The sequence below is a fragment of the Arthrobacter sp. 'calajunan' genome, from assembly GCF_046940185.1.
Lineage (GTDB): Bacteria > Actinomycetota > Actinomycetes > Actinomycetales > Micrococcaceae > Glutamicibacter > Glutamicibacter soli.
On sequence record NZ_JBKZDY010000009.1, the window covers coordinates 115,344 to 162,751 of the forward strand.

At 63.8% G+C, this 47,408-nt stretch carries 48 protein-coding genes and 1 riboswitch (1 of these 49 only partly in view); of the genes, 32 read left to right on the top strand and 16 right to left on the bottom strand.

Annotation, left to right across the window (positions count from 1 at the left end; all coding sequences use genetic code 11):
• A protein-coding gene (locus tag RF641_RS14205) for an LURP-one-related/scramblase family protein (protein ID WP_424573433.1) crosses the window boundary here: on the top strand, positions 1-480 show its 3' portion. 69 nt of this gene lie to the left of the window's left edge; the window shows 480 of its 549 coding nt (coding positions 70-549); the start codon falls outside the window, past its left edge; it ends in the stop codon at positions 478-480.
• Here RF641_RS14205 and lhgO read toward each other — a convergent pair.
• Positions 477-1,685, bottom strand: a complete 1,209-nt coding sequence (gene lhgO / locus RF641_RS14210; protein ID WP_424573434.1) for an L-2-hydroxyglutarate oxidase — start codon at positions 1,683-1,685, stop codon at positions 477-479. The genes RF641_RS14205 and lhgO overlap by 4 nt on opposite strands.
• 180 nt (positions 1,686-1,865) lie before the next feature.
• On the opposite strand from lhgO, the gene RF641_RS14215 reads away from it, so the two are divergent.
• The 7 genes from RF641_RS14215 to RF641_RS14245 all read left to right on the top strand — a co-directional run bounded on the left by RF641_RS14215 (position 1,866) and on the right by RF641_RS14245 (position 7,268).
• Positions 1,866-3,932, top strand: coding sequence for an acyltransferase family protein (locus RF641_RS14215; protein WP_424573435.1), 2,067 nt, complete (start codon positions 1,866-1,868; stop codon positions 3,930-3,932).
• 198 nt (positions 3,933-4,130) lie between these two features.
• Complete coding sequence (rpsF, locus tag RF641_RS14220) at positions 4,131-4,427, top strand: 30S ribosomal protein S6 (RefSeq protein ID WP_047120541.1); 297 nt, start codon at positions 4,131-4,133, stop codon at positions 4,425-4,427.
• 55 nt (positions 4,428-4,482) lie between these two features.
• Entirely contained in the window at positions 4,483-5,043 is a 561-nt protein-coding gene (locus RF641_RS14225; RefSeq protein WP_047120540.1) for a single-stranded DNA-binding protein, read from the top strand.
• Between the two features lie 62 nt (positions 5,044-5,105).
• On the top strand, positions 5,106-5,345 hold the full coding sequence (rpsR, locus tag RF641_RS14230) for a 30S ribosomal protein S18 (protein ID WP_013350683.1): 240 nt from the start codon (positions 5,106-5,108) through the stop codon (positions 5,343-5,345).
• Positions 5,346-5,363: 18 nt separating this feature from the next.
• A complete protein-coding gene (gene rplI, locus RF641_RS14235) occupies positions 5,364-5,822 on the top strand; it encodes a 50S ribosomal protein L9 (protein ID WP_047120539.1) in 459 nt (152 codons plus the stop codon).
• Between the two features lie 126 nt (positions 5,823-5,948).
• Positions 5,949-6,791 (top strand): bifunctional hydroxymethylpyrimidine kinase/phosphomethylpyrimidine kinase, encoded by an 843-nt coding sequence (locus RF641_RS14240; protein ID WP_424573436.1) that lies wholly within the window; start codon positions 5,949-5,951, stop codon positions 6,789-6,791.
• Positions 6,792-7,022: 231 nt separating this feature from the next.
• On the top strand, positions 7,023-7,268 hold the full coding sequence (locus RF641_RS14245; RefSeq protein ID WP_424573437.1) for a hypothetical protein: 246 nt from the start codon (positions 7,023-7,025) through the stop codon (positions 7,266-7,268).
• Between the two features lie 86 nt (positions 7,269-7,354).
• Here RF641_RS14245 and RF641_RS14250 read toward each other — a convergent pair whose 3' ends face one another.
• From RF641_RS14250 to RF641_RS14265, 4 genes are all read right to left on the bottom strand, one after another.
• The gene (locus RF641_RS14250; protein WP_047120537.1) at positions 7,355-7,720 is read right to left on the bottom strand and encodes an SPW repeat domain-containing protein; all 366 of its coding nucleotides are present in this window, start codon (positions 7,718-7,720) and stop codon (positions 7,355-7,357) included.
• A gap of 262 nt (positions 7,721-7,982) precedes the next feature.
• Positions 7,983-8,624: a CueP family metal-binding protein gene (locus RF641_RS14255; RefSeq protein ID WP_424573438.1), complete on the bottom strand. Its 642-nt coding sequence runs from the start codon at positions 8,622-8,624 to the stop codon at positions 7,983-7,985.
• A 14-nt stretch (positions 8,625-8,638) separates the two neighbouring features.
• Positions 8,639-9,244: a DUF305 domain-containing protein gene (locus tag RF641_RS14260; RefSeq protein WP_053799236.1), complete on the bottom strand. Its 606-nt coding sequence runs from the start codon at positions 9,242-9,244 to the stop codon at positions 8,639-8,641.
• A gap of 99 nt (positions 9,245-9,343) precedes the next feature.
• The gene (locus tag RF641_RS14265) at positions 9,344-9,817 is read right to left on the bottom strand and encodes a hypothetical protein (protein WP_424573439.1); all 474 of its coding nucleotides are present in this window, start codon (positions 9,815-9,817) and stop codon (positions 9,344-9,346) included.
• Positions 9,818-10,084: 267 nt separating this feature from the next.
• On the opposite strand from RF641_RS14265, the gene RF641_RS14270 reads away from it, so the two are divergent.
• On the top strand, positions 10,085-11,602 hold the full coding sequence (locus RF641_RS14270) for an acetyl-CoA hydrolase/transferase family protein (RefSeq protein ID WP_272926260.1): 1,518 nt from the start codon (positions 10,085-10,087) through the stop codon (positions 11,600-11,602).
• A 79-nt stretch (positions 11,603-11,681) separates the two neighbouring features.
• Here the strand turns inward: RF641_RS14270 and RF641_RS14275 are convergent, their stop codons facing one another.
• From RF641_RS14275 to RF641_RS14285, 3 genes are all read right to left on the bottom strand, one after another.
• Positions 11,682-12,833: a PQQ-dependent sugar dehydrogenase gene (locus RF641_RS14275; protein ID WP_424573440.1), complete on the bottom strand. Its 1,152-nt coding sequence runs from the start codon at positions 12,831-12,833 to the stop codon at positions 11,682-11,684.
• A 29-nt stretch (positions 12,834-12,862) separates the two neighbouring features.
• A complete protein-coding gene (locus tag RF641_RS14280; protein WP_424573441.1) occupies positions 12,863-13,441 on the bottom strand; it encodes a dihydrofolate reductase family protein in 579 nt (192 codons plus the stop codon).
• A gap of 78 nt (positions 13,442-13,519) precedes the next feature.
• Positions 13,520-15,124, bottom strand: a complete 1,605-nt coding sequence (locus RF641_RS14285) for an AMP-binding protein (protein WP_424573442.1) — start codon at positions 15,122-15,124, stop codon at positions 13,520-13,522.
• 243 nt (positions 15,125-15,367) lie between these two features.
• Between RF641_RS14285 and RF641_RS14290 the strand changes: the two genes are divergently transcribed.
• Positions 15,368-16,540 carry a GAF domain-containing protein gene (locus RF641_RS14290; RefSeq protein WP_424573443.1) on the top strand — a complete coding sequence of 391 codons (1,173 nt, stop codon included), beginning with the start codon at positions 15,368-15,370 and terminating at the stop codon, positions 16,538-16,540.
• A gap of 973 nt (positions 16,541-17,513) precedes the next feature.
• Here the strand turns inward: RF641_RS14290 and RF641_RS14295 are convergent.
• Together RF641_RS14295 and RF641_RS14300 are read right to left on the bottom strand one after the other, a co-directional pair.
• Entirely contained in the window at positions 17,514-17,948 is a 435-nt protein-coding gene (locus RF641_RS14295; RefSeq protein WP_424573444.1) for a hypothetical protein, read from the bottom strand.
• 410 nt (positions 17,949-18,358) lie between these two features.
• Positions 18,359-18,868 (bottom strand): hypothetical protein, encoded by a 510-nt coding sequence (locus tag RF641_RS14300; RefSeq protein ID WP_424573445.1) that lies wholly within the window; start codon positions 18,866-18,868, stop codon positions 18,359-18,361.
• Between the two features lie 1,028 nt (positions 18,869-19,896).
• Between RF641_RS14300 and RF641_RS14305 the strand changes: the two genes are divergently transcribed.
• Entirely contained in the window at positions 19,897-21,687 is a 1,791-nt protein-coding gene (locus RF641_RS14305) for an NAD(P)-binding domain-containing protein (RefSeq protein ID WP_047120527.1), read from the top strand.
• Positions 21,688-21,776: 89 nt separating this feature from the next.
• Here the strand turns inward: RF641_RS14305 and RF641_RS14310 are convergent, their stop codons facing one another.
• The gene (locus RF641_RS14310) at positions 21,777-22,724 is read right to left on the bottom strand and encodes a DMT family transporter (RefSeq protein ID WP_424573446.1); all 948 of its coding nucleotides are present in this window, start codon (positions 22,722-22,724) and stop codon (positions 21,777-21,779) included.
• A gap of 19 nt (positions 22,725-22,743) precedes the next feature.
• On the opposite strand from RF641_RS14310, the gene RF641_RS14315 reads away from it, so the two are divergent.
• The 6 genes from RF641_RS14315 to RF641_RS14340 all read left to right on the top strand — a co-directional run bounded on the left by RF641_RS14315 (position 22,744) and on the right by RF641_RS14340 (position 28,761).
• Complete coding sequence (locus RF641_RS14315; RefSeq protein ID WP_424573447.1) at positions 22,744-23,298, top strand: helix-turn-helix domain-containing protein; 555 nt, start codon at positions 22,744-22,746, stop codon at positions 23,296-23,298.
• A 351-nt stretch (positions 23,299-23,649) separates the two neighbouring features.
• Positions 23,650-23,766, top strand: a riboswitch (SAM riboswitch).
• A gap of 97 nt (positions 23,767-23,863) precedes the next feature.
• Positions 23,864-24,364, top strand: coding sequence for a flavin reductase family protein (locus tag RF641_RS14320; protein WP_047120525.1), 501 nt, complete (start codon positions 23,864-23,866; stop codon positions 24,362-24,364).
• 601 nt (positions 24,365-24,965) lie between these two features.
• The gene (gene dnaB / locus RF641_RS14325; RefSeq protein WP_113607317.1) at positions 24,966-26,321 is read left to right on the top strand and encodes a replicative DNA helicase; all 1,356 of its coding nucleotides are present in this window, start codon (positions 24,966-24,968) and stop codon (positions 26,319-26,321) included.
• 61 nt (positions 26,322-26,382) lie between these two features.
• Entirely contained in the window at positions 26,383-27,123 is a 741-nt protein-coding gene (locus RF641_RS14330) for a ZIP family metal transporter (RefSeq protein ID WP_047120524.1), read from the top strand.
• A 53-nt stretch (positions 27,124-27,176) separates the two neighbouring features.
• Positions 27,177-28,559, top strand: a complete 1,383-nt coding sequence (locus RF641_RS14335) for an MFS transporter (protein WP_424573448.1) — start codon at positions 27,177-27,179, stop codon at positions 28,557-28,559.
• A 13-nt stretch (positions 28,560-28,572) separates the two neighbouring features.
• Positions 28,573-28,761 (top strand): hypothetical protein, encoded by a 189-nt coding sequence (locus tag RF641_RS14340; protein WP_047120523.1) that lies wholly within the window; start codon positions 28,573-28,575, stop codon positions 28,759-28,761.
• A gap of 10 nt (positions 28,762-28,771) precedes the next feature.
• Here the strand turns inward: RF641_RS14340 and RF641_RS14345 are convergent, their stop codons facing one another.
• Positions 28,772-29,104, bottom strand: coding sequence for a GNAT family N-acetyltransferase (locus RF641_RS14345; protein ID WP_047121010.1), 333 nt, complete (start codon positions 29,102-29,104; stop codon positions 28,772-28,774).
• Positions 29,105-29,128: 24 nt separating this feature from the next.
• The gene (locus tag RF641_RS14350; RefSeq protein ID WP_047120522.1) at positions 29,129-30,130 is read right to left on the bottom strand and encodes a pirin family protein; all 1,002 of its coding nucleotides are present in this window, start codon (positions 30,128-30,130) and stop codon (positions 29,129-29,131) included.
• A gap of 169 nt (positions 30,131-30,299) precedes the next feature.
• Between RF641_RS14350 and RF641_RS14355 the strand changes: the two genes are divergently transcribed.
• From RF641_RS14355 to RF641_RS14365, 3 genes are all read left to right on the top strand, one after another.
• Positions 30,300-30,752, top strand: a complete 453-nt coding sequence (locus RF641_RS14355; protein WP_047120521.1) for a MarR family winged helix-turn-helix transcriptional regulator — start codon at positions 30,300-30,302, stop codon at positions 30,750-30,752.
• 97 nt (positions 30,753-30,849) lie between these two features.
• The gene (locus RF641_RS14360; RefSeq protein ID WP_047120520.1) at positions 30,850-31,110 is read left to right on the top strand and encodes a hypothetical protein; all 261 of its coding nucleotides are present in this window, start codon (positions 30,850-30,852) and stop codon (positions 31,108-31,110) included.
• 45 nt (positions 31,111-31,155) lie between these two features.
• Positions 31,156-31,605, top strand: a complete 450-nt coding sequence (locus RF641_RS14365) for an SRPBCC family protein (protein ID WP_082124029.1) — start codon at positions 31,156-31,158, stop codon at positions 31,603-31,605.
• Between the two features lie 33 nt (positions 31,606-31,638).
• Here RF641_RS14365 and RF641_RS14370 read toward each other — a convergent pair whose 3' ends face one another.
• On the bottom strand, positions 31,639-32,403 hold the full coding sequence (locus RF641_RS14370; RefSeq protein ID WP_047120518.1) for an SDR family oxidoreductase: 765 nt from the start codon (positions 32,401-32,403) through the stop codon (positions 31,639-31,641).
• Positions 32,404-32,564: 161 nt separating this feature from the next.
• Positions 32,565-34,850, bottom strand: coding sequence for an ABC transporter permease (locus tag RF641_RS14375; protein WP_424573449.1), 2,286 nt, complete (start codon positions 34,848-34,850; stop codon positions 32,565-32,567).
• A gap of 125 nt (positions 34,851-34,975) precedes the next feature.
• Here RF641_RS14375 and RF641_RS14380 point away from each other — a divergent pair, with 125 nt between their 5' ends.
• The 3 genes from RF641_RS14380 (at position 34,976) to RF641_RS14390 (ending at position 36,677) form a co-directional block, all read left to right on the top strand.
• Positions 34,976-35,635 (top strand): TetR/AcrR family transcriptional regulator, encoded by a 660-nt coding sequence (locus RF641_RS14380; protein WP_424573450.1) that lies wholly within the window; start codon positions 34,976-34,978, stop codon positions 35,633-35,635.
• 73 nt (positions 35,636-35,708) lie between these two features.
• Positions 35,709-36,182 (top strand): hypothetical protein, encoded by a 474-nt coding sequence (locus tag RF641_RS14385; RefSeq protein WP_120991706.1) that lies wholly within the window; start codon positions 35,709-35,711, stop codon positions 36,180-36,182.
• 159 nt (positions 36,183-36,341) lie between these two features.
• Positions 36,342-36,677: a cupin domain-containing protein gene (locus tag RF641_RS14390; protein WP_047120514.1), complete on the top strand. Its 336-nt coding sequence runs from the start codon at positions 36,342-36,344 to the stop codon at positions 36,675-36,677.
• Between the two features lie 89 nt (positions 36,678-36,766).
• On the opposite strand, the gene RF641_RS14395 is transcribed toward RF641_RS14390, so the two are convergent.
• Entirely contained in the window at positions 36,767-36,949 is a 183-nt protein-coding gene (locus RF641_RS14395; RefSeq protein WP_047120513.1) for a hypothetical protein, read from the bottom strand.
• A 320-nt stretch (positions 36,950-37,269) separates the two neighbouring features.
• Between RF641_RS14395 and uraD the strand changes: the two genes are divergently transcribed.
• The 9 genes from uraD (at position 37,270) to chvE (ending at position 47,355) form a co-directional block, all read left to right on the top strand.
• Entirely contained in the window at positions 37,270-37,764 is a 495-nt protein-coding gene (gene uraD / locus RF641_RS14400) for a 2-oxo-4-hydroxy-4-carboxy-5-ureidoimidazoline decarboxylase (RefSeq protein ID WP_047120512.1), read from the top strand.
• Between the two features lie 53 nt (positions 37,765-37,817).
• Positions 37,818-38,174 (top strand): hydroxyisourate hydrolase, encoded by a 357-nt coding sequence (gene uraH, locus RF641_RS14405; RefSeq protein WP_047120511.1) that lies wholly within the window; start codon positions 37,818-37,820, stop codon positions 38,172-38,174.
• A gap of 4 nt (positions 38,175-38,178) precedes the next feature.
• Positions 38,179-39,102 (top strand): factor-independent urate hydroxylase, encoded by a 924-nt coding sequence (gene pucL / locus RF641_RS14410; RefSeq protein ID WP_047120510.1) that lies wholly within the window; start codon positions 38,179-38,181, stop codon positions 39,100-39,102.
• 77 nt (positions 39,103-39,179) lie between these two features.
• Positions 39,180-40,715, top strand: a complete 1,536-nt coding sequence (locus RF641_RS14415) for a nucleobase:cation symporter-2 family protein (RefSeq protein WP_424573451.1) — start codon at positions 39,180-39,182, stop codon at positions 40,713-40,715.
• Between the two features lie 139 nt (positions 40,716-40,854).
• Entirely contained in the window at positions 40,855-41,916 is a 1,062-nt protein-coding gene (locus tag RF641_RS14420) for a LacI family DNA-binding transcriptional regulator (RefSeq protein ID WP_113607324.1), read from the top strand.
• A gap of 164 nt (positions 41,917-42,080) precedes the next feature.
• The gene (locus RF641_RS14425; protein ID WP_424573452.1) at positions 42,081-43,694 is read left to right on the top strand and encodes a xylulokinase; all 1,614 of its coding nucleotides are present in this window, start codon (positions 42,081-42,083) and stop codon (positions 43,692-43,694) included.
• A gap of 11 nt (positions 43,695-43,705) precedes the next feature.
• Positions 43,706-44,422, top strand: a complete 717-nt coding sequence (locus RF641_RS14430) for an L-ribulose-5-phosphate 4-epimerase (protein ID WP_113607326.1) — start codon at positions 43,706-43,708, stop codon at positions 44,420-44,422.
• Positions 44,423-44,429: 7 nt separating this feature from the next.
• On the top strand, positions 44,430-45,941 hold the full coding sequence (gene araA, locus RF641_RS14435) for an L-arabinose isomerase (protein ID WP_424573453.1): 1,512 nt from the start codon (positions 44,430-44,432) through the stop codon (positions 45,939-45,941).
• A gap of 244 nt (positions 45,942-46,185) precedes the next feature.
• The gene (gene chvE / locus RF641_RS14440; protein ID WP_047120504.1) at positions 46,186-47,355 is read left to right on the top strand and encodes a multiple monosaccharide ABC transporter substrate-binding protein; all 1,170 of its coding nucleotides are present in this window, start codon (positions 46,186-46,188) and stop codon (positions 47,353-47,355) included.
• The last annotated feature ends 53 nt before the right edge of the window (positions 47,356-47,408 follow it).

Genomic DNA, 47,408 nt, shown 5'->3' on the forward strand with positions numbered 1-47,408 from the left:
ATCATGGACGGCGAGGGCGTGCAGGTAGCCCACGTGGAGACCGGAGGGAGCGCACTGGGCCGCATGTTCGCCGGGTCCCGGCAGCTGACGGTATTCGATGGACCGGACAACCCGGTACTCCAGGTGAAGGACACCATGAGCGTGGGGCGCGACCGCATGGAGATCATGGACGGCCAGGGCAACCAGATCGCGACCCTCGTCAAGCGGATCACCTTCTTCAAGACCAAGGTCACCGTGGATTTCCAAGGCGAAGAGATCGACCTGGACGGAAATCTCTGGGACTTCGAATTCCAGATCAGCGCCCGCGGCCAGGTCATCGCCACCGTTTCGCGCAGCTGGTCGGGCCTGGGCAACGCGCTGATCGGCATGTCCACCTATTCGGTACGGCTCGCACCGAACCTCAGCCCGGGGCACCGCCTGATGACCGTCGGCGCGGTGCTGGCCTTGGACCTGATCCGGGAGAAGCAGTCCCGCGGTTAGGCGATGCTCCTGGAGACCAGCGAATCCACGATGTACTCGGCGATGGCCAGGGAGCTGGTGGCGCCGGGAGACGGCGCATTGCGGATATGCGTGGCATGATCGCGGTAGTCGATGGCGAAGTCGTCCAGCAGCTTGCCGTCGGCGTCCATGGCCTGCGCCCGGATGCCGCGGGTGAAGCGGGTCGCCTTGGCTCCCTCCAGCGACGGAACGTATTTCGCAGCTTCCCTGAGGAAAAACTGTTCCGAGACCACGGTGCGGATCTCGCGGACAGCCGTGGGCAAGTTCCGCGACGCGAACTTCCAGAAACCAGGATTGGCCATGACCTCCCCGAGATCCTTGAAATCCAGGCCGAGGCCGCGGTACTTCTCCCGAGACAGGGAGAGGAAGGCGTTGGGCCCGACCATCATCTGGCCATCCACGCGCTTGGTCAGGTGGACGCCGAGGAACGGGTATTTCGGATCCGGGACCGGATAGACCAGCCCGTTGAGGATGGTGCGGTAGCTTTCCTCCAACTGGAAATACTGGCCGAAAAACGGCACGACGCTCGGCTGGTTGCTGGCCCCCGAACCGCGTGCCAACCGGTCGGACTGGGATCCTGCGCAAACGATGACGTGGTCTGCGAGAAACTGCCCGTTGCTTGTATGCAGGCGCACCCCGGTGGCTAGTTCCTCGATGCGCTCTACGGCGCAGCCGAAACGCACTTCTCCGCCTGCCAGCCGCACGTCGTCGAGCAGGGCTTCGGTCACCGCGGCATAGCTGATGATCGCCGTACCTGGGGAGTGCAGGGCCATCCGCCCCACCGCATTCGGCTCGATGTCTTTGATGCCATCCGGACCGAGCATCCCCACCCCGGGAACACCGTTGGCTTGCGCCCGTTCGAAGATGTTCTTCAGCCGCTGTTCCTCGTCGGCTTCCAGCGCCACCACCAGTTTGCCGCATTGCTCATAGGGAAGAGACCTGGCCTGGGCAAGGTCTTGGAGCAGTTCAACCCCGCGCCGGCACAGCTTGGCCTTGAGGCCTCCCGGCTCGTAGTAGAGCCCGGCGTGGACTACCCCGGAGTTGTGCCCCGTCTGGTGCCCGGCTGCCGCCTGTTCCTTCTCCACGACGGTGACGCTCGATCCGGGATATCTGGCCAGCAGTTCCCGGGCCACCGCGGCGCCGATGATCCCGGCACCTACCACTGCAAACGACTTGGCTTGGGGCATTGCGGGTCCTAACGTCGGGCAGCGCGGAAGATCACGGGAACATCTGGAAACGCTACCGATGAACGGCTTGCGAAACAATTGAATTACGCCAGCCTTTTCAGTCATTTCAGACGCGCAGTTTCTGCGCCCGTTGATTGGTGCTCACCGGATGTTTACCCGGGGCTGATTCGATCAAGCACTATGAGTTCGTTTGCCGCCCCGATCAGAAACTTCCGGCCCGAAATCCAGGCGTTGCGCGCACTGGCGGTCCTGCTGGTGGTGGTCTACCATCTGGAACCGCGGATCCTGCCCGGCGGGTATATCGGGGTGGATATTTTCCTTGTCATCTCCGGGTTCCTCATCACTTCCCATCTGCTCCGCGAAGCCGACCGCACCGGCCGCATCGACCTGCTGTCCTTTTACGCCGGGCGGGTGCGGCGAATCCTGCCTGCGGCGCTGCTGGTGATCGTGGTGGTCGTGGCGGGAACGCTGCTGCTCCTGCCCAGCACCTTGTGGGAATCGCTCGGCATCCAGGCAGTGGCTTCCGCCCTGTCGGTGCAGAACTGGGTGCTGGCCGCGTCGTCGGTGGACTATCTCGCAGCCGAGGAAGCCCCGAGCGCGCTGCAGCACTTCTGGTCTCTGGGTGTGGAGGAGCAGTTCTATCTTTTCTGGCCGCTGCTGGTGGTGGCCGCCTTTGCCGGACCGCTTCGCCGCTGGAGAACCAGCGCCTTGTGGATCGGTTTCTCGGCCACCGCGCTGGCTTCGCTGGCCTATTCGGCCTATTTGGGTTTCTCAGGTGATCCCAGCGGATATTTTGTCACCACCACCCGGGTCTGGGAACTGGCGGCTGGCGGTCTGCTGGCCCTGGTTGCCGCACAGCGGGCGGAAACCGGACGGCGGATTCTGGAAGGAATTCCCGCCGTGCTGCGCAATGTCCTGGTGCTTTTTGCGCTGGCCGCGCTGGCCGGCGCGGCATTCACATACAGCGGGGATATCGTTTTCCCCGGTGTTGCCGCCCTGGTCCCGGTCCTCTCCACGGTGCTGATCATCGCCGCGGAGCGCACCGAAGGACTGCTGTCGCTACACCCGGTGGTGGACAGCGGACCGATTCAGTGGGTCGGCGCAGTGTCCTATTCCCTGTACCTGTGGCACTGGCCGTTGATCGTCTTTGCCGCGCAGCTTACCGGCGGTGATCCCGGCCCGCTGGAATCCGTGGGCCTGCTTGCCCTGTCGCTGCTTTTGGCGCAGCTCAGCTTCCGCTATGTCGAGAATCCGGTGCGCCGCTGGCCGACCTTGTCGCGCGGAGCCGGCCGCACCGTGCTGGCCGGGGCAGCTGCCGTAGGGCTTGTCGCGACGCTGGGATTCGTCCCGCAGCAGGCGCAGTCCGCCCTCGCTGAGAAGCAGAACAAGCAGGCGGCCGAACTGACCAGCAACCCGCCTCCCGGTTTCGGCGCCGCCTCGCTGGCGCAGGGCATGCCGGCCTATCTGGGCGAGAACCGTCAGATTGTTCCCACGCTCAGCGAAGCCAGCGGTGATTTTCCGCAGCTCGGGGACTGCGTGCAAAAACCCCAGTCCACGCAGGCCAAGGAATGCGAATTCGGCAACCCGTCAGCAAAGACCACCATTGCGCTGGTCGGCGATTCGCACGCCACGCACTGGTACCAGGCCGTGCAGGCGCTGGCTGATGCCAACGACTGGAAGCTGGTTACCTATCTGAAGGACTCCTGCCCGTTCTCCAAGGCGCAGCGCACAGCGGAAGCCGACGGGTCGATTTCCTGCAGCGAGGCGAACAGGGAAACCGCGCGGCGTTTGGCCGAGCGCGGCGACATCGACGTGGTGCTGACTGCCAATTGGGCCGAACCGTCCTACACTTCGGACGCTGCACGGGGATTTGCCGAGGCCTGGTCGGAGCTCGAAGATGCGGGGATTGACGTCATCTCGCTGGTGGACACACCCCGTCCGGCGCTCAAAGGCTACGCCAGGGACTGCCTGGCCGAGAATCCCGAGAATCCTCAACGGTGCGTCACCCCGCGGGACAAGGCCCTGCCGCCGGGGGATGTCACCGGAGAAGCAGGGAAGCTGGAGCCGCGTGTGCAGGTCCTGGATCTCACCGATCAATTCTGCACCGAGGAAACCTGCCCGTCGCTCGTGGGCAACGTTCTGGTGTACCGGGACAAGCACCATGTCTCAGACACCTACATGCGCACCCTTGCCCCGGACTTCATCAACCGGATCCAACCGCTGATCGACCGCGACCTGGAGGGCTAATACAGGTACGGGTCGCGAGCGCGGAGCGCATTTCATGATCTGCGACACCTTGACTACTACAAGGCGGGCACCCTCGGGTAAGCTTGGAAGGTCTGTGCTACCGCACGCCCGAAACTTGGGTGTGTCCGGCTCAGGCAACGCAAGAACCTCCTGTTGCGGAAAGGCCGCGACCGTTTAGCCCAAAGGAGGTGGGTTCACATGCGTGCTTATGAACTTATGGTCCTCATCGATCCAGAGGTCGATGACCGCACCGTAGAGCCAACCATCGAGAAGTACCTCGAGGTTGTTCGCTCCCACGGTGGCACCATCGACAAGGTTGATGTCTGGGGTCGTCGCAAGATGGCTTACGAGATCAAGAAGAAGGCAGAAGCCACCTACATCGTGGTGAACTACACCGCAGATCCAGCTACTTCGGCTGAGCTTGAGCGTCAGCTCAAGATCAACGAACTGATCCTGCGCCACAAGGTCACCCGTCCGGAAGAGGCTCGCGTTTAATCACGCAAGTACTTCCGTCGTAGGACAAACGTTCAAACTTTTCTAAGGAGAGTCAATGGCAGGCGAGACTGTTATTACCGTTATCGGAAACCTGACCGCCGATCCGGAGCTGCGTTTCACGCCGTCCGGCTCAGCCGTAGCGAACTTCACGATCGCTTCGACTCCTCGCACCTTTGACCGCCAGACCAATGAATGGAAGGACGGGGAAGCCCTGTTCTTGCGTGCATCGGTATGGCGCGAGGCTGCAGAGAACGTTGCAGAAACGCTGACCAAGGGCATGCGCGTCATCGCCCAGGGTCGTTTGCGCTCGCGTTCTTACGACACCAAGGAAGGCGAACGTCGCACCGTTATGGAGCTCGAGGTCGATGAAATCGGCCCGTCGCTCCGCTTTGCGTCCGCCAAGGTAACCCGCACCCAGCGCTCCGGCGGTGGCGGCGGCGGATTTGGCGGTGGAGGCTTCTCCAACGCACCACAGCAAAATGCACCACAGCAGCCGCAGCAACAGCAGCCGCAGCAGGGTGGTGGCTGGAACGCTCCAGCCAACGACCCGTGGAGCACTGGCGGAAACAACGGTGGTGGCTGGGGCAACCCGGGCAACGACGAACCGCCTTTCTAACCACTATTTATTCACCATCCCGCAGAATAATCTGCGGGCTCCCAAACTAAAGGAGCTCCACGATGGCTAAGGCTGAAATCCGTAAGCCCAAACCAAAGTCCAACCCCTTGAAGGCCGCTGACATCACCGTCATCGACTACAAGGACACCGCATTGCTGCGCAAGTTCATCTCCGATCGCGGTAAGATCCGCGCTCGTCGTGTGACCGGCGTTTCCGTGCAGGAACAGCGCAAGATCGCACAGGCAATCAAGAACGCACGTGAAGTTGCCCTGCTGCCTTACTCCGGCGCTGGCCGAGGCTAAGGAAGAAGGGATAGCAAAATGGCAAAGATCATTCTGACTCACGAAGTATCCGGTCTCGGTGCTGCTGGCGATATTGTCGAGGTAAAGAACGGCTACGCCCGTAACTACCTGCTGCCACGCGGTTTCGCAATCGTTTGGACCCAGGGTGGTGAGAAGCAGGTTGATTCCATCAAGGCTGCTCGCGCTGCTCGCGCCGTTGCAAACCTTGAGGAAGCTCAGGCTCTTGCAGCATCGCTGAAGTCCCAGCCGGTCAAGGTTACCGTCAAGGCTGGCGCCAACGGCCGCCTGTTCGGCACCGTGAAGACCGCAGACATTGCTGCTGCTGTTGCAAACGCTGGTCTGGGCAAGATCGACAAGCGCAACATTGAGGTCAGCGACCACATCAAGTCGACTGGCAACTACACCGCAACCGTTCGCGTTCACGAGGACGTTGTTGCAAACCTGCGCCTGCAGGTTGTTGCTGCTGCAAAGAAGTAAGTCCTCCAGACCTGCTTCCTGTCCGACGGGTGGCGCACTCTCCGCAAGGGGAGCGCGCCACCCGTTGGCGTTTAATCAAAGCACTCCGAAAGAACGGCAGGGGCTCCCTCCCGTTAAGATATGGGTGTGGAACAACAGGATGAAAACAGCGCATTGTCGCGTGAACGGTGGGAACTGGATTCCTGCCCGGTGGATATCATTGCCATCGGATCCCAAGTGGTTTACGGCACGGTCGGCCTGAGCGCTTCGGTGCCGGTGTTGACGGAGCGCGGCCTGAAGGTCGCGGCGCTGCCCACCGCCATGCTCAGCAACCTGCCGCACTACCCGCAGGTGCACGCCGCCGACCTGTCGGGCCCATGGGTTGCGGACGCGCTGCATGACCTCACCGCGCTCGGCATCGCAGATGAGGTCTCCACCGTCTACACCGGGTACTTCGCCGGCCCGGCCCAGGTGGTCGCCGTAGCCAGCTGGCTTCGCATGCTGCTCGAACGCCGCCCGCAGCTGCGCGTCGTCGTCGATCCCACGCTTGGGGATTACGACGTGGGAGCCTACACCGATCCCGAGGTCGCCGCTGCCCTGCGCAAGGAGCTGCTCCCGCTGGCTACCGGGATCGTTCCCAACCTCTTTGAACTGCAGCACCTGCTTGAAAGCCCCCCGGCGCGCGAGCAACCCGTCGACCAGATCATCAAGGACGCGCGCCGTCTGCTGTCCGGACGCTGCCAATGGGTGGTTGCCAGCGGCTTGGAGGGGCAGGACAGGCAGCACGGCGAGGATCTCGTCGTGACAGCAGCTGAGGTCGCCGCCATCGGCTACGAGCGCCTGGACGTGCGTGTCAAGGGAACCGGGGACGTCATGGCCGCCTCGATCGTGGCAGGGCTGCACCAAGGTCTGGGCATCGCCGACGCCGTGGAACAAGCCGGATCCGCAGTACGCCGACGGCTCGAAGCGCGCCGAATCGGCCGCATTTAGAAACACGACGGACATCACGGATCATCCTGCCCAGCTGCCGAAGCTAGCAACCGTTGGTTCCTCCCGTGGCTTTGTTGATAGTTCGCGTGCATCGAGAAAGCCGAATCTCTTGTGTACCGTTCTCCCCGATTGATCGAAAATCTGGCCAAGGAATCCCAGAAGAGGCGTGCCAGATTTCCCAAGGATTGCGACGGATATACCTAGCTGGCGCAGCTTCGCGAAGTAGCAGGTTTGAGCACCAAGGATCTCGTCGGAAGCCTTAAGGTCAGCGCCGAGCGGGTCAAGAAACCTGAATCAGGAGATCTGGACCGCGTCCAGCTGGCAACCCTGCCTCGGCATGCGGAGGCCATCGGCTGCCGCTTGGAGTTGCGCTACGTCGCCGAAGGCACCCCACGCGGCATTCAACTAAGCGGCTGGTTCGGATGCATCCCAGCGCTGGGACATCTCACGGAGCTGGGCGAGCCAATTGGCACCTGAACAACTAAAAAACCATTGCCTGGGCTCCGGATCGTCAATCATCCGGAGCCCAAGCAATGTGAATGCACTGGTCTTTCACGAGGAATCTAGTGTGCGGTGCTTGAGCCGCCTGTTGCGTGGCGCATTTCCATGGCCGGGGCCAGGGCCATCAAGCCCGCTGCGATGCCAACGGCACCGCAAATCCATGACACCCATGTGCTCATGGCGTAGCTGGTGAACTGTCCCATCCACGGCGAGGCAAAAAGCAGTGCACCGGAAATGGCAAGTGCCCATTCCATCGAAACGAGACGCGGCATCGCAACGCTCCACACTGCGGTGACGACCATCAGCAAACCGAAGACCATCATCAGCGTCATGGATGTTGTTGTTCCATTGAGCCAGATAGATGCGATTGCGGCATACAGACCTGCCGCGACACCGACCCAGTCTTGCCACCGAGTCCACTTCTTCATTTGAATCCGACCTCCAACATGAATTTTCAGAGGGCCCCCGACGGGAGTCACCTTAAATGTAGGAGCGACCCCATGACGGGTCAACGGCAGTTCGGGGACAAAACGGTAACAGCCAGATTTCCTTAGGAATTTGGCGATTTTCGCACCAAGCGAGCGTCTCGAAGCTCCGGAACTCGGGCGTGGCGACGTTCATGGGCCCATGCCCACACCGGTTCGGCACGCAGTGTACTGCCGTGCCGAACCAGGTGAAGGGGAGCCGGTCCTAGACGACCTGCATGGTCGTCAGACAGGTGGCGTCCTCGGACCCTGCCGTGGAGATGGACTGCGTCGAGGTTTTGCCGCCGGCGGTGATCGTCAGTTCACCGGTGACTCCGCTGGGCAGCCAGAGACCGACGAAGCCGTTGTCATTGGTTGCCAGCTGCATGCCGTCCAGGACCTTCGTGCCATCGTTTGTCGTGAAATCGACGATGACGTCAGCATTCTGTAGCTCCCCGAGGCAGGTGGTGAGACTGTGGAAATGGCAGTCGTGGGTTTGGCTCTCGTAGGGAGCGACGGAAAGGTAGAATTTGTCCGCAGGCAGCTGCATGGCGGCCTGGCGACCGGCTTCGTCGCTGAGCACCAGCTGCCCGGGACGGACCGAGGCCATCAGATTGGCCGGGCGTTTGGCAACCGGCAGCTGCTCCAGCTGATCGATGATCTGCGCCGCGTCCAATCCCTGCAGGCCGAACCGTTCAAGCAGTTCGCCTGAATCTGCGGTAGATTCGGCGTCGGACTGGGATGCCGGAGCAGGTGTTGGGGCCGGTGCCTGCGAGCAGCCGCTGAGCACCATGGCAAGCATGGCCAACGGAGCGGCGAGCCGCACCGCCTGGCGGCTCCAGACGCTTGGTTTTTCGGTGGAGTTCATTGCTTCCTTCGGGCTTAGTGTGCGGAAAGCAGATCATTCATCTGCTCAATTTCTGCGGTTTGGGTGTCGACGATGCGCTGGGCCATGTCCTTGGCTTGGGCGTAACGTCCTTCTGAGAGCTCTTGTTCTGCCATCTCAACGGCGCCTTCGTGGTGGGTGATCATCTGCTCCAGATACAGCGTGGTGCCTTCCGCTGCCGTGGCCTGGCGCAGCTTCTCCAGATTCTCGTCGCTGACCATTCCGTCATCCTCGCCCATCGAATGGGGCTGGTCCGACGGGACGTTCCACTGTTCCTGCCAGGTTCGCAGAGTCTGGATTTCTGGGCCCTGAGCCTCCTTGATGTCCTGCGCCAGCTGCTGGATTTCCGGGGCCAGTCCCTGCTTTGACAGCAGGATGTCGCTCATCTCAATGGCCTGTTCATGGTGTATCACCATCATCGAAGCGAACATCTCGTCGGCCTCGTTCTGCGCGGCGTTCACGGATTCGTTCGAAGGCGGGGCGGCACTCATGTCGTGGGTTGAATGCTCCGCCGGGTCGTTTGGTTCTGGCGCGGAACAGCCTGCCAGGGCCAGCGCAGCCGCCGCCCCGAGGGCGCTGAGAGTCAGAGGGGTGGACTTCATGGAAGATCTCCTGTGTTGTTGTCGAGGGCGCGCAAAACGCGCCGGATTACCGGGAGGCGGCCAGGGAATCGGCGAAACGCTTCCGGCCGCCACCGGTCATCACGTGCGACTAATACACAGGCTGATCAGGCTCGGCGCGCGCAGCACGCTCCAGTTTGCCCGGGAACATCGCGGCCCGGCCCGCGACGGGGAGACCCGGCGGACCAGTACGCTGCCGCGGCGCGGCAAGAGCAGGAAAAAGAGGATGAACGCGAGGACGCATCCGGTGGCGGCCGCCTGTGCGCCCTGCTCATCGCAGTCGGTGCAGGCCAGCGCGTTCGGCTGGCCGACAAGATGCTGGGTTCCCGTGGCGACGAGTCCCGATCCCGGCGCCAGGGGTCCTGCCGCGTGCCCGTGGGCGCTCTGGGCGGGAGCCGCGGCGCCAGTACCGGCCGCATGCTCGTTGTGCAGGTTCATCCCGTGCATCAAGAGCAGGCCGAGAATCAGCAGCAGGGCGAGAAGCACTGCGCGCGGCAACAGGACCAGCGCCGCAGTGAGGCGGTGCCGGGGTGCGGCGGCTCGTGCTGTAGTCATCACTACCCAACCTAGCCACCGAGCCTGTCAATGGACTTAGAACGAGGTTGAAACTGCACCGCGCACGGTGTTCGGGAGAATACTAGTCGCACGCGGTGAATTTCCGGCGACCGGTCACCGCAAACTCTGGACAGGTCAGCGCTTTGCCCCTGCTTTATTCGGCATTGGGCCTAGAAGCTGGCCCCGGACGGTCGAAAGCGACACTAGAGTAGTAGGTTGAGATACTCGTTACAGACGTGGATCACAAAGAAGTGAGAAAGGGCTATTTTGCACCAGCGTATCCACCATCGCGCCTTCACCGAACGACTGATGAGCGCAGAACAGGCTGCCACTTTCGTTAAGCCGGGCATGACCGTGGCCATGAGCGGCTTCACCGGCGCCGGCTACCCGAAAGCCGTGCCAGGCGCTTTGGCAAAGCTCATCGGCGACGAGCATGACGCCGGCCGAGACTTCAAGATCAACGTTCTGACCGGTGCCTCCACCGCTCCGGAACTGGACGGCGTACTGGCCAAGGCCGAGGGCATGAACCTCCGCCTGCCGTACATGTCCGACCCGGAGCTCCGCCGCCGTATCAACGAGGGCAACATGGAGTACATGGACATCCACCTGTCCCATGTCGCCCAGCACGCTTGGTTCGGCTTCTACGGCAAGATCGACCTGGCCATCGTCGAGGTTGTCGGCGTCACCGCCGAGGGCGACCTGATCCCTTCCTCCTCCGTGGGCAACAACAAGACCTGGCTGGAAATGGCCGACAAGGTCATCATCGAGGTCAACTCCCAGCAGTCCGCCGCCATGGACGGCATGCACGACGTCTACTACGGCACCGCCCTGCCTCCGCACCGCAAGCCGATCGACCTGACCACCGTGCGCGACCGCATCGGCCAGAAGTACCTGAACGTCGACGTGAACAAGATCGTCGCCGTCGTGGAGACCGACGCCCCGGACCGCCTGAGCCCGTTCGCCCCGGTCGACGCCACCAGCGAGAAGATCGCTGACCACCTGCTGGGCTTCCTGGACTACGAGATCCGCGCCGGCCGGCTGAGCGAGAAGCTGCTGCCACTGCAGTCAGGCGTGGGCAACATCGCCAACGCCGTGCTCGCGGGCCTGGCCCGCGGCGGCTACAAGGGCCTGACCGCCTACACCGAGGTCATCCAGGACGGCATGCTCCAGCTGATCAAGGACGGCACCATCGAGTTCGCCTCCGCCACCAGCTTCTCGCTGTCCGAGGCAGGCATCGCCGAGTTCAACAAGAACGTCGACCACTACCGCGACCGCATCCTGCTGCGCGCCCAGGAGATCTCCAACCACCCGGAGATCATCCGCCGCTTGGGCTGCATCGCCCTGAACGGCATGATCGAAGCCGACATCTACGGCAACGTGAACTCCACCAACGTGCTCGGCTCGCACGTCATGAACGGCATCGGAGGTTCGGGCGACTTCGCCCGCAACGGCTACCTGTCGGTATTCATGTCCCCGTCCACCGCCAAGGACGGCAAGATCTCGGGCATCGTCCCGTTCGCCTCCCACGTGGACCACACCGAGCACGACACCATGATCCTGATTACCGAGCAGGGACTGGCGGACCTGCGCGGCCTGTCGCCGAAGCAGCGTGCCCAGATGATCATCGACAATTGCGCGCATCCGGACTACCGTCCGCTGCTGCAGGACTACTTCGACCGCGCCCGCAAGGAAAGCTACGGCAAGCACACGCCGCACCTGCTGGGCGAGGCATTGTCCTGGCACGAGCGCTTCCGCACCACCGGGGACATGCGCCCAGCGCAGTAGCGCCCGAGGTCATATCGGCGGCCGGCACTTCCCCTGACGGGGCGGTGCCGGCCGTCGGCGTTTGCAGGGTGGAAGCCCGCTATCCGGTCCCTGACGGCGGGAGGGAGATCAGCCGGTCGTCTTGCGGGCCCGGGTCGCCGCGCCCGTCGGTGTTGTTGGTCAGCACCAGCAGCCGCCCATCCGGCCCCGGGACCACGTCGCGCAGCCTGCCCAGCTCGTTGACCAGCAGCTCCCGCTGCTTTTCCGGGTCGTCCAGCTGCACCGCGCGCAGCCGCTGCCCGCGCAGGTTGGCCAGGTAGAGCACGGAATCGATGATCGCGATGCCGCTGGGGCTGGCCTGGTCGGTGCTCCACTGGGCGACGGGGTCGGTGAACTCCCCGGTGCCGCCGGTGCCTTCCACTTCCGGCCAGCCGTAGTTGCCGCCTGCGGTGATCTTGTTCAGCTCGTCCCAGGTGTTCTGCCCGAATTCGCTGGCGTACATGGCGCCGTCGGCGTCCCAGGCCAGCCCCTGCACGTTGCGGTGGCCGTAGCTGTACACGTAGGAATCCGGGAACGGGTTGTCCGCCGGAACGCCTCCCTCCGCGTCCATCCGCAGGATCTTGCCGCCCAAGCTGCCCAGATCCTGCGCGCTCGCCGGCCGCGCCGCATCCCCGACGCTGGCGTAGAGCATGCCGTCCGGTCCGAAGGCCAGCCGCCCGCCGTTGTGGTTGGAGGCTGAAGGCAGCCCGTCCAGCAGCGTCCTGGGCTCGGACAGCGAATAGCTTCCTACCGCCCCGGCCAGCGTGAAACGCTGGATCCGGTTGCCGTTCGGGCCGGTGGAATACGCGTAGAGCCGGTCCGGGGTCTTGAAGGCCAGGCCCAGCAGCCCGCCCTCGCCGCCGAAGTCCACATCGGGCAGCCGGCCGACCTCGCGCACGGCGCCTGAATCGAGGATCTCCAGGACGCGCCCGGAGTCCCGTTCACTGACCAGTAGCGCATCCCCGGCATCCGCCACCGACCACGGAGCGTTGAGATTCGAGGCCAGCGTGTGGAAGCTTGCGCCCTGGGTGTTTTCCGCCCCGGAGGGCGAGCCGCTGGTGGGTGCATCGCTGGTGGGAACGGGGCCGGCCGGCGCCGGGTTGTTGGGAGTCGAGCAGGAGGCCAGCGCCAGCGCCCCGGCCGCTAGCAGCCCCAGGGCGCGCAGGGAAAGCGTGGAACGCGTGCGGTGCGCCGGTGCGCCCTTCCTGGCCACCTGGACCTCCTCTCAGCCGCCGGGGGCGGCTAGCCGTGCCGGGTCGGGCGGTAGGTGAGTTCCTGGATGCTGCCATCCAGCAGCCGGGAGTCGACGAGCTCCAGGTCGTAGTCGTCCACCCCGGCGAACACCGGCGAAGCGCCGTTGCGGCCGGTGAGCACCGGGAACACGGTGACCTGGATGAAGTCCACCAGGCCGGCGGCCAGCAGCGAGTGGTTCATCGCCAGAGAACCGTGGGAGCGCAGCGGCACCGTGGATTCGGCCTTGAGCCGGGCCACCACGCTCAGTGCGTCCTCGCGTTCGAGCACCGCGTCGGGCCAGTCCAACGGCTCGGACAGGGTGGTGGAGATGACCGTGGCGGGCTGCTCGTGCATGGCGATGCCCCAGGGGTCCTCGACTTCCGGGTTGTCCGCGATCTCGTTCCAGAAGCGCTCGAAGAGCCGGAAGGTGTTGGCGCCGTAGACCATGCGGCAGGCCGGGGTGTAGAGCTGCAGCCGGCGCTCGAGCAGCTCGGGGCCCTGCTTGCCCCAGTAGCCGCCCCAGTCGCCGCCGGCGCTGCCGAAGCCGTCCACGGAGCTGAAGACGTCGAAGGTATAGGTTGCGGGCATGGCGGACCTTCCGTTCGGTGGGCTATGCGGTGCGCCAACTCTACGCCGTTGCGGTGCGCCGCGGAACCCCGCCGGGGCCTATCCGGCGGCCTCTTCCAGCGCCTGCGCGCGCAGCACGTTCTTCTGCACCTTGCCGGTGGAGGTGCGCGGCAGATCCTGCGGGAACACGATGGTGCGCGGCACCTTGTATCCGGCCAGGCGCTCACGGGCGAAACTGATCAGCCCCTCGGCATCCAGCTGCGAGCCGCTGGCGCGGATCACGTAGGCCACCGGGCGTTCACCCCACTTTTCGTCCTGCACGCCGACCACCGCCAGATCCAGCACCTCGGGGTGTGCGGCCAGCGCCTGCTCGACCTCGATGGTGGAGATGTTCTCCCCGCCGGAGATGATGATGTCCTTGGCGCGGTCGCGGACCTGGATGTAGCCGTCGGGGTGCATCACGCCCAGGTCCCCGGTGTGGAACCAGCCGCCGGTGAAGGCCTGCTCGGTGGCCTGCGGGTCGCGGTAGTAGCCGATCATCACATTGTTGCCGCGCAGCACGATTTCTCCCATGCTTTCCCCGTCGGCGGGCACGTCGTTCATGTCCAGGTCCACCACGCGCGCGGATTCGGCGGTGATCATGCCGACGCCCTGGCGGGAGAGCCGCTCGGCGCGCTCAGCCGGCGCCAATTCGTCCCAGGCATCCTGGTATTCGCAGATGGTGTACGGGCCGTAGACCTCGGTCAGCCCGTAGACGTGCACCACCTCGATGCCCAGCTTCTGCAGCTTGGAGATGATGGCAGGCGAGGGCGGGGCCCCGGCGGTGGTGATGCGCAGCGGCGCTGCCAGCTCGTGGGCGCGGGGCGCGTCGGCGATGATCGAGCAGACGGTCGGGGCCCCGCACAGGTGGGTGGTGCCCAGGTTCTCGATGGCGTCCCACACCGAGTCCTCGCGCACCGCGCGCAGGCACAGATGGGTGCCGCCGGCGGCGGTGACCGCCCACGGGGTGCACCAGCCGTTGCAGTGGAACATCGGCAGGGTCCACAGGTAGCGGGTGGCGGAGTTCATGCCCTGGTGCATGGCCTCGCCCAGCGAGTTCAGGTAGCTGCCGCGGTGCGAATAGAGCACGCCCTTGGGCTTGCCGGTGGTGCCGGAGGTGTAGTTCAGCGTGATGGGCGCGCGCTCGTCCTCGACGGAATAGGGCAGCTTCTCCCTGCTGGCTTCGGCCAGCAGCTCGTCGAGCACCGCGTCCACCGCCACGTCGGGGCGCCGCCCGGTGAACTGGTCGTCGGTGAGCTCGATCAGCGCCTGCAGCGTGGGGTTCTCGGCGCGCAGCATCTTGGTGTTGCCCAGCAGCTCGGTGTCGGCGAAGAGCAGCTTCGCCTCGGAGTGGTCCATGATGTACTGCAGCTCGTGGGCGGACAGCCGGGTGTTCAGGGCGATCAGCACGCCCCCGGCCAACGGCACGGCATAATGAGCCATGAGCATCTCAGGGGTGTTGGGGGCCAGCACGGCCACGCGGTCGCCGGGGGTGATGCGCTCGCGGATGACCTGGGCGAAACGATGGATCCGGGCTTCGAGTTCCGCGTAGGTGTAGCTGCGGGTACCGTGCAGGACTGCCTGCTTGGACGGGTAGACCTCGGCGGAGCGCTCCAGGAAGCGCAGCGGGGTCAGCTCGGAGTGGTTAGCGTGAGTCATGGCCATGGGGGTGACGTCCTTTGATCTCTGTACCTGTCACGTAGCACCGCCCGCGATCCTGTGAGCTGGCGCACGTCCAACAAATATCGTGGCATGAAACGCAGGTTCAATTCAAGAAACGTAGTTTCATGTCGGTAAGCGGAGGCAATGCCGCGCCGAACGCACTACCGCGCTCTGGGCGCTATGGAAGCAATGCCGCGCCGAAAAACAAGTCTTTTCCTGCGCTTGAATGCGTGTCATCCTCTATGAATGACACCTGCCCGCCCTCCGGCCGCTCCGAGCCTTCAGGCAGCGCTTGGCGCCGGCGTGGATCCGCTGGGTTACGCCCGCCAGCTGCTGCCGCTGCACCGCCGCTGGTCCGAAGGAGCGCGCATCCAGCGCGAAGTTCGCCCGGTCATCGCGCGCTCCTGGGAGCGGGCGCAGGGCCGCGGCGGCGAATCCCGGCCGTTGCCGAGCGGCGAGCTGGCAGCGCGCCAACAGGAGAATAATGAGCTGTCGATCCTCGGCGAGCTGCTGAGCGACCGGCTGCTGCCGATGGCGGGTCAGGCGGAGAACCAGCTGGTCATCGCCGACGGCGAGGGCTACATCCTCACGGTGCTCGGACCCCGCGCGGTGCGCAGGCAGAGCGATGGGATCGGATTCGTGGCTGGCGCGCGCTGGCGTGAAGCGGATGTCGGAACCAACGGCATCGGCACCGCCATGGCCGAGCGGATTCCCGTGCAGGTTTTCGGCCCGGAGCACGCCCGCGAGGAACAGCATGCCTGGGTGTGCACCTCGGCGCCGATCGTCAGCCCGGCTACCGGAATGCTCACTGCCACCGTCACACTGGCCGGTTCATTCCGCACTGCGCACCCGCACACCCTCGCGTTGGTGTCCGCGACCGCCCGGGAAGCGGAGGGTGAGCTGCTGCGTGTGCACCAGTTGAAGCTGAACGAACTGCGCGACGCCGTGGACCAGCCGGCCGATAACTACGTGCTGGTTGACGAGCAGTACGCGGTAGCTGCCAGCCGTGGCTTCGACTGCCCGGTGCGGCTTTCGGCGATCGGCGGATTGCACGAGGGAAGCGTCTGGGTGCGCGGGCTGGGCGCCATGCACGCGGCACCGGTGCCGGGCGGATGGATGTTGCGCCCCATCGCCGAGCAAACCGTCTTGGAATTGTGTCCCAGCCCGATGCCGCGCGCGGTGATCTGGGTGGGATCAGAGCGTACCGAGGTGCCGCTGAACTCCCGGCATTGGCGGATCCTGCAGCTTCTGGCCCGCCGGGAGCAGGGGGTGGACGCGGCCGGGTTGCGCGAACTCTGGCAGGAACCGGTAACCCCGGTAACCGTGCGTGCCGAGGTCTCGCGGCTGCGGGCCAAGCTCGGCGGGATCATCGCCGCGCGCCCTTACCGACTGACCGTTCCAGTGGTTTTACCTGGTTGAGAAGAAGTTGGGGTCGTACCTGCCAACCGCGGCCGCGACCGGATGGGTGGTCGCTTCAGGCGCGCAGAAGAGCCGGTTCCGACCCGCTCGCAAGTCGGCCAACGAAACTGCTGGCTATCTGGGCATGGGCCGCAACCGGGGGAACAAGATGTCTACCTGTTGGCGTTCGCAGCGGTTGATAGTGACGCGTTCCGCCTTATCGGCAACGGGTAGCAAGCAGCTACGGTGTTTTGAGGCCGCATCGCGGCGCGCGTTGGGTCCTGAGGGCGAACGTCGCGGAGCGTGGATCCGTCGTCGACTCGGAGGCTGGTCACAGGGTTTCGCAATCATGGAAGACATTTGGTTGCAGCAGAAACCGGCGTATTTTTCCTTAGACTGTTAGGGGATCGCTTGCTTATAGGATGGTGCTGGGTAAATCCTGAAATCCTTGACCTATACCCATTGCTGAGGAGTAGGGTCGAAGGGACTTGCTATCTAGTGAACAATCCTGAAACTTATGACAAATAGACCTCGTAAAGACATCCATCTTTCCCTTACCGGCGACCAGTATGACGATCTGACTAGTGCCTTAGAAACACAGAGGAACAGCTTCGAGCAGTTCGCTACCGACGCGAATAACGGATTTGGGTATCTTGATACCGCGTATTGGACTCAGCGGGTTACCGAGGTGCAACAATTGCTTGATACAGTTCGCCGACTGGCCCTGGGGGCGAACCCGGAGGTCGTGAGGCACGAGGCGCAAGAGAACGCGACCAAGCACGCGAGTCCGGATTCCGGGACCGAGGTCGGTCCGCAAGGCTAAGGACGGTGGCGGGAATGCTTACCGCCAGCCAGCCTGCAAAGCTGCGAGGGGGTACCGCACGGGGCCGGCATTCCAGCACCTCGCGGTAATTGCCATGGCAGAACCGATAGCAAGTCTTTATGTCCGCAGGGATAAGTGTCGCAGTTTGCAGGCTTTTAACTGCCTTGGTGACTAACCACTGAAACGGTGTGCGTAGGTGGGGCTCTCGGTGGTCGGACGGAACGCAGGGATCGGGTGCGCCACTGAGCTCGCATCCCAGTACTTGGCTCGGAAGGTGACTAGCCCATCTTCTTCGGCGCGCTCGAACAGATCTTGGATGTGGGTCGAATCTTTCTCGACCGCGGCGTTTCGCAGGGCTGGGTTGGGGGTCGAGACGTAGAGGAACTTCAACTCATCGAGCTTGGCACTGAGCATGGCTACCAAGACCGGGCGGCCGTGCATGGAGACTAGGCCCATAACATCATTGAGAGGCTCCGTGGGAATCGACATCACTATTGGCATTCCCTGGACCCATCCGTAGTTCGTCAGGTGTTGGCGCCCCTCGCGGGAACCGAGCAGTTCACTCACGCGCTCGGCGGTTTTGGTGCGTACGATACGTCCTGGCATTGGTACTACCTCCACTGTGTTCTTGAGTCTTCCGAGTGATCCCCATCAACTTGGAACAAGTCACCATGCAAACCGGCTACCTTTCATCCTGCCTGTTTGCGGTGTTATTTCTACCCTAAAAGATTAGGCCACTGAAGGATAGTTCGGCTTTATCGCTTAATAAGCATTCGTGAATGCGCCAAGGATCTTCCGTGGCCATACCGCTATAAGAATGGAGGAGTCCCTGGTTCGATCGACGCGCGTAGCGCCTAGTCAGTAGATACTTCAGAATATGAGAGGCTTAGGGATTAAGGGTGTGGTTTTACCATTCTTACGCGGCGCAACCCTTATCAGGATTCGCGCAGGTTAGGAATGATTTCGTTCTTCGTAATCTAATTGTGATAAGACGAAATTAATTTACGCAAGTCATGTCAATTGGTATAGGGATGGAGTGGAATTTCATGGATGGCAGCACTGTGTGACCAGAATGCCACCCGGAACGGAGTGAGCCGGCTTTTGGGATGTCTGACGCAAAGGTCTTGAATTGTCGACTCAGGAGAGACCGGCTCCACGCGCGTGAAGATCGGACTCGGGACACTGATGTGCCATAACTGCAGATCATTGGTTTGGCCATCAATGCGTACCAGAAGTACAGCGCGCCCGTGCACGGAGACTAGCCCCATGATGTCTTCCACACGTTCACAGGCGTGGGCGAAGACTACTGGCATGCCTTCCATCCATCCATATGAGGTGAGATGCCTCCTGGCTTCGGGGCATTCGAAGAGTTCTTGCATGCGCTGGGCAGCAGGGGTGTGAAGTTCTGGGATATTCATTTGTTCCTCCGCCGACGGCAGCTTGCCGAGAAAGTGGTCGTTCACGAAGTCCGCTGTGAAGTTGCGGAAAGGTTCCCCGTGTTTCGCTTTTCGGCGCTCGGTGATCATCGTGGAGTTTCTCTCTGAGGGTACCGCTTAAGTTTATAAAATGAGATACCACGCACTGGTGAATCACCTATGCCGTCTTGCCCGTAGGGCTCCGTCCTTTCCTGTAATACTGGGCGGTGGCGACGTGACGATGCCACGCAGGCCGAAGCGAGAATACACGCGGCGTAGTTGCCATCTGTGCACCCCGTCCCCGACCGTGTCCAGCGCGGCTATCACGGAATTTTTCAATGCCTCAGCTGGCAGCGCGGCAGGGGTCTTTCGGCAGACTCCATCACCGTCACCCCGTGGCCCGCGATGATTGCATGGTCTGTGCCTGCGCCCTCTTCGAGCCCTGGATTTCTGGTATCAGTGCTGGCGGCGTATTTGCGATGATCAAACTCCGTCCGGGCGAGATGGTCATTCCGGTGAAGCCAGGGCTGGAATCCCGTGGGCGAGAGCCCTGATCCACGCTCTTGCGGTTTCCTGCGCGCCGTCACGTTGCTTGGGGCAGACCGTGGATCCGCCGGAGTCAGATTGGCGCCCGGCCAGGGGCGCCAGTTGGCTGTGGAAAGTAAGCCGAGACCGGCTCTGGCGGCCCCGGGGCATTCAGCATCCGCGAGTACTGCCGGTTTTTCCAAGTCCTTGAATCCTTGGCGTGGCCATCGTTTTGGCCGGAGGAGCCACGCGACTGCTGGTGTCATGATTGTGCGGCCAAACGACGAGCAGCATCGCGGTCACTGCGCGGGGCAACACTGGCCCCGCGGGCGGTGTTCGCGCTCCGCCGACGAGCAGGAAACTGCTTGATGGATCTAGGGTGCCCTGTACCCGACCCGTCGGTGCTGCGTCGTTGGCTGCATGGTTTTCTGCGCTTGAACGAGGCCAACGATTTGCCATCCATGAAGCCAATGGTCGCGAACGAGAGCCCTTCGGCGCGGTTGCAACCTTTTGCAACCCTTTCGAATTGTGATCCACCTCATATTCTGGATTCCACGCGGCACAGCTGGCGCCGCACCATCCCAATGGTTCCAGGAAGAAATGAAGTGATGACGATGGCTGAGAACTCCCCGGAAGTCCAGGCGCAAGCATGGCTGTCCAAGTTGCAGCAGGCGCTGGAGGCCGACGATTCCGCCGCCGCGGCGCAGTTGTTCGGCGAGGAATCCTATTGGCGCGATCTGACCGCGCTGACCTGGAATCTGCACACCGCCGAGGGGCGCGACGGCATCCAATCCATGCTGCTGGGCATCGACTCTGGCGCCTGGCCGCGCAACCTGCAGGTCACCGGAGCTTCGGAAGCCGACGGCATCATCGAGGCGTGGTACACCTTCGAGAACAACGCGATGCAGGGCAAGGGCCTGTTCCGGCTGCGCGACTCGCTGGGCTGGACCATGCTTTCCACCGCTCAGAGCCTGCGCGATTTCCCCGAACCCTCCGGCCCGCGCCGCACACTGGGCGCGGACCACGGCGCGGCCATGGTCTCGGAGAACTGGCTTGACCGGAGAAAGAAGGCGCAGCAGTCCCTGGGCGTCACCGAGCAGCCCTACGTGCTGGTCATCGGCGGCGGCCAAGGCGGCATCGGCCTGGGAGCACGGCTCAAGCGCATGGGCGTGCCCGCGCTGATCATCGACAAGCACCCCAAGCCCGGCGACCAGTGGCGTTCGCGCTACCACTCCCTGGCCCTGCACGACCCGGTCTGGTACGACCATATGCCGTACATCGAGTTCCCCGACCACTGGCCGGTGTTCACGCCGAAGGACAAGATGGGGGACTGGCTGGAGTGCTATACCAAGCTCATGGAACTGGACTACTGGTCCCTGACCGAGGCCGTCAGCGCGCGCAAGGACCCCGAGTCCGAAGGCTGGATCGTCCAGGTTCTCCGCGACGGTCAGCCGCTGACCCTGCGCCCTACGCACCTGGTCATGGCCACCGGCATGTCAGGCATCCCGAACCTTCCGCAGTACCCGGGCCAGGAGATCTTCGCCGGGGAGCAGAACCACTCCTCGACCCACCCGGGCGGCGAGTCCTACCGTGGCAAGAACGTCGTGGTGATCGGCGCGAACAACTCCGCTCACGACATCTGCGCGGACCTGGTCCACAACGGCGCCAAGCCGGTGATGGTCCAGCGTTCCAGCACGCACATCGTGCGCTCCGAATCGCTGATGAAAACCGTGCTCGGGCCGCTGTACTCGGAGGAGGCGCTGGCCAACGGGATCGATACCGATACCGCGGACCTGATCTTCGCCTCGATCCCGTACAAGGTGCTGCCCGAATTCCACAAACCCGCCTTCGCCCAGATCAGGGAGGACGACGCGCAGTTCTACCAGTCGCTGACCGACGCCGGGTTCGACCTGGACTTCGGCGACGACGACTCGGGGCTGTTCCTGAAGTACCTGCGCCGCGGCTCAGGCTACTACATCAACATCGGCGCCTCGGAGCTGGTGGCCGACGGGTCCATCGCGCTGGCCAAGGGCGAGGTCTCGCACCTAACCGAACATTCAGTGGTGCTGGCCGACGGCACCGAGCTGCCCGCCGACGCGGTGGTCTACGCGACCGGCTACGGCTCCATGAACGGCTGGGCCGCGCAGCTGATCTCCCAGGAAGTCGCCGACGAAGTGGGCAAATGCTGGGGCCTAGGCTCGGGCACCACCAAGGATCCCGGGCCGTGGGAGGGGGAGTTGCGCAACATGTGGAAGCCGACCAGGGTCAAGAACCTGTGGTTCCACGGCGGCAACCTGCACCAGTCCCGGCACTACTCCAAGTATCTGGGGCTGCAGCTCAAGGCACGCTACGAGGGGTTGGACACTCCTGTGTACGCGCTCGCCGAAAGCTTCCACCGGCTCTGACGCGGGGATGCGTCTGGAGGGTCCTCGGCCCGCCCGGTTCGATGGTGCGACCGGGCGGGCCGAGGGCTGCGTGCCAAAGGTCTGCGGGCTTATTCGGTCAGGGCGTCCTGATTCGGAGCCTGAGCCTGATCCCGTGTCGTGTCCTCCGGTCTCGGTCGGATCTCGCTGAGCAACGTCCCGGCCACGATGACCGCCGCGCCGAGCAAGGCCAAGGCAGGCATCCGGTCACCGGCCATGCGGCCGAAGATTCCGGCCCAGACCGGTTCCCCGGCATAGATAATGGTGGCCCGGGCGGGGGAGACGGACTTCTGCGCCCAGTTCATGGTCGCCTGGATCAGGAAACTTGCGGCTCCCAGGCCAATGGCAGGGGCGGCCCAGAGCCAGGAGAACTCGGGGACGGATTCACCGGCTGCCGGCATGGCGGAGAATCCGAGGCCGCCGGCAACAAGCAGCTGGATTACGGTGACCCTGCCCAGGTTGACCTTGCCGGCGTAGAAGCCAATCAACAGGATTTCTGCGGCCATAGGCAGGGTGCTCGCCAAGGTTGCGATCTCTCCAGGGCCCAAGCCCAGGGTGACGGCACCCGGTCCAGCCAGCAGCAGTAGTCCGACAAAGGCGAGACCCGCCCCGAGCAAAACCATCGTGTGGGGGCGCTGGCGAAAGACCAGCCATTGCAACAGCGGAACCATCGGCACGTACAGCGCTGTCAGGAACGCCGAAGTGCTGCTATTGATGGTTTGAAGCCCTTGGGTCTGCAGCCCATAACCCAGGAAGATCATCACGCCGATGGCCGTTCCGGCCCATAACTCCCTGCCGGTGATCCTGCGGAGCGACTTCGAGAAAATGGCCGCGGCGACCAAGCCTGCGATGACAAATCGGACGCCGACAAAGAACATCGGTCCGCTGTGGCGCATGGCCAAGTGAATCAGCAGGAAAGTTCCGCCCCAGACGGACGTGATGGCAAGGAGGGCGGCTTCTTGCCTGCTGAGTGAAATATTTTCCCGTATGGCAGAAATGTGCACCATTCTGCACATCATATAGTGCAGAATAGTGCACATGCAAGATTCCAGTGACTCTCCGGTTCTCCGCAACGTTGGATCCAATCTCCGCGACTTCCGAAAACGCGCGGGACTGAGCCAGGCAATTCTTGCGCAGCGCTCGGGGGTCAGTCGACGCACGATCATCAACCTCGAAGCCGGCGAGGCGAATGTCAGCCTGGCGGGACTCGACCAATTGGCGGAAGCGCTGGGAATTCGCTTCGTTGATCTGGTGACCGCGCCTACTGCGGCCCGTTCCGAAATCAATGAACTGGCGTGGAAGGGGAGTAGTCCGCAGAGTCGGGCGATGCTGCTGGGGTCGGCCCCCGCCAGCGAAGAGGTGCAATTGTGGACGTGGGTGCTTGCGCCCGGCGAACGATATGACGCCCAGCCCGATCCCCAAGGCTGGTCGGAAATGATCTTGGTAGTTCACGGCAAGCTGCTCATTGAGTTCGCCTCGACGGTCCTGGACCTGAACGCGGGGGAACATGCAACCTACCCCAGTTCGCAGTCCTATTCCTACGTGAATGCCGGCGCGGAACCGGTGAAGTTCGTTCGAAACGTCATTTCGTGACGGGCGGGCTGGCCGCCAGCGCGGCGGTACTTCTGGCGGAAGAATCGCTGTGGACCGCCCGGGGGTGTCCGGGGAGTCGGGTTCTGCAAGTCTGTGGGGGCTTGGGCGACGCCTGCCCTCGGCATGGCAGATGTACGAAGCCAGCGGCTTGATTGCCTTGGCCCGCTGCATTCTTTGAAATCAAACCGCACAAGTTGGCTGGAGATGCGTGCAAAATGACTGAAACTTCCGAATAAAAGGATGATCGAAACACGGAAATTACCGAAGAAGTCGAACAATTTCTTGAATATTGCGATTTGAGAAGTGAAATGTTTGACCGTGCGGCGTAACGAGCAATATGGTTTTAACCAGAATCAAGAGCGTCAGCTATAAGCCCTGGCTTGCTGGCCGGCAACCCTCTCAACGGTAGTGGGGTGCTCCAGGTGAGGATTCGGTCCCACGCAAGAACGCGTGGCACAAGTACCGCACATCGAGTGTGCAAACATCTGGCAGCGCGCAGAAGTGAACTCCACGGGCTGTTGCCGGACGTTCCCGCTCGTTGGGCACGACCCGAAGGAATCGAGCCATGTCTTTGAATCAGGATCTTGACCCGCTGACCCTGCGCAAGGTTTTCGCGCAGCACCCATCAGGCGTCGCCGCACTCTGCGCCGTCATTGACGGGGAGAAAACCGGCCTCGTCGCGTCGTCCTTTACCGTCGGAGTATCGCTGGAGCCAGCCCTGGTCATGTTCGCGGTGCAGAAAACCTCCAACACCTGGCCCAAGCTGCGTGCCGCGGAGCGTATCGGCGTCTCGGTGCTCAGCGAGCGCAACGACGGGATTTGCGGGCAGATCGCCTCAAAGCACGGCGACCGCTTTGCCGGCGTAGATACCCATGAGACTGAGCAAGCCGCCCTGTTCATCCAGGAATCCACCCTCTGGCTGGAGACCTCGATCTACAACGAAGTGGAAGCCGGCGACCATTGGGTGATCTTCCTGGAGGTCCACGGTCATGACTTCTCCAACCATTCCCCGCAGATCTTCCACGATTCGCGATTTCACTCACTGCCAGTGCCCGAACTCGTTTAACTGACATCACCAGACGCTGCGGCGCGAAGAATCATCCTTCGCGCCGCAGCGTTTTTAATTCCAAACTGCGCAGCTCCGGGCCCGGATGCCCGGTATCCATGGACTGGAGTTCGCCGACCTGCGGGTTTCCACCGCTCATCACGCGATTATGACGGAGCTGCTATCCACAGCACTATCCACAGCTTTGTGGATAGCCTGTTGATTGGGGTTGATAACTTGTGAAAAACACCTTGATTCCGGGATTTTGGCTGTTGATAACGTTTTCGGAGCTTGTGTGCAGTGGAAAAAATTAACTCTCTATCCACAGCTGTGAAAACATAAATACCCAAGTCAAGTTCTAATGTCCGGCATTTAAGTGGGGTAATCCACAGGATTATCCCCATGTAGTGAACAGGGGAATCCACAGGAGGTTGTAGGTTATCCACATATTCTGTGGATATCAGGGTTTACCTCTGTTAATAACCCACCTAGTGTTGGCACTGGGAAAGACTATCCACAAGGGCTCCGGGCCCAACTGTCGGTTGGTGCTGACACGATGGACAGTTGCCGACATGGCAAAAGTGGTTTCCCGGCGGGTACATAGGGGATGGAAGTGTCTGTAATGAGCGCAGAGCCGATCTACGAAGAGCGAGCATCGGATGCGGGGCGCAAGCCGCCGCAGGATATCGAAGCCGAGATGTCGGTTCTTGGCGGCATGATGCTCTCCAAGGACGCCATTGCCGATGTCGTCGAAGTCCTTCGCGGCACCGACTTCTACCGTCCCGCCCATGAAGCAATCTACGAGGCGGTCATTGACCTGTACGGCCGCGGTGAGCCCGCGGATGCCGTGACCGTGGCCGACCTGCTGACCAAGCGCAACGAGATCGCTCGCGTCGGCGGAGCCGCCTACCTGCACAATCTGATCCAGCAGGTGCCGACCGCCGCGAACGCCGGCTACTACGCGGAAATCGTGCGCGAACGCGCCGTGCTGCGCCGCCTGGTGGACGCCGGAACCCGTATCGTCCAGATGGGCTACTCGCCCGACGGCGAGGTGGATGCCATCGTCAACGAGGCGCAGGCCGAGGTCTACAAGGTCTCCGAGAACCGCGGCAGCGAAGACTACGTGCGGCTGTCCGAAATCATCGAGGGTACCGTCGACGAGATCGAGAACGCCGCCAACGCCGGCGACGGCATCACCGGCGTGCCCACCGGCTTCTACGAGTTCGACGAGCTGACCCAGGGCCTGAAGGGCGGCCAGATGATCATCATCGCGGCCCGCCCCGCCGTGGGCAAGTCGACGTTCGCGCTGGACTTCGCCCGTTCCGCGGCCATCAAGCACAACATGGCCACCGTGTTCTTCTCCCTGGAAATGGGCCGCAACGAGATCGCAATGCGCCTGCTCTCGGCGGAAGCATCCATCCAGCTGCAGGACCTGCGCAAGGGCTCGGTGGAGGACGCGCAGTGGACCAAGATCGCGACCACCATGGGCCGGCTGAACGAGGCCCCGCTGTTCATCGACGATTCGCCGAACATGTCCATGATGGAAATCCGCGCCAAGTGCCGACGCCTGAAGCAGCGCAACGAGTTGCGCATGATCATCCTCGACTATCTGCAGCTGATGAGTTCGGGCAAGCGTGTGGAATCGCGCCAGCAGGAAGTCTCCGAGTTCTCGCGTAACCTCAAGCTGCTGGCCAAGGAGCTCGACGTGCCGCTGATTGCGCTGTCGCAGCTGAACCGTGGTTCCGAGCAGCGTACCGATAAGCGGCCCATGGTCTCGGACCTTCGCGAATCGGGCTCGATCGAGCAGGACGCCGACATGGTCATCCTGCTGCACCGCGACGATGTGTACGACAAGGAGAACCGTCCGGGCGAAGCCGACGTGATCATCGCGAAGCACCGTGCAGGTCCCACCAAGACCATCACCGTGGCATTCCAGGGACATTACTCGCGCTTCAGCAACATGTCCTCGGAAGGGTAGCCCCGGCCGGCATTTCCAGGGCACCTACTGGGTTGGCTGACCGCCAACTATAGTGGGTGTCATGTTCGTCTCCCTTCAAGCGTTGCTCTGGGGAACCGTGGCCGGATCAGCGCTGCTGATCGGGGCCGTAGCGGCCTGGTGGCTGCGAATTCCCCGGGTCTGGGTCTGCGCCGTCATGGCGTTCGGCGCCGGCGTGCTGGTCAGCGCGCTGAGCTTCGAGTTGGTGCTGGAGGCCTTCACCATGGGCGGGCTGGCGGCCACGGCCGCCGGGGTCGCTGCCGGCGCCCTGCTCTACTTCGGCGCCAACGCGCTGCTGGCCAGGCGCAGCCGCAAGAGAAGCCGCACCCAGGCAGGCAGCTCCGGATCCTCCTCCGGATCAGCCATCGCCGTCGGCGCGCTGATCGACGGCATCCCGGAATCCGTGGCGCTGGGCCTGGGGCTTGTCGCGGGAGCCAGCGTGAATCCGACCATGCTGATCGCCATTTTCGTCTCCAACATTCCCGAGGGGCTGGCTAGTTCGGCGGATATGAAGGCCTCCGGGCGCAGTAGCCGGTCTATCTTCGCCCTGTGGGGCTCGATCGTGCTGGCCAGCGGTCTGGCCGCCTTCATCGGGGCGATTGCCTTGGAGGGCATGCCTGCCGAGGTGCTGGCCTTCACCACCGCCGTGGCCGCGGGAGGCATCCTCACGATGATCGCCGACACCATGATTCCCGAGGCCTACGCGGTGGACCACGACTACACCGGGCTGCTGGTCACCGCCGGATTCCTCAGCGCCTTTTCGCTGCACGCACTGGGCGGATAGCCGCCGATCCCACGGGTGGACTGAAGCCGCCGCGGTTCTGCGAGAATGATTCCATGCCCCAGAACAAAAGCTCTCGTACCGGTGCGCCCGGCGTCGAGACCATCTACGCGCCGCAGTACCTGTCCACGACTCTGGGCATGTTCATCCTGGTGTTCCTGGTCGCGTTCGAGGCCATGGCGGTGACCACGGTGATGCCGCTGGTCAGCGAGGTGCTGGACGGGAAGCGGCTGTTCGCCCTGTCCTTCGCTGCGCCCATGGCCAGCGGCATGCTGGGCATGGTGGCGGCCGGCGAAATCACCGACCGCTGGGGGCCGAAGATTCCGCTGTTCGCCTCGGTGGCGGTATTCCTGGCGGGCCTTCTGGTGTGCGGCACCGCGGGCAGCATGGAGATCCTGATTTCAGGGCGCATCCTCCAGGGCATCGGCGGCGGCGCGATCACCGTGGCGATCTACGTGCTCATCGCGCGCGCGTACCCCGGCAGCCTGCATGCGAAGATCTTCGCGCTCTTCGCCACCGCCTGGGTGTTGCCCGCGCTGATCGGCCCCTGGCTGGCCGGGCTGATTGCGACGTTCATCGGCTGGCGCTGGGTGTTCCTGGGTGTCATGGGGCTGGTTGCCCTCGCCTTCTGCGCCATCATCCCGGCGCTGGACCGGCTGCCTCGGGAGTCCCACTCCGAGCTGGGCCCGGTCTCCTGGAAACGCCTGCTGCTGGCCGGGTTGGCCGGAGCGGCTGTCATCGCGATGAACCTGCTGGGCAACAGCGGCGGCGCCTGGTCGCTGCCAGCCCTGCTCGCGGCCTTGCTGCTGGCGCTGCTGACCATCCGCCCGCTGTTGCCCAAGGGTACCTTCAGCGTGCGCCGCGGGCTGCCCGCCACCATGAGCACACGCACGCTGGTCGCCGGCGCGTTCTTCGGTGTCGAGGTGTACCTGCCCTACCTGTTGCGCGAGGACTACCAGCTGAGCCCGGACCGGGCCGGACTGGTGCTGACCGCTTCGGCGCTGAGCTGGTCGGTGGGTTCGTGGCTGCAGGGCAAGCTGGGCGACAAGCTCTCGAATTCGCACAGCATCACCCTCGGAGCCCTGGCCAGCACGGTCGCGATCTCCACGGCGCTGCTCACCGCGGTGTACCACCCGCCGGTGGCGGTGCTGATCTGCGGCTGGGCCGTGGGCGGCTTCGGCATGGGGATGATCTACCCGCGCCAGAACGTGAATATGCTCAAGCTCTCGGCCGAGCATGAACAGGGATTCAACTCCTCGGCCATGACGCTGGCCGATTCGCTGGGCACCGCCGGCGCCACGGCGCTGGGCGGCGTCATTTTCGCCACGGTGGCCGCAGGGTGGGGCTTCATCTCGGTGTTCAGCTTCTGCCTGGCCCTGGCGCTGGTCCTCATCATCGTTTCGCCGCGCACCAAGCCTGTTGCCCGGCCAGCGGCTTGACTACGCTGGGGGCATGGATACGCAGCTTCCGAAGACCAGCAAGCCCGCCGCCAGGGCTTTCGAGCAGGCCGGCATCACCAGCCTCGAGCAGGCGGGGCAGGCCGGCGCCGCAGCGCTGCTCGCGCTGCACGGCATCGGACCGAAAGCCATTCGCATTCTCCGCGAGGAGCTGGCCGCGCGCGGCCTGGAGATGAAACCCTGAAATCCCCGGTTCAGCTGCGCGGAAGGATTTCCAAGTGGCTCGGGGTCGGCTGCACCAGATGCGCCTGGTATTCCGGATGCTTCGCGACATATCCCTTGACGTACGGGCAGACTGCCACGATCTTCGCGCCGCTGGAGATGGTGTTGTCCAGCGCGAACTTCACCATGACGCTGGCCAAGCCCTGTCCGCCGTACTCCTCGTCCACGGTGGTGTGGAAGAAAATGCGCTCCACGCCGTCGGTGCCGTCGTAGTCGCGGTAGTGGGCCGCGCCGATGCGCTTGCCGTTGTCGTCCAGGGAGAAGCGCTGGCGCTCGGAGAGGAATACCGGCTTGATCTCACTCATGTTCATGTTTCCTTTGCAGATGTACTAGGACGGGTTGACGCGCGGGCGCAACTTGACGGTCGGCAGCGCTGGCGCCGGCAGCGCCGCGGGGGTGTTCGGAGGGAACGGCCCGAAGCGGTCTTCGCTGGCATCGCCGGGTTCGGCGCCGATTTCCGCCTGCCACTGGGCGCGGAAGGCCAGGACCTCCTCGTGGGACCGTCCCACGAAATTCCACCACATCAAGATGTCTTCATTCAGCGGTTCACCACCGATAACCAGGGCGAGGACTGGTTCATTCCCGGCCTTGAGGCGCAGGCACCTGCCGCCGGCCCGAACGTAGCCCAATTCGCGAGCCTCCAGCTGGTGCCCGTTGACTTCCAGGCTTCCGGAATCCAGCAGCACGCCGTGTTCGTGATGCTTCGGAACCACGATCTCGATCTCGGCGCCCGGTGCAAGGCGCAGCTCCGCGCCTGACAGCTCCGTGTGGGTCTTGACCGGCGAGGTCGAGCTCTGCGATCCGACGGCGAGACTGCCCAGGAAGACCGACAGCGACCAGCCATCGCCGTGCATCGGCTCCGGGCGGTAGTTCTCGAAGGTCGGCTCCATGTCGCGCGCGCCGTCTGGCAGCGCGGTCCACAGCTGGGCGCCATGCAGGATCGTGGTGCCCTCGGTGAGGATCTCCGAATGGCTGATGCCGTGACCTGCGGTCATCAGGTTCACTTCGCCCGGGCGGACGGTGGCCGCGAAGCCTGCAGAGTCAAGGTGGTTGATGGCCCCGGTGAACAGCCAGGAGACGGTTTGCAACCCGGTGTGCGGATGGCGCGGGACGTTCATGCCTCCGGTGATCGTGATGTCGTCGGGGCCGTAGTGGTCGAGGAAGCACCAGGCGCCGATGAGGCTGCGCTGCTTCTGGGGGAGCGTGCGGAAAACGGTCATGGCCCTCAATCCGCCCAAGGGGACCTCGCGCGGTTCGAGGATCTCAATTTCGGAGGGGGATTGACCCGCACAGCAGTCGATTTCTGCCGGCGCCTGCTCAAGGTTGCTCATAGGCACAAGGCTATGCAGTGCAACCGGGTTTCGCTACCTATTCCGCGGCGGCGTGGCGGATGAAGCCGGTCGCCGGCGAGGAAAGCCCTCGGCCGCCAAAGTCCGGCAACAGCGTACGATCAATAGGAGGACAGCATTGCGACGAGAAGAAGTAGGGGCCGTGGAGAGCATGAATCTGCAAGACGAAGAACTGCTGCAGCTGGAGAAGCAGGTGTGCTTCGGATTGGCGGTAGCCTCACGTACGGTGATCTCGGCCTACAAGCCGGTTCTCGACCCCATGGGGCTGACGCATCCGCAGTATCTGGTCATGCTGGCGCTCTGGGAATTCGCGCCGATGAGCGCGCGTGAACTGAGCGACCAGCTGCACCTGGATCCGGGAACGCTTTCCCCGCTGCTCAAGCGCCTGGAAACAGCCGGCCTGATCGTCAAGACCCGCAATCCGCAGGATGAGCGGGCCATTGTCATCACCACCACCGAGCAGGGGGCGGCGCTGCGCACCGAGGCCGTGAAGGTGCCGAAGGAAATGATGAAGCGCCTGAACCTGAGCCTGGAGGACGCGGTGGAGCTCCGCACGATCCTGGACCGGATGATTGCCGCCGGTTCGGCCGCGCCGAAGGGTTGAATCATTAATTAGTTGGTGCACCAACTAATATCGTAGACTTGGGGTTACCAGGGGATGCCGACTGCATGTCCGATAACACCGAAGAGGAAAGACCATCATGGATGAGTCACCGCTGCCCATCATCGAAGACACCACTGGCCTGGGGCTGGGTTATCGGGCACTGTGGCGCCTGAAGTACCTCGGCCTGAGCATCTTCGGCCCGGCGGAGCGCAACCTCAAGGACAGCCCCCGCGAACGCCACAAGTGGGACCGCGCCTACAAGGTGCTCAAAGCCCATGAGGCGGCCGGCACCCAGGCTGACGAGTTGACCGTTTATACCGCCAGCCGCATGGAACCGCGCCGCCGTCCGCAGCAGTAGATCTCACATCGACCCGGGCGGCCCGGACGCGATAATCTACTAGGCATGGATTCGATGACTGAACTGGTTATGTCCCGCCAATTTTCCGCACCGCGCACCGCGGTCTGGGCGGCATTCGTGGAACCGGAAATCATCTCCCAGTGGTGGGGCCCGCACGGCTGGGCCATCGAAGAGGACTCGATTGTCTTCGAGCCCATGGTCGGCGGCCGCCATGAATTGACCATGGTCCAGGTCGACAACCCGGAAGCCAAGGTCCCGCTGAAGGCGGTCATCACCGCCTTTGACGAGTACACCTGCCTAGTCAGCGACGACGGGCCGCATGAAATGACACTTGAACTGGTGATCACCACCCGTGTCGACTTCCAGGAATTCGCCGGGAAAACAAGCATCACGCTGACGCAGAGCCCGCTGCCCTACGAGGTCATCGAATCCAGCACCAAGGCCTGGAATTCCGCGTTCTCCAAGCTCGAGAACCTGCTGTCCGAGTTCTTCTAGGCCGCGCCGGATCGGACCAGGCAGGCCGTGGCGCTAGCCCCGCCCGATGTACGGCATGCCGCCGGCGGTGATGGTGAACTGGTTGATCGAGGTTCCCAGCGGAATGCCCGCGATGTAGGCCACTGCATCCGCCGCTTCGGCCAGCGGAAAGGTCGGTTCAACCAGGCGTTGGCCACTGGGCTGCAATGCCCCCTGCGTCGCCCCGAAATCATCAAGCAGGTCGCTGGCGGTATTCCCGATGTCCAGCTGGGTTGCCCGGATGCGGTACGGGCGCCCGTCGAGTTCCAGAGATTTCGTGAGGCCCGCGATCGCGTGCTTGGTCACCGAGTAGGCGACCGAATTCACCCGCGGAACCTGCGCGGAGATCGAGCCGTTGTTGATGATGCGTCCGCCGCCGTGCAGCTTGAAGTGCGCGAAGGCGGCCCTCGCCGCATTCATCGCGCCGGTGAGGTTGATGCTGCAGACCTCCTCCCATGCCTGAGGGGACAGCTCGTCGATGGGCACCGCGGGGCCGAAGACCCCGGCGTTGTTGAACAGCACGTCCACCCGGCCGAAGCGCTGCGCCGCCCGGGTGAAGAGCGCATCGACGGCATCCGGGTCCGTGACATCGGCGGGAACCACCAGGGCCTTGTCATGGCCGTCGGAGGCTTGGGCCAGCGTCGCTTCGGTGCGCCCGGCGAGCACCACATTCCATCCGCGGGCCAGCAGCAGCTGCGCGGTGGCCTTGCCGATGCCGGATCCGGCGCCGGTAATCACGATGGTGCGGGCGGCCGACGGGTTCTCAGGTGCCGAGGTCATCAATTCTCCTTGGAAGATTCAGCGGGTCATTGGTGAGGCGTCTGCTCCCATCCTAGGAACCGCGGCGGCCAGCTCCCAGAAACGCCCGGGATGTTTCGCCCGTCCGGTTAGACGGCCGTGCCCCGGGGGAAGTCCCCGGGGCACGGCTGGCGTTGAGGCGGCTAGACGCCCAGCGCGTCCTTCTCGAGCTCGTCATCGGCCAGGTGGCTGGCCTCATCATCGATCTCATTGGCGGATTCGGTGGCCAGGGCGGCCTTGTCCGCCGGAGTCTGGCCCCTGAGCTCGGCCAGCACCTCCTCAGGCACCGGATGCATGTGGCCGCGAACCGGCTTGATCTGGTCCAGGACCATGACCACGGCCAGGCTGATCAGGCCCCACAGGGCTAGGGTGATCAGGTGGGAACCGACGCCGACCGAATCGAAGTAGAGGATCGAGCGGATGGATTCTGTGGCGGCAGGCATCGGCAGGATGTCATGCAGCCATCCGAAGGCCTGCGGCACCATGTAGATCGACAGCGACGCATTGGAGGCAGGAACACCCAGGAACATCACCACTGCCAGGATCGGCAGCATGGCGAGCATGCCCATCAGGCGGCTGAAGATCGTGCTGAACAGCGCCACCGAGAAGATGGCCAGTGCTCCGGTGCCCAGCAGGGCCCAGAAGTGCCCGTGGACCGCACCGGTGAACGGGCCGGCAATCAGGTAGAGCACGGCGGACATGAAGACCGAGTAGCCTGCCAGCAGCGGCAGCAGGTTCTTCAGCCGGCGGGCGTGCGGGGCGGCGGTGTCGCCGACGATGATCACCATGAAGCCCGCCATGATCCAGCCCATGCCAAGGTACATGGCGGTCATGCCGACATTGTCACCCTCGGGCAGCGGAGCCAGTTCCTGGTGGTCAAGCGGCAGCTGCTGCGCGCCGGCCACTTGGCCGAAGACGGTGCTCAGCACCTGGACGTTGGAGTTGCCCGAGGCCTGGGCCGTGTACAGCACGGCCTGCGGGTTCTCCGCGGTGGGCAGCACAAATGCGCCGGCCAGGTCCTGCTGGGAGATCAGGGACTTGGCCTCTTCGGGGTCATCCAGCACGGTGAAGTCGAACATGCCCTCCATGTCGCCTTCCAGCCCCGCGGCGGTCTGCTCGGCCTGCTCGATGGTGGAACCCACCACGGCCACCGGCATGTCGCGCACGGTCGGGGACTGCATGGCGCCGAGCATGAAGGTCAACATGACGCCGACCATGCCCAGCGGGATGGCGCCCAGGGTGATGTAGCGCCAGGCATTGCTCTTCGGGCGCGGGCCGCCGTGCAGGCCTGCCACGTTGATCTCGCTGGGAATGGTGCTCTTGCCCTTGGCGGTGCGGGCGTTGTCGATCACCTGGGTCAGCAGCAGCGCGGCTACGGCGCCGATGGTCAGGATCAGCAGGTGGATTGCCGCCCCGTCGCCGTTGAAGTACATCACCGAGCGCAGGGCCTCGCCGAGGGCGGGCATCGGCAGGAACTGGTGCAGGAAGGTGTAGAACTCGGGCAGCACGTGGATGGACATGCCCAGGTTGGAGGCCGGCTGGCCGAGCACCATGAACAGGAACATCCCCGGAATCACCGCCATCGCGCCGAACAGGCGGGTCAGCAGCAGCTGACCGGCGCCCACGGCGAATACGCCGAGCGCAAGCGCACCCATGACCTGCACGCTCTGCGCGCCGTCAAGCACACCCAGGATCGGTCCGGCGATCAGCGCGCCCAGCGCGGACATCAGCAGGGACCAGCCCGCCAGCAGCGGCAAGGCGCGGCGGCGGCGCAGCAGCTCGGGGGAGTTTGAGAAGGCCATCGACCACGGCATGTAGCCGGCGGTGACCATCGCGGTGGCCAGGAACATCGCGCCCATGCCGCTCGGGTCGTTCTCCGGAAGCGGGGCGACATCCTCGGCCGAGATCTTTAGGTCCTGCTCGAGCATCACCGGGGTGATCACTGCCTTGATGGAGGAGGCGGCTGATACGCCGGCGCCGCCGGCGGTGTAGAAGGTGGCGTTCTTCCCGTCCAGGAAGACCGCGGCGCTGGCGTCGCGGTTGTAGACCTCGTCGCGGGCCTCGCGCTGGGAGTCGACAATGCTGATTTCCACTGCCTCGGCGTTGGCCTGCTCCAGCGCGGCGGCGAAGTCCTCGGCCTGAGCGGTGCTGGTTGCTGCGATGGCCACCGGCATGTCCCGGGCCTCCTGGTGGTGCATGGCACCGAGGTAACCCCAGATCATCATGCCGACGATCAGCAGCGGCATGATGAAAACTGCCGCGGTGCGCCCGATCTTCTCCGCCTTGGCGCGTTTGGCCGCGAGTGCCTGCGGATCGAGGGGTTCCCCCTCCGTCCTGGACTTCCGCCGGGGCGGAGCCTGGTGTCCGGGGCCGGTGGTGTGGTTGCTCAAGCTGTCGTGCTCCTCGATATTGATCTGTTTAAACTGCATTCGAAAAATGCCTTCGTTGCAGTCTATCAACTAATTTACGCCACATGGCGTAAAATTACCTGTGAAGGTCATGAGGATAGACTTGGCGACCGAAGCAAGCGGCACGGAGGAAGGGTCGTACGGGCATGAGCAGGCATAGCGACAAGGCGCGGGAGGCGCTGATGGATGCGGCGGAAGAACTCTTCGCCATCCATGGAATCGATGGCGTCTCGAACCGGAAGATCACCGAACATGCCGGCACGGCGAACCATTCGGCGATCAAGTACCATTTCGGGACCCGCGACGACCTGCTCAATGCGCTGATCCGCCGCGCCATCACCGAAGTTTCGGAATTCCGGGAGGCCCTGCCGGTCAGCGAGGACCTCGACGGCGGCCTGCGCGAAGTGGTAACCCATCGGGTGCTGCCGTGGATCTACTACCTGGCCGCCCAACCCGAGCCATTCTGCCGGGCGCAGTTCCTCTATCAGGTGCGCGGCTACCCGGGCCTGTCCGGAATCGGCGCAGAAATGCTCCGTGGTGATGAGCTGCAGGCCGATCTGGTGGGCAGGACGCGCCACGAACTGCGCGGCATTCCCGCTTCGGTGCTCCGAGCCCGCGCGGGAATCCTCGGCTATATGGTGCTCGGGATCAGCGCGGAGTTCGAGCGCCAGGTGTCCGAGGGGGAGCATGCGGCGACCTGGGAGGAGCTCGGCTACTTCCTGGTCGACTCCATCGTGGGCATGGTCGCCGCCCCGAGCACCGCGAAATCCGAGTTCCTCGATTTCGGCGGGCCATCCCGCGGATAGAAGCCGAGGACAATCCGCAGATCAACCGACGTATCGAAGGACACCATGAAAAGCAACGGAAAATCCCGAAGCGATGACCAGCAGGCTGAAGGAGCGCGTCTACGTGACCTTCACCGCGCTCGCGGTGCTGCTGGCCATGAACCTGCACAGCCATGACCCGAAACCCGGGGCATCGGCCGTGAGCCTGCTGGTGACCGTGGCCGCGATCCTGATGGCAGGACTGGTTGCCGACCTGATTTCCCACTCGACGGTCCACGCGTCGCTGCCCACACGCGCAGAGCTGCGCCACCAGCTGGAAGTCGCGTGGGGAGCTGGTGGAGCCATTGTCGGTCCGCTGATCCCGTTGGGTCTCAGCGCGCTCGGGGTCTTCTCCACGTCCACGGCGCTGATCTGGGGGCAGTGGATGCTCGTGGCGGCGTTGGCATTCTTTGCCTGGCTCTCTTTGCGCCGGAGCAAGCTCGGCTTCTGGCGCACCCTGTGGCTGATGCTCGTGCTCGTCCTGGTCGGCGTCGTGGTCATCGCGTTGCAGCTGCTGGCCCATTCCTAGGCGCCCTCGGGTGCGATATGTCTCGGTGCCCGGAGGGTGGATCGGCGTGAATTCCTTGACCGGCACCGAACTGCAGGACATGCTGTAAGCCAAGGTGCCGGGCGGAGTCTGACCTGCTCGGGGCATTGACGGCAGTATCGCCTGCGGAATGGGGATGACATGAAGAAATTTTCACTTGCGGCCATTGCGCGCACTGAATTGCGCGAAGCAGTGAACGCCAGCAACGGTCGTGCGGCGCGCACGGTCTTCGGCGGGCACGAGCACGTCATGCGGCAAACGGTGATGGCTCTGGCGCGGGGCACCGAGCTGCAGGAGCATGAAAACCCGGGCGAGGCCACCATTCTGGTGATTTCCGGAAGGATCCGCATCAGCTCGGGCGGCGAGCAGTGGGAAGGGCGCAGCCAGGACCTGCTGGTCCTTCCCGACGGCCGCATCCAGGTCACCGCGCTGGAGGAATCGAGCATTCTCTTGAGCGTGGCCAAGAACGGGCGGTGACTTCCCGTTAAATAACGCAGAGACCATGCCCGACGCCTCAGGAGAATGGTCTCTACGCAGTTTGTGGGTGCACCTAGGTGCAGTGCTGGTTACCGGCCGAAGAGCTTGGTCCAGATGCTCGGCGCCTGCGGGGTGATGCGGATGCGCGGAGCGATGTCGGGGTCCAGGTTCTCGATCGGTTGAAAGAGCCCTGTCCGCAGTGCCTCGGTGGCCGCGACCAGACGCTGTCCCTCCGGTGAGCAGTTGAAGTTGGCTGGATTGATAGCGGTCATTGCGACCCTCCTTCAGATGGTTCAACTTCCGAATTATGGAAGTTTTATTTTGCTTTACGAAACTAGTATGGGGGTCTCACTGCACTGATGGCAATAGTCCCGGGCAAAAAAACTTATCCATGGTGCGGAAAAAACCCTAAAGTCTGACTTATCCAAGTTTTTTTGGAACACGACTTGACGGCCATGGTGTGAACTGGCTTACAGTGGTGAACAAGTTCCACGGAGCCAACATCTAGTCGAAGCCGAATTTTTCGGTGGTAAGGGTGTTCAGCTAAAGCTCCCTGGGTTAACCCTTGAGCTAGAAATGAGCTGAGCACCCGATGCACCTCAACGTATTCAATGAAGTCTCCGCCGCCGAAGCGGCCGAAATTCTGCGTCCGTGCATCGATGTTGAGCGCTGGATCAATGATCTGGTTTCTGCTCGCCCCTTCTCCTCGCTGGCTGCCCTCCACGAGTCCGCAACCCGCAGCGCCGCACCATTCAACCGCGACGAAATCGCCGCGGCCTTGGCTCATCACCCGCGCATCGGAGAACGAGCCGGCGGAAACAGCCAGGAAGCAACCCTCTCCCGGGGAGAGCAGGCGGCCCTGGACCTCAATGCGGACATCATCGAACGCCTTGCCGCCGCCAACCGGGCCTATGAACAGCGCTTCGACCGCGTCTTCCTCATCCGCGCCGCCGGGCGAAGCAGCGAGGAAATCCTCGCCGAATGCCAGCGCCGACTGGAAAACACCGACGAGGCGGAGCTGGCCGAAGTAGCCGACCAGCTGCGCCAAATTGCCCTGCTGCGACTGCAGGACGCGGTCAAGAACTAACTTCCAGAGCACCTTCCCTCCAGCGACCGACTCATTAGTCAGGAGACGAAAACATGGCAGATGCCAGCGCAGAGCGCAGCCACATCACCACCCACATTCTCGACACCGGGACCGGGAGGCCATCCTCCGGTGTCAAGGCCACGCTGGAAGCCAAGACGGCATCCGGCTGGCAAGAAATCGGCTCGGGGATCACCGATGCGGACGGCCGCATCAAGAACCTCGGCCCGACTCAGGTTGAAGCAGGCCACTACCGGGTTTCATTCGAAATCGGGGACTACTTCGGGAAGCAGGGAACGGAAAGCTTCTTCCCCGGGGTAACCATCGACTTCTACGTCAACAACGTCGATGAGCACTACCACGTACCTCTTCTTATCAGCCCGTTTGCATATTCCACGTACCGAGGGAGTTAGAACAATGACTACCGAAATCACCGCCCCAGCATCCACCGGCATCGTCCTTGGCGAGAACCAGTACGGCAAGGCCGAGGTCCGCCTAGTCAAGATCACCCGCGACACCGCCCGCCACCAGATCGAAGACCTGAACGTCACCAGCCAGCTGCACGGCGACTTCACCGAAGCCCACCTGGAGGGGGACAACGGCAAGGTCGTCCCGACCGACACCCAGAAGAACACCGTCTACGGCCTGGCCCGCGACGGTGTGAACAGCCCGGAGGAATTCCTGCTCCGCCTGGGCGCCCACTTCACCGGCGAGTTCGAGTGGATCACCGGCGGCCGCTGGGCGGCCCAGCAGTACTTCTGGGACCGCATCAACGACCACGACCACGCCTTCTCGAAGAACAAGAACGAGGTCCGCACCGCGGTGCTGGAAATCGCTGAAGACGGCTCCAAGAGCATCGTCGCCGGTCTGGAGGACCTGACCGTCCTGAAGTCCACCGGCTCCGAGTTCCATGGTTTCCCGGTCGACCGCTACACCACCCTGAAGGAAACCAGCGACCGCATCCTGGCCACCGACGTGACCGCCCGCTGGCGCTACACCTCGGAAGCCATCGAGGCGGGCATCGACTTCAACGCGGTCTATGCCTCGGTGCGCGAGCAGCTGCTGACGCTGTTCGCCAACACCCACTCGCTGGCGCTGCAGCACACCATGTTCGAGATGGGCAAGGCCGCGCTGGAGGCCAACGAGCAGATCGCCGAGATCAAGTTCTCGCTGCCGAACAAGCACCACTTCCTGGTGGACCTCGAGGTCTTCGGCCAGGACAACCCGAATGAAGTGTTCTTCGCCGCGGACCGTCCATACGGCCTGATCGAAGCCACCGTGACCCGTGAGGGCGGCGCAGCCAAGCACCCGATCTGGTCGAACATTCCAGCATTTATCTAATTTTGATAAGCGGCGAGGGTGTGCCGATGCGGACACATCGGCACACCCTTGGCAGCGACTGACTTAGGAGGTCAGCCATGAGCGCTACACAAGATGAATCTATCAAAGGGACGCGTCCCGAAGATGCCAAGTTACCACTAGGCAAGACTTTTGCCTACGGTTTGCAGCACGTCTTGACCATGTACGGCGGCATCATCGCACCGCCGCTGATTATCGGCAGCGCAGCCGGTCTATCACCCGAGGAAATCGGCCTGCTCGTCGCCAGCTGCCTGTTCGTGGGCGGCCTGGCCACCATCCTGCAGACCATCGGCATCCCGTTCTTCGGCGCGCAGCTCCCGCTGGTGCAGGGCACGTCCTTCGCCTCGGTGGCCACCATGGTCGCCATCGTCAACGGAGGAGGCGGCATCCAAGCGGTCTTTGGCGCGGTTCTCGTGGCGTCGCTCATCGGCTTCCTCATTGCCCCGTTCTTTGCGAGGGTCATCAGATTCTTCCCGCCGGTCGTCACCGGCACGGTCATCACGATGATCGGAATCTCCCTGACTCCCGTGGCCGCCAACTGGGCCATGGGCGGGAATGCCAAGGCGGATGACTACGGGTCGCTGGCCAACATCGGCTTGGCCGCCGGCACCCTGCTGGTAGTCATCCTGCTTTCGAAGCTCGGCAATGCCGCGATCTCCCGCATGTCCATCCTGCTGGCGATCGTCATCGGCACCGTCGCCGCCGCCCTGCTGGGCATGGCGGACTTCTCCAAGGTCGGCAACGGCTCGATCTTCGCCTTCCCGCAGCCGCTGGCCTTCGGCATGCCGATCTTCGAAATCGGCGGCATCATCTCGATGACCATTGTGGTGCTCGTAATCCTGACCGAGACCACCGCAGACATCCTGGCCGTCGGTGAAATCGCCAATACCAAGGTCGACTCCAAGCGCATCGCCGACGGCCTGCGTGCCGACATGGCCTCCTCGGTAATCGCTCCAATTTTCAACACCTTCACCCAGTCCGCCTTCGCGCAGAACGTCGGCCTGGTCGCCATCACCGGCATCACCAGCCGTTTCGTGGTCGCCGCCGGCGGCGGCATCCTGGTGGTCCTCGGCCTGCTGCCCGTCCTGGGCCGCGTGGTGGCCGCGATCCCGACCCCGGTCCTGGGCGGCGCAGGCATCGTCCTGTTCGGCACCGTGGCCGCCTCGGGCATCCGCACCCTGTCCAAGGTCAAGTACGACGGCAAGAACCTGATCATCGTGGCGGCCTCCATCGCCTTCGGCTGCGTGCCGATCGTGAAGCCGGACTTCTACGAGAGCTTCCCGGTGTGGTTCCAGACCATCTTCCACTCGGGGATCTCCTCGGCCGCCGTCATGGCGGTGCTGCTGAACCTGCTATTCAACGTCCTGCAGGCCGGCAACACCAAGGACAACTCGGTCTTTGCCGCGGCCCCGCCGCGCATGGTGAAGGAAGAGGAAGTCTGCGGCCTGATCGAAGGAGACCACTTCGAGGGCGGCAAGCTGATCGACAAGGACGGCTACGAGATTCCCGTGGTCACTTCCGAAGACTACGAGAAGATCCAGACCGGAGCGATCCAGATGCCTGCACCCAGGCTCGCCGGGAGCTCGGAGCACTGAGTCTGACCCGGGGGATCCCGAACAAAACAAGAACGACCGCGAAAAGATGGACAAGGATCCATCCTGAGCGGGCTCAACGCCCGCAGGCCATGCGCCTGCGGGCGTTCGCCCGTGTTGGCGGGAGGAATGGTTTGCAATAATGACGGATGTGAATACTGTTCAGCCCACTGAAGGGCCAGCCGCGCACCGTCCGCCGTCCATGGCCGACGTCGCGGCGGTGGCCGGGGTATCCCATCAAACCGTCTCCCGGGTGCTGAACGACCACCCCAACGTCCGCCAGGGAACCCGCGAACGCGTGTTGGAAGCCATCGAGCAGCTCAGCTACCGCCGCAACCGCGCGGCCCGCACGCTGGCGACCTCCCATTCGAGCATCGTCGGGATCCTGACGGTCGGCAGCGAGTTCTTCGGACCGCAGTCCACGGTGCTGGCCATCGAGGCGGCCGCCCGCAGCAAGGGATACTTCGTGACCGTCACCGCGCTGGACCGCTACGACGTGCGTACCTCCATGGCAGCGCTGAACCACCTGATCGACCAAGGGGTGGACGGGGTCGTCGTGGTTGCGCCGTTCGAGAAGATCACCGATGCCATCGATGCAGCGAACTTGAAGGTGCCAGTGGTCGTGGTGGCCGCGCGCACCTCCGTTCCGGACGACGACCCGGCGCGCTACGTGTACGTCGACCAGCGAGAGGGCGCCCGGCAGGCCACCCGCCACCTGCTGGCGCTGGGCCATCGGAAGATCGCCCACGTCTCGGGCCCCACCGGATGGTTCGATGCGGTTGAACGCAAGATCGGCTGGCGCGAGGAGATGTCCGCCGCGAAGGCCCCCGCCATCGAGGTTCCGGCCGAATCATGGCTGTCTCCCAGCGGCTATGAAGCCGGCCAGCGCCTTGTGGAGCAGGTGCGCGCCGGCGAGGTGACAGCGGTGTTCGCCGCCAACGACTACCTGGCCATCGGCCTGCTGCGCGCCTTCTGGGAGGGCGGCGTGAACGTGCCGCAGGACGTGTCGGTCGCCGGGTTCGACGACCTGCAGGTATCCAACTACCTGATTCCGGCGCTCACCACGGTACGCCAGCCCTTCGAAGAGGTCGGCCAGGCGGCCCTGAACGAGCTGCTCAGCCCCGACCAAGGGAATTCGCTGCCGCGCGTGACCGCCCCGACCATGGTGATCAGGGCGAGCACCGCACCGCCTCCCTCCGCATAGGTTCCAGCCGCCGCGGTCTGAGCAGAATAGCTCCGAATGTATTGCGCATCTCATTTTGTTAGCGCTAACATTAAGTCCAAGTTCCCGTCAGCCCCCGTTTTCGCTCCCGAGGGGTTGACGCTGCAAAGACGCTGCCCCGCACCGGGGCCGAGGATGGAGTACCCATGGCTGTTGTGCCGACCGAGAGCGCCGCGCGCGACTGCATTGCCGCCGGGCAGGCCGTATTGGGCATTGAATTCGGATCCACCAACATCAAGGCGAGCCTCATCGGGGCGGACCATGAGCAACTGGCCAGCGGCAGCCACGCCTGGGAAAACCAGTACGTGGAGCGCACCTGGACCTATTCGCTCGAAGCTGTCGCCTCCGGACTCCAGGAGGCAGTTGCCATGCTGCTGGCCGACGCCGAGAAGCGCCATGGCGTACGACCCCAGCAGTTCGCGGCCATCGGCATTTCCGCGATGATGCACGGCTATCTCGCCTTCGACCAGGCCGGCGAGCTGCTGGTACCGTTCCGCACCTGGCGCAACACCTCCACCGGGCAGGCCTCGGCGGCCCTGACGGAAGCCTTCGGCGTGAATATCCCGCTGCGCTGGTCGGTGGCCCACTACTACCAGGCGCTGCTGGATGGCGAGGAGCACACTTCGCGCATCGGGCACCTGACGACGCTCGCTGGCTACGTCCACCAGAAGCTGACAGGTCGCCGGGTCTTGGGGGTCGGCGACGCGTCCGGGATGTTCCCGATCGACAGCGCGACCGGCGGCTACGATGCAGCGCTGGGGCGGCGCTTCGACGAACTCGCTGCAGCCAGCGGAGCCAGCGGGCGGCTGTTCGACCTGCTTCCGCAGGTGCTGCCCGCCGGGCAGGACGCGGGGAGGCTGAGCCCCGAAGGGGCGAGGCTGCTGGATCCGTCCGGAACCCTCCAGCCAGGGGCTGCATTCTGCCCTCCGGAGGGCGATGCCGGAACCGGCATGGTCGCCACCAATTCCACGGCCCCGCGCACCGGCAATGTCTCGGCCGGCACCTCCATTTTCGCGATGGTGGTGCTCGATGCCCCGTTGGCCTTCCCGCACCAGGAGATCGACCTCGTGGCCACCCCCGCCGGGGATCCGGTGGCCATGGTGCACTGCAACAACGGCGCCAGCGAACTGGCGGCCTGGGCAGGGGTCTTCGGCGAATTCGCGGCCGCGCTGGGTTCCCCGGCGGACTCCGAGAAGGTGTTCTCGACCTTGTTCGCCGCCGCGCTGGAAGGCTGCCGGGACGGCGGGGGACTGCTGGCCTACAACTACCTTTCCGGGGAGCCGGTCACCGGGCTTCAGGAGGGCCGTCCGCTTCTCCTGCGCACCCCGGATTCTTCGCTGAACCTGGGCAACCTGATGCGCGCCCACATCTACGGGGTCTTCGCCACCCTCAGCCTGGGCATTCGGATCCTGGCTGCCGAACACGCGGCGGTTGAAAAAATGTATGCCCACGGTGGCATTTTCCGCACTGCCGGCGTGGCCCAGCGTTTCCTGGCGGCGGCACTCGACGTCCCCGTCGCCGTGGGGAGCACCGCCGGACACGGCGGTGCCTGGGGCATCGCGGTACTCGCAGCCTACCGCCTGGCCCGCGCGGAGCAGCCGCAGCTGGAACTGTCCGACTATCTCGCGGACCGCGTTTTCGCGGGTGCCGCAGTCAACACCGTCCTGCCCGACCCAACGGACGTGGCCGGCTACGCCGCCTACCTGCGCGCCTACGTCGACGGGCTGTCCGTCGAGCGCGCCGCCATCCACGCCATCTGAAGGAGCCATCGATGAGTTCAAGCCGTACCCTCCAGGACTACCCGGAGGCCATGCGCGATCAGGTGCGGCGCGTGAGGGAGGTCGTCGCGGGCCTGCACGCCGAGTTGCCGCGCTACGAACTGGTGGTCTGGACCGCCGGCAACGTCTCCCAGCGCGTGCGCCACCCTCAGGTGGCTGACGGCAGCCAGGACCTGTTCGTCATCAAGCCCTCGGGGGTCTCCTATGACGAGCTGACCGCCGAATTAATGGTGGTCTGCACGCTGGACGGGCAGCTGCTGGACGGCACGCGGGCCCCGTCCTCGGACACCGCGGCCCATGCCTACACCTACAGGCACATGCCCCACGTGGGCGGCGTGGTGCATACGCACTCCACCTACGCGACCGCCTGGGCTGCCCGCGGGGAACCGATCCCGTGCGTGCTGACCATGATGGCCGACGAATTCGGCGGACCCATCCCGGTGGGCCCCTTCGCGGTGATCGGGGACGACTCCATCGGCCGGGGCATCGTGGACACGTTGTCCGGCTCGCGCAGCCCCGCGGTGCTGATGGCCAATCACGGGCCGTTCACCATCGGCCCGGATGCCCGCGCCGCGGTCAAGGCCGCGGTGATGTGCGAGGAGGTGGCCCGCACGGTCCACATCTCGCTCCAGCTGGGCGAACCTACGCCTCTCGACGCCAGCCATATCGACTCGCTCTACGAGCGCTACCAGAACGTCTACGGACAGTAAGGACATCATGACCAAGGCCTATGACACCAAGGAGATCTGGTTTTTCACCGGCAGCCAGGACCTCTACGGCGAGGAGACGCTGCGCCAGGTGGCGCAGCAGTCCACCGAAGTCGCCGAGGCGCTGGACGCCTCGGCCCAGGTTCCCGCCCGCATCGTGTGGAAGCCGGTGCTCAAGGACTCCGACTCCATCCGCCGCGCCATGCTCGACGCCAACTCGGATGACAATGTTCTGGGCGTGATCACCTGGATGCACACCTTCAGCCCTGCCAAGATGTGGATCACCGGCCTGAAGGCGCTGGCCAAGCCGCTGCTGCACTTGCACACGCAGGCAAATGTCGAGCTGCCCTGGGAATCGATCGACTTCGATTTCATGAACCTGAACCAGGCGGCCCACGGCGACCGCGAGTACGCCTATCTGGCCACCCGGCTGGGCGCCGCGCGCACCACCGTGGTGGGCCACGTATCCAACCCGGCCGTGGCCAAGCGTGTTGGCGCCTGGGTGCGCGGCGCCGCCGGATGGGATGCGGTGCAGGGGTTGAACCTGGTGCGATTCGGCGACAACATGCGCAATGTCGCGGTCACCGAGGGCGACAAGACCGAGGCGGAGATCCGCTTCGGGGTGTCGGTGAACAGCTGGGCGGTCAACGACCTGGTCGACGCCATGGCCGCGGTGGACCAGGCGCAGGTCGACGCGCTGGTCGCTGAATACGAGCGCGACTACGACGTCGCGCAGGAGCTGCGTGCGGGAGGCGCGTGCCATGAATCGCTGCGCTATGCCGCGGCGCAGGAGATCGCGCTGGAAACATTCCTGCGCCAGGCCAACGCCTGGGCCTTCACCACCAACTTCGAGGACCTGGGCGGGCTGCGGCAGCTGCCCGGCCTAGCGGTGCAGCGCCTGATGGCCAAGGGCTACGGCTTCGGCGCCGAAGGCGACTGGAAGACCGCAGTGCTGGTGCGCGCGGCCAAGGTCATGGGTGCAGGGCTTCCCGGCGGCGCTTCGCTCATGGAGGACTACACCTACGACCTGACCCCGGGCAGGGAACTGATTCTCGGTGCGCACATGCTGGAAATCTGCCCCTCGCTGACCACCGTAAAACCCCGCGTGGAAATCCACCCGCTGGGAATCGGCGGGCGCGAGGACCCGGTGCGCATGGTCTTCAACGCCGGCGCAACCGAGGGAGCGGTGGTCGTATCAATGGCTGACATGAGAGAACGCTTCCGCCTGACGGCAAATGTGGTGGACGTTCTCGCGCCGCCGGCCGACCTGCCGAACCTGCCGGTGGCACGGGCGGTGTGGCGTCCGCGTCCGGACTTCAATACCTCGACCGAATCCTGGTTGGCTGCCGGCGGAGCGCATCACACCGTCATGTCCACGGGTGCGGGAATTGAAGAGTTCGAAATCTTCGCCGAGATCGCGGGCACCGAGTTGCTGGTCATCGACGAGGAAACCACCCGGCGCAACTTCGCCCAGCAGATCCGGGTTAACCAGGCGTATTTCCGGCTGGCCCAAGGTTTCTGAAACTTCAGGCGGCATCCGGTATTCCCGGCTACCGGCAATCACCGCTACGCATTACGCGACAGTAACATCAGGTCACGAGATGGATGGGCTCCACGACCTGCGCGTAATGTCGTGGATCACATTCGTTGCCTCGAACCCGGAAGGATATTTTTGTAAGGAAGGGTGGCTCATATCACTTGTTAGCGCTAACATAGTGTGAGCCGGGTCCCATTTCCGGGCGAGGCGGACTTTTCAAGGAGGAAAAATGGCATGGAATAACTGGGCCCGCAAGGCTGCGGCAACCCTCGGATCCGTCGCACTGGTCACGACCCTCGCCGCATGCGGCGGCAGCGGTGCAGGCGGCGGCGCCGGAGCCGGCAGCGGAGAATCCACCGCACCGGAGGACATCCAGGTCGGCGTGGCAATGCCCACCGAAACTTCGGAACGCTGGATCGCCGACGGCGATGCCGTGAAGTCGCAGCTGGAGGAAGCCGGTTATTCGGTGGACCTGCAGTTCGCCAACGACGACATCCCGACCCAGCAGCAGCAGATCGACCAGATGATCACCAAGGGCGCGGATATCCTCGTTGTCGCCTCGATCGACGGCACGGCGCTGTCCAACCAGCTGCAGGCCGCCGCGGACCAGGACATCCCGATCATTTCCTACGACCGGCTGATCAACGGCACGGAAAACGTCGACTTCTACGTCACCTTCGACAACTACAACGTCGGCGTGCAGCAGGCGACCTCGTTGCTGACCGGCCTGGGCCTGCTGGATGCCGACGGCAACAAGACCGACAAGAAGGGTCCGCTGAACATCGAGCTGTTCGCCGGATCGCTGGACGACAACAACGCCCACTTCTTCTGGAAGGGCGCCATCGACACCCTGCAGCCGTACCTGGATGACAAGACCCTGGTGGTCAAGTCCGGGCAGACCAAGATCGAGCAGGCAGCCACCCTGCGCTGGAGCCAGGAAGAGGCCCAGAGCCGCATGGAAGACCTGCTGACCGCGCACTACGCCGGCGGCAAGACCCAGCTGGACGGCGTCCTCTCGCCATTCGACGGCATCTCCCGCGGCGTCATCACCGCCCTGAGCAACGCAGGCTACGGCAAGGACATCAAGGCCGGGCTGCCGGTCGTCAGCGGCCAGGACGCGGAAATCGCCTCGGTGAAGCTGATCGATGACGGAGTCCAGTACTCCACCATCTTCAAGGACACCCGCAAGCTGGCCAGCCAGGCCGTCGACGCGGTCAAGGCCTACGCCGGCGGCGGCGAGCCGACCGCCAACGACACCGAGTCGTACAACAACGGCGTCAAGGCAGTTCCTTCCTTCCTGCTGGAATCGGACATCGTGATTGCTGACAACATCCAGAAGCTGCTGGTTGACTCCGGTTACTACACCGCGGACGAAGTGAAGTCCGGTCAGAGCAAGTAGCGCTCCTACCGGCTGGGGGTTGGCGGGCCGGCACCTGTCTCTTATACACATCT

Excerpts from the sequence above, each read along its gene's own strand:
- uraD (WP_047120512.1), top strand. The coding sequence starts at position 37,270 with ATGCACCTCAACGTATTCAATGAAGTCTCCGCCGCCGAAGCGGCCGAA.
- RF641_RS14380 (WP_424573450.1), top strand. The coding sequence starts at position 34,976 with ATGAGCAGGCATAGCGACAAGGCGCGGGAGGCGCTGATGGATGCGGCG.
- RF641_RS14260 (WP_053799236.1), bottom strand. The coding sequence starts at position 9,244 with ATGAAGTCCACCCCTCTGACTCTCAGCGCCCTCGGGGCGGCGGCTGCG.
- RF641_RS14390 (WP_047120514.1), top strand. The coding sequence starts at position 36,342 with ATGAAGAAATTTTCACTTGCGGCCATTGCGCGCACTGAATTGCGCGAA.
- RF641_RS14290 (WP_424573443.1), top strand. The coding sequence starts at position 15,368 with ATGACACCTGCCCGCCCTCCGGCCGCTCCGAGCCTTCAGGCAGCGCTT.
- RF641_RS14340 (WP_047120523.1), top strand. The coding sequence starts at position 28,573 with ATGGATACGCAGCTTCCGAAGACCAGCAAGCCCGCCGCCAGGGCTTTC.
- dnaB (WP_113607317.1), top strand. The coding sequence starts at position 24,966 with ATGAGCGCAGAGCCGATCTACGAAGAGCGAGCATCGGATGCGGGGCGC.
- RF641_RS14430 (WP_113607326.1), top strand. The coding sequence starts at position 43,706 with ATGAGTTCAAGCCGTACCCTCCAGGACTACCCGGAGGCCATGCGCGAT.
- RF641_RS14255 (WP_424573438.1), bottom strand. The coding sequence starts at position 8,624 with ATGAACTCCACCGAAAAACCAAGCGTCTGGAGCCGCCAGGCGGTGCGG.
- RF641_RS14365 (WP_082124029.1), top strand. The coding sequence starts at position 31,156 with ATGGATTCGATGACTGAACTGGTTATGTCCCGCCAATTTTCCGCACCG.
- RF641_RS14305 (WP_047120527.1), top strand. The coding sequence starts at position 19,897 with ATGGCTGAGAACTCCCCGGAAGTCCAGGCGCAAGCATGGCTGTCCAAG.
- uraH (WP_047120511.1), top strand. The coding sequence starts at position 37,818 with ATGGCAGATGCCAGCGCAGAGCGCAGCCACATCACCACCCACATTCTC.
- RF641_RS14265 (WP_424573439.1), bottom strand. The coding sequence starts at position 9,817 with ATGACTACAGCACGAGCCGCCGCACCCCGGCACCGCCTCACTGCGGCG.
- RF641_RS14370 (WP_047120518.1), bottom strand. The coding sequence starts at position 32,403 with ATGACCTCGGCACCTGAGAACCCGTCGGCCGCCCGCACCATCGTGATT.
- rpsF (WP_047120541.1), top strand. The coding sequence starts at position 4,131 with ATGCGTGCTTATGAACTTATGGTCCTCATCGATCCAGAGGTCGATGAC.
- RF641_RS14350 (WP_047120522.1), bottom strand. The coding sequence starts at position 30,130 with ATGAGCAACCTTGAGCAGGCGCCGGCAGAAATCGACTGCTGTGCGGGT.
- RF641_RS14375 (WP_424573449.1), bottom strand. The coding sequence starts at position 34,850 with ATGCAGTTTAAACAGATCAATATCGAGGAGCACGACAGCTTGAGCAAC.
- RF641_RS14250 (WP_047120537.1), bottom strand. The coding sequence starts at position 7,720 with ATGAAGAAGTGGACTCGGTGGCAAGACTGGGTCGGTGTCGCGGCAGGT.
- RF641_RS14320 (WP_047120525.1), top strand. The coding sequence starts at position 23,864 with ATGTCTTTGAATCAGGATCTTGACCCGCTGACCCTGCGCAAGGTTTTC.
- pucL (WP_047120510.1), top strand. The coding sequence starts at position 38,179 with ATGACTACCGAAATCACCGCCCCAGCATCCACCGGCATCGTCCTTGGC.
- RF641_RS14420 (WP_113607324.1), top strand. The coding sequence starts at position 40,855 with ATGACGGATGTGAATACTGTTCAGCCCACTGAAGGGCCAGCCGCGCAC.
- RF641_RS14330 (WP_047120524.1), top strand. The coding sequence starts at position 26,383 with ATGTTCGTCTCCCTTCAAGCGTTGCTCTGGGGAACCGTGGCCGGATCA.
- RF641_RS14285 (WP_424573442.1), bottom strand. The coding sequence starts at position 15,124 with ATGGCCATGACTCACGCTAACCACTCCGAGCTGACCCCGCTGCGCTTC.
- lhgO (WP_424573434.1), bottom strand. The coding sequence starts at position 1,685 with ATGCCCCAAGCCAAGTCGTTTGCAGTGGTAGGTGCCGGGATCATCGGC.
- RF641_RS14425 (WP_424573452.1), top strand. The coding sequence starts at position 42,081 with ATGGCTGTTGTGCCGACCGAGAGCGCCGCGCGCGACTGCATTGCCGCC.
- RF641_RS14280 (WP_424573441.1), bottom strand. The coding sequence starts at position 13,441 with ATGCCCGCAACCTATACCTTCGACGTCTTCAGCTCCGTGGACGGCTTC.
- araA (WP_424573453.1), top strand. The coding sequence starts at position 44,430 with ATGACCAAGGCCTATGACACCAAGGAGATCTGGTTTTTCACCGGCAGC.
- RF641_RS14395 (WP_047120513.1), bottom strand. The coding sequence starts at position 36,949 with ATGACCGCTATCAATCCAGCCAACTTCAACTGCTCACCGGAGGGACAG.
- RF641_RS14335 (WP_424573448.1), top strand. The coding sequence starts at position 27,177 with ATGCCCCAGAACAAAAGCTCTCGTACCGGTGCGCCCGGCGTCGAGACC.
- RF641_RS14310 (WP_424573446.1), bottom strand. The coding sequence starts at position 22,724 with ATGATGTGCAGAATGGTGCACATTTCTGCCATACGGGAAAATATTTCA.
- rplI (WP_047120539.1), top strand. The coding sequence starts at position 5,364 with ATGGCAAAGATCATTCTGACTCACGAAGTATCCGGTCTCGGTGCTGCT.
- RF641_RS14215 (WP_424573435.1), top strand. The coding sequence starts at position 1,866 with ATGAGTTCGTTTGCCGCCCCGATCAGAAACTTCCGGCCCGAAATCCAG.
- RF641_RS14345 (WP_047121010.1), bottom strand. The coding sequence starts at position 29,104 with ATGAGTGAGATCAAGCCGGTATTCCTCTCCGAGCGCCAGCGCTTCTCC.
- RF641_RS14225 (WP_047120540.1), top strand. The coding sequence starts at position 4,483 with ATGGCAGGCGAGACTGTTATTACCGTTATCGGAAACCTGACCGCCGAT.
- rpsR (WP_013350683.1), top strand. The coding sequence starts at position 5,106 with ATGGCTAAGGCTGAAATCCGTAAGCCCAAACCAAAGTCCAACCCCTTG.
- RF641_RS14385 (WP_120991706.1), top strand. The coding sequence starts at position 35,709 with ATGACCAGCAGGCTGAAGGAGCGCGTCTACGTGACCTTCACCGCGCTC.
- RF641_RS14300 (WP_424573445.1), bottom strand. The coding sequence starts at position 18,868 with ATGATCACCGAGCGCCGAAAAGCGAAACACGGGGAACCTTTCCGCAAC.
- RF641_RS14315 (WP_424573447.1), top strand. The coding sequence starts at position 22,744 with ATGCAAGATTCCAGTGACTCTCCGGTTCTCCGCAACGTTGGATCCAAT.
- RF641_RS14360 (WP_047120520.1), top strand. The coding sequence starts at position 30,850 with ATGGATGAGTCACCGCTGCCCATCATCGAAGACACCACTGGCCTGGGG.
- RF641_RS14355 (WP_047120521.1), top strand. The coding sequence starts at position 30,300 with ATGAATCTGCAAGACGAAGAACTGCTGCAGCTGGAGAAGCAGGTGTGC.
- RF641_RS14415 (WP_424573451.1), top strand. The coding sequence starts at position 39,180 with ATGAGCGCTACACAAGATGAATCTATCAAAGGGACGCGTCCCGAAGAT.
- chvE (WP_047120504.1), top strand. The coding sequence starts at position 46,186 with ATGGCATGGAATAACTGGGCCCGCAAGGCTGCGGCAACCCTCGGATCC.
- RF641_RS14295 (WP_424573444.1), bottom strand. The coding sequence starts at position 17,948 with ATGCCAGGACGTATCGTACGCACCAAAACCGCCGAGCGCGTGAGTGAA.